At 55.2% G+C, this 47,021-nt stretch carries 40 protein-coding genes and 1 tRNA gene (1 of these 41 cut by a window edge); 17 read left to right on the plus strand and 24 right to left on the minus strand.

Going from position 1 to position 47,021, the window contains the following annotated elements:
- The 10 genes from Q354_RS0103055 to aroQ all read right to left on the minus strand — a co-directional run.
- Positions 1-333: the 5' portion of a LysE family transporter gene (locus Q354_RS0103055; protein WP_027856340.1), read on the minus strand. 285 nt of this gene lie to the left of the window's left edge; only the first 333 of its 618 coding nucleotides appear in the window; the start codon lies at positions 331-333; its stop codon lies beyond the left edge, outside the window.
- A 68-nt stretch (positions 334-401) separates the two neighbouring features.
- Complete coding sequence (gene purD, locus Q354_RS0103060) at positions 402-1,688, minus strand: phosphoribosylamine--glycine ligase (protein ID WP_027856341.1); 1,287 nt, start codon at positions 1,686-1,688, stop codon at positions 402-404.
- A 102-nt stretch (positions 1,689-1,790) separates the two neighbouring features.
- Positions 1,791-3,371 (minus strand): bifunctional phosphoribosylaminoimidazolecarboxamide formyltransferase/IMP cyclohydrolase, encoded by a 1,581-nt coding sequence (gene purH, locus Q354_RS0103065; RefSeq protein ID WP_027856342.1) that lies wholly within the window; start codon positions 3,369-3,371, stop codon positions 1,791-1,793.
- A gap of 33 nt (positions 3,372-3,404) precedes the next feature.
- Positions 3,405-3,677: a DNA-binding transcriptional regulator Fis gene (fis, locus tag Q354_RS0103070; RefSeq protein ID WP_036228402.1), complete on the minus strand. Its 273-nt coding sequence runs from the start codon at positions 3,675-3,677 to the stop codon at positions 3,405-3,407.
- A 37-nt stretch (positions 3,678-3,714) separates the two neighbouring features.
- The gene (dusB, locus tag Q354_RS0103075) at positions 3,715-4,701 is read right to left on the minus strand and encodes a tRNA dihydrouridine synthase DusB (protein WP_245600981.1); all 987 of its coding nucleotides are present in this window, start codon (positions 4,699-4,701) and stop codon (positions 3,715-3,717) included.
- Positions 4,702-4,861: 160 nt separating this feature from the next.
- A complete protein-coding gene (locus tag Q354_RS27785) occupies positions 4,862-5,746 on the minus strand; it encodes a DUF3426 domain-containing protein (protein ID WP_084332449.1) in 885 nt (294 codons plus the stop codon).
- Positions 5,747-5,758: 12 nt separating this feature from the next.
- Positions 5,759-6,652, minus strand: coding sequence for a 50S ribosomal protein L11 methyltransferase (gene prmA, locus Q354_RS0103090; RefSeq protein ID WP_027856347.1), 894 nt, complete (start codon positions 6,650-6,652; stop codon positions 5,759-5,761).
- 126 nt (positions 6,653-6,778) lie between these two features.
- The gene (gene accC, locus Q354_RS0103095) at positions 6,779-8,122 is read right to left on the minus strand and encodes an acetyl-CoA carboxylase biotin carboxylase subunit (protein ID WP_027856348.1); all 1,344 of its coding nucleotides are present in this window, start codon (positions 8,120-8,122) and stop codon (positions 6,779-6,781) included.
- 27 nt (positions 8,123-8,149) lie between these two features.
- Entirely contained in the window at positions 8,150-8,620 is a 471-nt protein-coding gene (gene accB, locus Q354_RS0103100) for an acetyl-CoA carboxylase biotin carboxyl carrier protein (RefSeq protein WP_027856349.1), read from the minus strand.
- 29 nt (positions 8,621-8,649) lie between these two features.
- On the minus strand, positions 8,650-9,087 hold the full coding sequence (gene aroQ / locus Q354_RS0103105) for a type II 3-dehydroquinate dehydratase (RefSeq protein ID WP_027856350.1): 438 nt from the start codon (positions 9,085-9,087) through the stop codon (positions 8,650-8,652).
- Between the two features lie 330 nt (positions 9,088-9,417).
- Between aroQ and Q354_RS0103115 the strand changes: the two genes are divergently transcribed.
- Positions 9,418-10,203: a ParA family protein gene (locus Q354_RS0103115; RefSeq protein WP_027856351.1), complete on the plus strand. Its 786-nt coding sequence runs from the start codon at positions 9,418-9,420 to the stop codon at positions 10,201-10,203.
- Positions 10,204-10,459: 256 nt separating this feature from the next.
- Here Q354_RS0103115 and Q354_RS0103125 read toward each other — a convergent pair whose 3' ends face one another.
- On the minus strand, positions 10,460-11,020 hold the full coding sequence (locus Q354_RS0103125) for a hypoxanthine-guanine phosphoribosyltransferase (RefSeq protein WP_027856352.1): 561 nt from the start codon (positions 11,018-11,020) through the stop codon (positions 10,460-10,462).
- Positions 11,021-11,453: 433 nt separating this feature from the next.
- On the opposite strand from Q354_RS0103125, the gene upp reads away from it, so the two are divergent.
- Both upp and Q354_RS0103135 read left to right on the plus strand, forming a co-directional pair.
- Positions 11,454-12,080 carry a uracil phosphoribosyltransferase gene (upp, locus tag Q354_RS0103130; protein ID WP_027856353.1) on the plus strand — a complete coding sequence of 209 codons (627 nt, stop codon included), beginning with the start codon at positions 11,454-11,456 and terminating at the stop codon, positions 12,078-12,080.
- Between the two features lie 12 nt (positions 12,081-12,092).
- A complete protein-coding gene (locus tag Q354_RS0103135) occupies positions 12,093-13,382 on the plus strand; it encodes a uracil-xanthine permease family protein (protein ID WP_027856354.1) in 1,290 nt (429 codons plus the stop codon).
- A gap of 56 nt (positions 13,383-13,438) precedes the next feature.
- On the opposite strand, the gene Q354_RS0103140 is transcribed toward Q354_RS0103135, so the two are convergent.
- Both Q354_RS0103140 and Q354_RS0103145 read right to left on the minus strand, forming a co-directional pair.
- Complete coding sequence (locus tag Q354_RS0103140; protein ID WP_027856355.1) at positions 13,439-15,205, minus strand: ABC transporter ATP-binding protein; 1,767 nt, start codon at positions 15,203-15,205, stop codon at positions 13,439-13,441.
- A complete protein-coding gene (locus Q354_RS0103145) occupies positions 15,195-16,937 on the minus strand; it encodes an ABC transporter ATP-binding protein (RefSeq protein ID WP_027856356.1) in 1,743 nt (580 codons plus the stop codon). The genes Q354_RS0103140 and Q354_RS0103145 overlap by 11 nt, the downstream gene beginning before the upstream one ends.
- Before the next feature lie 168 nt (positions 16,938-17,105).
- Between Q354_RS0103145 and Q354_RS0103150 the strand changes: the two genes are divergently transcribed.
- Positions 17,106-19,088 carry a RecQ family ATP-dependent DNA helicase gene (locus tag Q354_RS0103150; RefSeq protein WP_027856357.1) on the plus strand — a complete coding sequence of 661 codons (1,983 nt, stop codon included), beginning with the start codon at positions 17,106-17,108 and terminating at the stop codon, positions 19,086-19,088.
- A gap of 160 nt (positions 19,089-19,248) precedes the next feature.
- Here the strand turns inward: Q354_RS0103150 and Q354_RS0103155 are convergent, their stop codons facing one another.
- Together Q354_RS0103155 and Q354_RS0103160 are read right to left on the minus strand one after the other, a co-directional pair.
- Positions 19,249-20,424 (minus strand): vWA domain-containing protein, encoded by a 1,176-nt coding sequence (locus Q354_RS0103155; protein WP_027856358.1) that lies wholly within the window; start codon positions 20,422-20,424, stop codon positions 19,249-19,251.
- Positions 20,425-20,443: 19 nt separating this feature from the next.
- The gene (locus Q354_RS0103160) at positions 20,444-21,289 is read right to left on the minus strand and encodes an AAA family ATPase (RefSeq protein ID WP_027856359.1); all 846 of its coding nucleotides are present in this window, start codon (positions 21,287-21,289) and stop codon (positions 20,444-20,446) included.
- Between the two features lie 137 nt (positions 21,290-21,426).
- Here Q354_RS0103160 and Q354_RS0103165 point away from each other — a divergent pair, with 137 nt between their 5' ends.
- Complete coding sequence (locus Q354_RS0103165; RefSeq protein ID WP_027856360.1) at positions 21,427-21,774, plus strand: hypothetical protein; 348 nt, start codon at positions 21,427-21,429, stop codon at positions 21,772-21,774.
- Between the two features lie 4 nt (positions 21,775-21,778).
- Here Q354_RS0103165 and Q354_RS0103170 read toward each other — a convergent pair whose 3' ends face one another.
- Positions 21,779-22,033, minus strand: coding sequence for a hypothetical protein (locus Q354_RS0103170; RefSeq protein ID WP_027856361.1), 255 nt, complete (start codon positions 22,031-22,033; stop codon positions 21,779-21,781).
- A 332-nt stretch (positions 22,034-22,365) separates the two neighbouring features.
- Here Q354_RS0103170 and Q354_RS24395 point away from each other — a divergent pair, with 332 nt between their 5' ends.
- Both Q354_RS24395 and leuA read left to right on the plus strand, forming a co-directional pair.
- A complete protein-coding gene (locus tag Q354_RS24395; protein ID WP_051559842.1) occupies positions 22,366-24,837 on the plus strand; it encodes an EAL domain-containing protein in 2,472 nt (823 codons plus the stop codon).
- A 518-nt stretch (positions 24,838-25,355) separates the two neighbouring features.
- Positions 25,356-27,023 carry a 2-isopropylmalate synthase gene (gene leuA, locus Q354_RS0103180; RefSeq protein ID WP_027856362.1) on the plus strand — a complete coding sequence of 556 codons (1,668 nt, stop codon included), beginning with the start codon at positions 25,356-25,358 and terminating at the stop codon, positions 27,021-27,023.
- Positions 27,024-27,084: 61 nt separating this feature from the next.
- On the opposite strand, the gene Q354_RS27790 is transcribed toward leuA, so the two are convergent.
- Positions 27,085-29,196, minus strand: coding sequence for an Ig-like domain-containing protein (locus Q354_RS27790; RefSeq protein WP_084332450.1), 2,112 nt, complete (start codon positions 29,194-29,196; stop codon positions 27,085-27,087).
- Between the two features lie 260 nt (positions 29,197-29,456).
- Between Q354_RS27790 and Q354_RS0103190 the strand changes: the two genes are divergently transcribed.
- Entirely contained in the window at positions 29,457-32,303 is a 2,847-nt protein-coding gene (locus Q354_RS0103190; protein WP_027856364.1) for an insulinase family protein, read from the plus strand.
- Between the two features lie 76 nt (positions 32,304-32,379).
- Here the strand turns inward: Q354_RS0103190 and dbpA are convergent, their stop codons facing one another.
- The 3 genes from dbpA to Q354_RS0103205 all read right to left on the minus strand — a co-directional run bounded on the left by dbpA (position 32,380) and on the right by Q354_RS0103205 (position 35,544).
- Complete coding sequence (gene dbpA / locus Q354_RS0103195) at positions 32,380-33,759, minus strand: ATP-dependent RNA helicase DbpA (protein WP_027856365.1); 1,380 nt, start codon at positions 33,757-33,759, stop codon at positions 32,380-32,382.
- Positions 33,760-33,888: 129 nt separating this feature from the next.
- Entirely contained in the window at positions 33,889-34,422 is a 534-nt protein-coding gene (gene ppa, locus Q354_RS0103200) for an inorganic diphosphatase (protein WP_027856366.1), read from the minus strand.
- Positions 34,423-34,542: 120 nt separating this feature from the next.
- Entirely contained in the window at positions 34,543-35,544 is a 1,002-nt protein-coding gene (locus Q354_RS0103205) for a class 1 fructose-bisphosphatase (RefSeq protein ID WP_027856367.1), read from the minus strand.
- A 249-nt stretch (positions 35,545-35,793) separates the two neighbouring features.
- Between Q354_RS0103205 and mpl the strand changes: the two genes are divergently transcribed.
- The 4 genes from mpl (at position 35,794) to Q354_RS0103225 (ending at position 39,715) form a co-directional block, all read left to right on the plus strand.
- Entirely contained in the window at positions 35,794-37,173 is a 1,380-nt protein-coding gene (gene mpl, locus Q354_RS0103210; protein WP_027856368.1) for a UDP-N-acetylmuramate:L-alanyl-gamma-D-glutamyl-meso-diaminopimelate ligase, read from the plus strand.
- 100 nt (positions 37,174-37,273) lie between these two features.
- The gene (tsaB, locus tag Q354_RS0103215) at positions 37,274-37,957 is read left to right on the plus strand and encodes a tRNA (adenosine(37)-N6)-threonylcarbamoyltransferase complex dimerization subunit type 1 TsaB (RefSeq protein WP_027856369.1); all 684 of its coding nucleotides are present in this window, start codon (positions 37,274-37,276) and stop codon (positions 37,955-37,957) included.
- Positions 37,958-37,959: 2 nt separating this feature from the next.
- Positions 37,960-38,760 (plus strand): undecaprenyl-diphosphate phosphatase, encoded by an 801-nt coding sequence (locus tag Q354_RS0103220; protein WP_027856370.1) that lies wholly within the window; start codon positions 37,960-37,962, stop codon positions 38,758-38,760.
- Positions 38,761-38,908: 148 nt separating this feature from the next.
- Entirely contained in the window at positions 38,909-39,715 is an 807-nt protein-coding gene (locus Q354_RS0103225; RefSeq protein ID WP_051559843.1) for a class I SAM-dependent methyltransferase, read from the plus strand.
- A 7-nt stretch (positions 39,716-39,722) separates the two neighbouring features.
- Here the strand turns inward: Q354_RS0103225 and plsB are convergent, their stop codons facing one another.
- Both plsB and Q354_RS0103235 read right to left on the minus strand, forming a co-directional pair.
- Positions 39,723-42,008, minus strand: a complete 2,286-nt coding sequence (gene plsB, locus Q354_RS0103230) for a glycerol-3-phosphate 1-O-acyltransferase PlsB (protein WP_027856372.1) — start codon at positions 42,006-42,008, stop codon at positions 39,723-39,725.
- Positions 42,008-42,217, minus strand: coding sequence for a SlyX family protein (locus Q354_RS0103235; protein WP_027856373.1), 210 nt, complete (start codon positions 42,215-42,217; stop codon positions 42,008-42,010). Before Q354_RS0103235 ends, plsB begins: the two co-directional genes overlap by 1 nt.
- Positions 42,218-42,519: 302 nt before the next feature.
- Between Q354_RS0103235 and Q354_RS28835 the strand changes: the two genes are divergently transcribed.
- Entirely contained in the window at positions 42,520-42,966 is a 447-nt protein-coding gene (locus tag Q354_RS28835; protein WP_027856374.1) for a cold-shock protein, read from the plus strand.
- A 39-nt stretch (positions 42,967-43,005) separates the two neighbouring features.
- On the opposite strand, the gene Q354_RS0103245 is transcribed toward Q354_RS28835, so the two are convergent.
- Both Q354_RS0103245 and Q354_RS0103250 read right to left on the minus strand, forming a co-directional pair.
- A complete protein-coding gene (locus tag Q354_RS0103245) occupies positions 43,006-43,614 on the minus strand; it encodes a DsbA family protein (RefSeq protein WP_027856375.1) in 609 nt (202 codons plus the stop codon).
- Positions 43,614-44,492 carry a DUF72 domain-containing protein gene (locus Q354_RS0103250; protein WP_027856376.1) on the minus strand — a complete coding sequence of 293 codons (879 nt, stop codon included), beginning with the start codon at positions 44,490-44,492 and terminating at the stop codon, positions 43,614-43,616. The genes Q354_RS0103245 and Q354_RS0103250 overlap by 1 nt, the downstream gene beginning before the upstream one ends.
- Before the next feature lie 155 nt (positions 44,493-44,647).
- Here Q354_RS0103250 and Q354_RS0103255 point away from each other — a divergent pair, with 155 nt between their 5' ends.
- The 4 genes from Q354_RS0103255 (at position 44,648) to Q354_RS0103270 (ending at position 46,756) form a co-directional block, all read left to right on the plus strand.
- Positions 44,648-45,415 (plus strand): motility protein A, encoded by a 768-nt coding sequence (locus Q354_RS0103255; RefSeq protein WP_027856377.1) that lies wholly within the window; start codon positions 44,648-44,650, stop codon positions 45,413-45,415.
- Between the two features lie 22 nt (positions 45,416-45,437).
- Positions 45,438-46,229: an OmpA/MotB family protein gene (locus tag Q354_RS0103260; protein WP_027856378.1), complete on the plus strand. Its 792-nt coding sequence runs from the start codon at positions 45,438-45,440 to the stop codon at positions 46,227-46,229.
- Between the two features lie 5 nt (positions 46,230-46,234).
- A complete protein-coding gene (locus Q354_RS0103265; protein WP_027856379.1) occupies positions 46,235-46,627 on the plus strand; it encodes a PilZ domain-containing protein in 393 nt (130 codons plus the stop codon).
- Between the two features lie 52 nt (positions 46,628-46,679).
- Positions 46,680-46,756: transfer RNA gene (locus Q354_RS0103270), tRNA-Met, on the plus strand.
- The last annotated feature ends 265 nt before the right edge of the window (positions 46,757-47,021 follow it).

Below are 47,021 nucleotides of genomic sequence, written 5' to 3' on the forward strand. Positions count from 1 at the left end.
GAAGGCTTTCCTGCCACCGGCACGGGGGCCGCTGTCCAGATCCAGTCCGCCGCGCTGGCGCCACTGCTGGATGCCGAGCCAGATCAGGTAGGCGACACCCACCCATTTGATCAGATTGAACAGGGTCATTGAAGTGGCGACCAGGCTGCCAAGGCCGACCGCGACCACAATAAACTGCACGCCATAGCCACTGATCAGGCCGAGGATAGCTGGCTGGGCACGCAGGGGGCCATGGCTGATGCCGTAACTCATGGCGGTGACAGCACCGGCACCGGGCGAGAGGCTGATCAGTATAGAGGCGGCTAACAGGGTCAGCCAGATTTCAATTGACATGTTATGTTCCCTAAAACAAAACAGCCACCCGAAGGTGGCTGTTGGATAATCAACTCAGCGTCGCTTCGTTACTCGCCTTGTTCGCGGGCAATCGCACGGTAGGCGATATCGTTACGGTAGAAGGCTCCGTCCCAATTGACCTGTTTAACCAGATCATAGGCGCGTTGCTGAGCTTCGGTAACCGTATCGCCCAGTGCAGTAACGCAGAGTACGCGGCCGCCTGCAGTGACAACTTTGCCGTCTTCCAGCTTAGTGCCAGCGTGGAAAATCTTAGTGCCTTCAGGGCATTCCGCAGGGGCTGTGATCTCAGCACCTTTGGCATAGCTACCCGGGTAGCCGCCAGCGGCCATCACGACACCGACAGAACGACGAGAATCCCACTCAATGCTGGTCTGGTCAAGCTTCTGTTCCAGGGCCGCCAGGCACAGCTGGCTCAGGCTGGATTTCAGGCGCAGCATGATCGGCTGGGTTTCAGGGTCGCCGAAACGGCAGTTGTACTCGATAACCTTCGGCGTTCCGTCCGCTGTGATCATCAGGCCGGCGTATAGGAAACCGGTGTATTCATTGCCTTCTTCCGCCATACCGCGGATGGTTGGCATGATCACCTCATCCATTGCCCGCTGATGGATTTCCGGCGTTACTACCGGGGCAGGGGAGTAAGCGCCCATGCCGCCGGTATTCGGGCCGGTATCGCCGTCGCCTACACGCTTATGGTCCTGGCTGGTGGCCATTGGCAGTACATTCTTACCATCGACCATGACGATGAAAGAGGCTTCTTCGCCTTCGAGGAACTCTTCGATCACCACGCGGCTGCCGGCATCGCCAAAGGCATTGCCAGCCAGCATATCCTTGATCGCGTTCTCGGCTTCTTCCAGGGTCATCGCAACGATAACGCCTTTGCCCGCAGCCAGGCCGTCGGCTTTAACCACGATCGGAGCGCCTTTCTCGCGCACGTAGGCGATTGCCGGATCGATCTCGGTGAAGTTCTGGTACTCTGCCGTTGGGATCTTGTGACGGGCCAGGAAGTCTTTGCTGAATGCTTTGGAGCCTTCCAGCTGGGCCGCGCCAGAGGTTGGGCCGAAGATCGCCAGACCGAGGCTCTGGAAATGGTTCACAACACCGGCAACCAGCGGTGCTTCAGGGCCGACGATGGTCAGGTCGATACTGTTTTCCTGCGCGAAAGCCGACAGGCCTTCCAGATCCATCACATCGATAGCAACGTTCTGCAGTTTATCTTCCTGTGCAGTCGCGGCGTTACCCGGAGCTACAAACACCTGCTCAACGGAATCGTCTTTCGCGGCTGCCCAGGCCAGTGCGTGTTCACGACCGCCGGAACCAATTACAAGTACTTTCATCTTTATAGAATCCTTTAAGACTAAAAAAGCCCGGGCTGGTCAAAACCAATCCGGGCTTCAGGCTTTCAGGCTTGCAGCTGCAAGCTTACAGCTGATGCCCCGTTAGTGACGGAAATGGCGCATGCCAGTAAAGACCATCGCAATGCCTGCTTCGTCAGCCGCATCGATGACTTCCTGATCGCGCATAGAACCGCCCGGCTGGATGATCGCTTTAATGCCGGCAGCAGCTGCGGCATCGATACCATCGCGGAACGGGAAGAAGGCATCAGATGCCATCACGGAACCTTCAACCTGCAGGCCTTCGTCGGCGGCTTTGATACCGGCGATCTTGGCGCTGTAGACGCGGCTCATCTGGCCTGCACCTACGCCGATGGTCATGCCATCTTTAGCGTAAACAATGGCGTTGGATTTAACAGACTTCGCCACTTCCCAGCAGAACATCAGGTCACGCAGCTCTTCTTCGGAAGGCTGGCGCTTGGAAACCACTTTCAGTTCAGACTGTTCAACCTTGCCCAGGTCGCGATCCTGAACCAGCAGGCCGCCATTCACTCGCTTGTAGTCCAGGCCGGTTGCGCGTTCGCCAGACCATTCGCCGCATTCCAGTAGGCGCACGTTTGGTTTGCTGGCAGCCACTTCTGCAGCCGCTGCAGAGATGGACGGTGCGATGATCACCTCAACGAACTGGCGCTCGATGATCGCTTTCGCGGTTGCTTCGTCCAGCTCACGGTTGAAGGCGATGATGCCGCCAAAGGCAGAGGTCGGATCTGTCTTGAAGGCGCGCTCGTACGCTTCCAGGATGTCGCCGCCAAGGGCAACGCCACATGGGTTGGCGTGCTTAACGATAACGCAGGCCGGTTCAGCAAAGGCTTTCACTGCTTCCAGTGCTGCATCAGTGTCGGCAACGTTGTTGTAAGACAGCGCTTTACCCTGCAGCTGCTTCGCAGTAGCGATGCTGGCTTCAGCCGGGTTGGCTTCAACGTAGAAGGCTGCACGCTGGTGAGGGTTCTCACCGTAACGCATGTCCTGTGCCTTGATGAACTGGGTGTTGAAGGTGCGAGGGAAGTCTGCCGGAGCTTCTGCTTCGCCTTCAACGATAGCGCCGAGGTAGTTGGCGATCATGCCGTCGTACATGGCGGTGTGCTCGAAAGCTTTTACCGCCAGGTCGAAGCGTGTGCCCATCGCCAGGCCTTCGTTCGCATCCAGTTCGCTGATGATGCTGTCGTAATCGCTGGCATTCACAACGATAGCCACGTCTTTGTGGTTTTTCGCTGCTGAGCGCACCATGGTTGGGCCGCCGATATCGATATTTTCGATCGCCATTGGCAGATCGCAATCGGGACGGGCGATAGTCTGTGCAAACGGATACAGGTTAACCACAACCATATCGATCGGGTTAATACCGTGTTCACTCATTACCGCATCGTCCTTGCCGCGACGACCCAGGATGCCGCCGTGAACTTTTGGATGCAGAGTCTTTACACGGCCATCCATCATCTCAGGGAAACCGGTGTAATCAGAGACTTCAACTGCAGGAATGTTGTTTTCCTTCAGCAGTTTGAAAGTTCCGCCGGTGGAGAGGATTTCAACGCCGCGAGAGCTCAGCGCCTGAGCAAACTCTACGATGCCGGTTTTGTCGGATACGCTGATCAGCGCACGACGAACAGGAGTGGTATTCTCTGCCATGGTCTATATCGTTCCGATAGTATTTGAATGCGGTTACAGCAGGCCGTACTGCTTCAGCTTCTTGCGCAGTGTGCCGCGGTTCAGGCCCAGTACCTGGGAGGCACGGGTCTGATTGTCCTTGGTGTAAGCCATGACGGTTTCAAACAGCGGTGCTTCTATTTCGGCCAGAACCATCTGATAAACGTCGGTTACAGGCTGTCCGTCCAGTTGGCGAAAGTAATTTGTCAAAGACTGATGCACGCAGTCACGCAGCGTCTCCTGGGTAACTTCAGGGTTAGCTTGAGGTGCAATAGTCGGTTTGGTGATGTCTTTGTATTCCACTGTGAATATGTATCCAAGTCTGTCAGGCGGATGCTTTATAATTCATAAGCTGCACGAAGAAGTCCTCGATCGCTGAGGTCTGCTCTTCTGCGCTTTCCAGCTTATTAAATGCTTTCCGGAAGGTGCTGCCTTCCGGTTGGCTATGCAGGTACCAGCCTACATGTTTGCGCGCGATACGCGGTCCCATGAAGTCACCATAAAAGGTGTACAGTTCCTGCAGGTGGCCAAGCAGTATAGCTTTGACTTCTTCCAGCTTTGGTTCCGGCAGTAGGTTACCCGTTCTGAGGTAATGGTCTATCTCACGAAAAAGCCAGGGGCGGCCCTGTGCTGCGCGTCCAATCAATACGCCATCAGCGTGGGTATAGTCTAGTACCTGTTTTGCTTTTTGCGGCGAAATAATATCGCCGTTGGCAAAGACAGGAATATCGAGCGCCTGCTTGATCTGCGAGATGGTGTCGTATTCCACCTCACCCTTATATCCGCAGGCACGTGTGCGGCCATGTACGGCCAGTGCCTGAATGCCTGCATCTTCAGCGATGCGGGCAATTGCCAGTCCATTGCGTTGGCCGGGAGCCCAGCCAGTGCGGATTTTCAGTGTTACGGGAACGTCGACAGCGTCGACAACGGCCCTGAGTATATCCCTGACGAGAGGTTCATCTTTCAGCAAGGCAGAACCGGCTGCCTTGTTGCAGACTTTCTTTGCAGGGCAACCCATGTTGATGTCGATTATCTGAGCACCACGTTCGACATTCATGCGAGCAGCTTCTGCCATCATCTGCGGTTCACCGCCGGCAATCTGCACCGAGCGGGGTTCCACATCACCCGTATGATTAAGGCGATAGCTTGATTTGCGGGTGTTCCATAGCCGCGTGTCGGATGTCACCATCTCAGACACGACGAGACCGGCTCCCAGTTTCCGGCAAAGCTGTCGGAAGGGGCGGTCCGTAACGCCTGCCATCGGTGCCAGAATAACCTGACTGTCAATGGTGTAGGGTCCTATACGGAACATGCTCAACCTTATTTCGGGTAATAATATGCCGTGAAGCCAATATTGGCTCCAAAGCTGGTTTCATCAAGGAAGGCGGCCAATAATACTCTCTCAGCGGCATCCATCCAAGCGGTTTTTGGTGCTTTTTTGACCGTTTTTTCCGGGTGAAGGGCTAGTAATATCAGTAGTTTGGTGCTACCAGCGCGATTTCGTAGTTGATTGCGCGGGCGGAGGGATTGAGGATTTCGAGGCGGATAAGATGGCGTCCGTCGGCGCTCATATAACCCCTGGTTCCGGCCTGGAGTGGCAGGTAGTCCTGTGGCTGAAAGCGTCGCCTGGCGACCTCACGCCCCTTCAGGTCGGAGAAGCTTAAATCGAGTGCAGGATAAGGCTGAGAGAACGTCGCACCGTTATGCAGTGACAGTTCGAGGCTGAGGGTGTTCTTGTACTGCGGGTGAGGTTTTATCTCCAGTGACTCGCTGCGGATGGCGTCCAGTTGCTGCCTGGGTGGCAAATTACACTCCAGCCGGGTGCAGGTCATCTGATAGATGCCGGTAAAGGATGGGTGCCAGGCTAGGCGGTCGCGCTCAAACCAGAGTAGCTGGGCGGCAAGCGTGAGTATTGCCAGCAGGCTGGCGAGACTCCAGAGAAATGTGTGAGTAACTTCGTCTTCACCCGCTGTCAGGCTGAGTCCGCTTTTCGGAGCGGTAACCTCTGTCGGCAGTGGCGACAAGTGGTCGGCTGAGTGCGGCAGAGCTGAGACCCGGAGCGGTTGCTCGCGCTGCGGAATAATCTCTGGTGTCTTTGGCGGTGTCGGGTTTGGGGGCTTTTGTCTGGCGGAGTCCCCGTCATGTAATGACGAGTGGCTATCGAGGCGGTCACGGCCTTTCGGCGTGTTATCGGCGTTGCCGCTTCTTTCCGGCGACTGCCTGCACTCCAGAGCATCAAACACTGCGAGGCAGGTGCCGCAGCGAACCTTGCCGCCGGCGCTTCGCAGCTGCTGGCTGGTCACCCTGAAGCGTGTATCGCATCCGGGGCAGCAGGTGATGATGCTCTGTTGATCCATAGCTGAAGCTACCTACTTACGCGTGCCGCTGATGCGGATCCAGCCTTCACGTTCTGCAACCGGCTCAAGGTCAAACCACTGGCCATAAGCGTTTCGAATCTCTTCGGCCTGATCTTCCAGCAGGCCGGATAGCGCCAGGCGGCCGTTGCTGCGAACCAGGGCTGCCAGAGTGGGGGCCAGGCTGACCAGCGGCCCTGCCAGAATGTTGGCGACCAGCAGATCAGCCTGCATTGCCGGTGCCGCTTCCGGCATATACACATCCAGTCGATCATCGGTCAGCTGGTTGCGTTTAAGGTTCTCCCGGGTGGCCTGCAGGGCCTGGGGATCTATATCCACACCCATGACGTGGCGGGCACCCAGCAGCAGTGAGGCGATACCGAGAATGCCTGAACCGCAACCATAGTCGACTACCTGGCAGTCATCCAGCTCCTGGCCGTCAAGCCACTCAAGGCAGAGTGCAGTGGTCGGGTGAGTGCCGGTACCAAAGGCCAGTCCCGGGTCCAGCATCATATTCACTGCTTCCGGATCCGGGGCTTCGCGCCAGCTTGGGCAGACCCAGAGGCGCTTACCAAACTGCATCGGGTGGTAGTTGTCCATCCACTCCCGCTCCCAGTCTTTGTCCTCAAGGATTTCGACTTTCATCGGAGGCATCGGCTGGCCGGGGAAGAGGTTTTCGTGTCCCTGCTGAACATACTCGGTCGTAGCGTCCAGATCATGGTCGGCAGAGTAGAGGCCGGTCACCACGGTATTGTTCCACAGCGGGGTCGTGCCCAGGTCGGGCTCGAAGATAGGTTGGTCAGCCCCGTCGCGGAAGGTGACGGCGGCGCTGCCGGATTCCAGCAGCAGATCTTCATACTGCTCGGCAACATCGGGACTGGTTTTAATGGTTATCTGGAGCCAGGGCATGGGTTACATCCGTACATTTGAAGGCTTTGAGTATGACTTAAAAATATTGCGCATCGCAACAGGAGGGCGCTGAGGGGATAAAACGAAAAAGCCCGCCGAAGCGGGCTTTTATCCGGGAGCTGTAACTTACAGGCCCAGTTTCTTTTCCAGGTAGTGGATATTGACGCCGCCTTCCTGGAAGGCTTTGTCGCGCACGATTTCCTGCTGCAGCGGGATATTGCTGCGGATGCCATCGATCAGCATCTCGTCCAGCGCATTGCGCATGCGGATCAGTGCAGTTTCACGGTCATCTGCGAATGTGATCAGTTTGGCGATCAGGGAATCGTAGTGAGGTGGTACGCTGTAACCGGCATACAGGTGAGAGTCGACGCGTACGCCGTTACCACCCGGTGCGTGGAAGTACTTAACAGTACCCGGGCAAGGCAGGAAGGTTTTAGGGTCTTCCGCATTGATACGGCACTCGAAAGAGTGGCCCAGTATCTTAACGTCTTCCTGTTTGATCGAGAGAGGCTGGCCTGCGGCGATGCGCAACTGCTCTTTAACGATATCAACGCCGGTGATCATCTCGGTAACAGGGTGTTCTACCTGAACACGGGTGTTCATCTCGATGAAGTAGAAACCGCCGTTCTCATACAGGAATTCGAAAGTACCGGCACCGCGATAACCGATCTTGATGCAGGCATCAATACAGGACTGCAGTACCTGAGCGCGGGCTTCCGGGTCTAGATGAGGAGCAGGGGCTTCTTCCACGACCTTCTGGTGACGACGCTGCAGCGAGCAGTCGCGGTCATAGAGGTGGATGGCATTGCCCTGGCCGTCAGCCAGTACCTGAACTTCCACGTGGCGAGGGTTTTCCAGGAATTTCTCCATGTAAACCGTATCGTCGCCAAATGCTGCGGCTGCTTCAGAGCGGGTTACGTGGATGGAGTTCAGCAGGGATGCTTCGCTGTGAACTACGCGCATGCCGCGGCCACCGCCACCGGCAGCGGCCTTGATGATAACCGGGTAGCCGATGCGCTTGGCAATAGCGTGTACGCGCTCAGGATTATCTTCCGGCAGTGGGCCGTCAGAACCTGGTACCGTTGGAACGCCAGCCTTTTTCATTGCCTCAATCGCGGAAACTTTGTCACCCATCAGGCGGATAGTTTCTGCTTTAGGGCCGATAAAGGCGAATCCGGAGCGCTCTACCTGTTCGGCGAAATCAGCATTCTCAGCCAGAAAGCCGTAACCCGGGTGTATGGCAACAGAGTCGGTGACTTCTGCGGCACTGATGATAGCCGGGATATTCAGGTAGCTTTTTGGGGACGGCGCCGGGCCGATACAAACGGCTTCGTCTGCCAGACGAACGTGCATCAGATCGCGGTCAGCAGTGGAATGCACCGCCACAGTCTTGATATCCAACTCTTTGCAGGCACGTAGAATGCGCAGTGCAATCTCGCCGCGGTTGGCAATGACTATTTTTTCCAGCATCAGATGATCCTTGGTAAGGTCGCAGAATTAAACGATTGTAACCAGTGGCTGGTCAAACTCTACCGGCTGACCGTCTTCTGCCAGAATTGCTTCGATAACACCGGCTTTGTCTGCTTCGATCTGGTTCATCATCTTCATCGCTTCAACAATGCAGATAACGTCGCCTGGCTTGACTGTCTGGCCAACTTCGATGAATGCCGGAGAGCTAGGGGAAGGTGAGCGGTAGAAAGTGCCAACCATCGGTGACTTGATGACGTGGCCGGTTGTTGCCGGTGCAGCTTCTGCTTCAGCAGCTGGAGCCGCAGCTGGTGCAGCTGCAGCTGCAGGCATCGGAGCAGCTGCCGGTGCGGCATATGCTGGGTAAGGTGCAGCGAAAACGTGCTCTGAAGCGGCGCTGCGGCTGATGCGCACAGACTCTTCGCCTTCTTTGATCTCGATTTCGTTGATGTTGGATTCTTCCAGCAGCTCAATCAGCTTCTTGACTTTGCGGATGTCCATTCTGTTCTCTCTGATATTCAGTCGTTGTCTCATGCAATCCGGTCGAAGACCGATTGCAGTGCAAATTCATAACCTCTGGCACCCAGGCCACATATCACCCCGATAGCTTTATCCGAGAAATATGAATGGTGGCGGAATGCTTCGCGCGCATGCACGTTTGAGAGGTGGACCTCTATAAACGGAATGTCGACACCAAGCAGGGCGTCTCTCAGGGCAACACTTGTATGTGTAAACGCAGCTGGATTGATCACGATAAATGCCACGCCTTCATCACGGGCGGCATGTATGCGGTCAATCAGCGCAAATTCGGCATTGCTCTGAAAGCTATCCAGCGAGTGACCCGCAGCCTTCGCCTGTTTGCTCAGGGCATGGTTGATATCGGCCAGTGTCGTGGAACCATAAACCTCGGGTTCCCGGGTGCCGAGAAGATTGAGGTTGGGACCATGCAGAACCAGTATTTTTGCCATGCTCAAGCCTTAGCCGTAAAGGCGGGTCAAATTGGATCAGGGGTAATTAAGCGCCATAGTTTGCACAACTACTGTCATGATGTCTATAAGTGCGCAAGTTTTCGTGGTTTTCTACCACTTTGGCCGAACTTTGCCGTTATTTCGCTGCGGGCAATGGTTAAACAGTGAGCGTTTTTTGCAGGATTTTTTTGCTGTCAGCGTAAAATGTGCAGTTTATATCTATTTGTTGCAATTTGGCGTCAGTATAATTGACGATCGCTGCAAAATTATCCATATTGCAGTGCGGTAATAGGGCTTTAGACGTTTCAGGCTTCAGGGAGTAGGGTAATGATGCGAAGGGTGGTGTTTAACCAGAAAGGCGGAGTAGGCAAGTCCAGTATTGCAGTGAATCTGGCGGCGATCAGTGCCAGCCGGGGGCTGCGGACACTGGTGGTGGATCTGGACCCGCAGTGTAACTCCAGTCACTACCTGTTAGGTGAGGACTATGCGGACTATTCACCCGATATTCGGGGATTCTTTGAACAGACATTGAGCTTTCAGCTTAAGCCGGCCGGGCCTGAACAGTTTATCCACCCGACCCGGTTCGATAACCTGGCGGTGATGCCGGCCAATACCGAGCTCGGCGACCTGCAGTCCAAGCTGGAAACCAAGCATAAGATCTACAAGCTGAGGGATGCACTGGATCAGCTTGATGCCGAATACGATGCGATCTATATCGACACGCCGCCCGCTTTTAACTTCTTTACGCTATCTGCGCTGGTGGCGGCAAAGCGCTGCCTGATCCCGTTTGATTGCGACGAATTTGCCCGTCAGGCGCTCTATAACCTGCTGGCAAACGTGCATGAAACCCGGGCGGATCATAATGCAGGCCTGGAGGTTGAGGGGATTGTGGTGAATCAGTACCAGTCCCGTGCGACGGCTCCGCGCCAGATCGTTGAGGATCTGGAAGCTGATAACCTGCCGGTGCTGAAAAGCCGGATATCCTCGTCGGTAAAGATGAAAGAGTCTCATAATGAGGCTTCACCTTTAGTCCATATGGCACCCGGACATAAGCTGACCCAGGAATTTATGGCGCTGTACGACGAGTTGCATGAAGAGGTGGCGCTGGCTGTTTAGCCGGAGTTATTGTGGCCGCTATCCCGGCTGAAGGCCGAGCTGACTATGGGCTGGGGCTGGCGTAAGGCGGCCGATTTGTTTCTCAGGCCCATCAGCCAGAAAAACAGGATGATTGTCGAAGCAATCAGAATGAAGACTTCCGTCGTCATGAGGGTTCCGGATTGGTTATTTTCTTCGATTCTATCCTGAGGCGGGAATCAGGCAATAGAGAATAATTCATGAAAAAGCGGAGCCAGGCTCCGCTTTTTAGTGTCTCTTACAGGCCCTTGACGGCATAGATGCCCGGGGCGTTACGCCAGTAGCCTTTGTAGTCCATGCCGTAGCCGAAGATATAACGGTCTTCGATATAGATGCCGACGTAATCCGCTTTAAGATCAGGGCGGGCTTTGCGGTCGTGAACCTTATCGACCAGTACCGCGATACGAACCTCTTTGGCGCCTTCGCGCTTACAGAAATCGATGATCTCTGCCAGAGTGTGGCCCTCGTCAAGGATGTCATCAACGATCAGGACGACGCGGTCTTTGAAATCGATATGTGGACGTACTTTCCATTCCAGCTCATGGCCGGAAGTACTGTTGCGGTAGCGGGTCGCGTGCATGTAACCGGCTTCCAGTGGGAAGTCCATCTCGGTCAGCAGCTTGCCGCCGATCACCAGGCCGCCATTCATAATCGAGAATACTACCGGATCCTGATCCGCCAGGTCAGCGGTGATGGCTTCGCCCATCTTTGTGATGGCTGCTTCAACTTCGGCTTCGCTGTGCAACAGGTCTGCTTCCGCATATACCTGTTTGATATGTTCCAGATCGGTGTTTGACATGCTTCGTTGCTTACTTTGTTAATGCTTTCTTTAGCCCCGGGTGATAAGACACTGACCGGAGCGGGCTGCCTGACGGGATATGCCAGAACTGAAATAGTAGTGTAATTTCAGGGGCAGCGGCTTAAAGGGCGCAAACGATAAAGGGGATCGTGTTTAAGAGCAAGTGTTTGCTCACCTTTTTGATGACAAAGATCATCATGTCCGTTAACCTTGGCGGTTTTTATCTACCGTATAGGTAGCAAAGCTACGCCCATTCGCTGGCTCTCTTCGCCGACAACGATTCCGGATGCTTTCTGCGGCCAAAACTGGGGTACTGATGTGCTTCAGGTGTTGTGCTGTCTGATCTCCCGGGTCTGGAGGTTAGGGGCCGTGGTGGCTGCGTCTGCTTTGTTCTGAAGTAAATTTATCCGCAGTGCCTGGTTTGAGGTTTGAAATGAGCGTCCACGAGATTAAACATCCCCTCGTACAACACAAAATCGGTCTGATGCGTGCAGCTAAAATGAGCACGCGCAGTTTTCGCCAGCTGGCAGCAGAAGTTGGCTGCCTGCTGACCTACGAAGCCACCAAGGATCTGGAGGTCGAGGATTACGAGTTAAAAGGATGGAATGGTCCTGTTACCGCACAGCGTATCAAGGGTAAGAAGATCACTGTCGTACCGATCCTGCGGGCTGGCCTGGGTATGCTGGATGGCGTACTGGAGCTGGTGCCGACGGCGCGTATCAGCGTGGTAGGTCTGTACCGTGATGAAGAGACTCTGGAGCCGGTTGCCTACTTTGAGAAGCTGGCAAACGATATCGACGACCGTATGTCGCTGATTATCGATCCGATGCTGGCGACCGGCGGATCTATGATCGCCACGATTGATATGCTGAAGAAAGCCGGCTGCACCAGCATCCGCGCACTGGTGCTGGTGGCGGCTCCTGAGGGGATTGCGAAGGTACAGGAAGCTCATCCGGATGTGGATCTGTACACCGCTGCGGTGGATAGCCACCTGAACGAGAAAGGCTACATCATCCCGGGACTGGGAGATGCTGGCGATAAGATCTTCGGCACTAAATAAGAGTAGCTATCCATGAGTGATTCCTCACAGAACAGCTGGCGCACCGTGCTGGCCGGCTCACAGATGCTGTTTGTGGCATTTGGTGCGCTGGTGCTGATGCCGCTGCTGACCGGACTTGATCCCAGCGTAGCGCTGTTCACCGCCGGTATCGGCACCTTGTTGTTCCAGTTTGTAACCCAGCGCACTGTACCGGTGTTTCTGGCATCCTCCTTCGTCTTCATCGCACCGATCAGCTACAGCACCCAGACCTGGGGCGTACCTGCGACGATGGGCGCTCTGTTTGTCGCCGGTGTGGTGTATATGGTGCTGGCCGCCATCGTGAAAGTACGTGGCTCAGGCTTCCTGCATCGTATTATGCCGCCGGTCGTAACGGGTCCTGTAATCATGGTGATTGGCCTGGGTCTGGCGCCGATTGCGGTGAACATGGCGATGGGTAAGACCGGTGATGGCGCTATTGAGCTGTTCCCATATAAAGACGCGATGATCGTCTCCATGATCGCGCTGCTGACCACGCTGCTGGTTGCGACGCTGGCGAAGGGGATCTTCCGCCTGGTGCCGATTCTGGCCGGTGTACTGGTCGGTTACGCTGCGGCCTATACCATGGGTATGGTTGATCTGGCTAAAGCTGCTGAGGCGCCACTGATTGCGGTACCGAACTTCGTCTTCCCTGAGTTTAACCTGGCGGCAATCCTGTTCATGATACCGGTGGCAATTGCGCCGGCGATCGAACACGTGGGTGATATTCTGGCGATCAGCAATGTCACCGGTAAGGACTATCTGAAGAAGCCGGGACTGCATCGCACCCTGTTTGGTGACGGTATTGCGACCTCCGCCGCATCACTGTTCGGCGGGCCGCCAAACACCACTTACTCGGAAGTAACCGGTGCTGTGATGCTGACCCGTTCCTTCAACCCGATGATTATGGTTTGGGCAGCCGTCTTCGCTATCCTGCTGGCGTTTGTCGCAAAGTTCGGCATCCTGCTGCAGACCATTCCGGCGCCGGTAATGGGCGGTATCCTGATCCTGCTGTTTGGTTCTATCGCTGCAGTTGGCATGAATACCCTGGTGAAAGCGCGTGTCGATATGGCACAGCAGCGTAACCTGGTCATCGTTTCCACCACTCTGGTATTCGGTATCGGTGGTATGGCAATCGGTGCCGGCGACCTCAACCTGCAGGGCGTCAGCCTGTGCGGTATCGTGGCTATCGTGCTGAACCTGGTGCTGCCACAGGCAGATGCCAGTGAAGACCTGGCCAGCGAGAAAGCGGTGGTCGAAGATCTGGTCGATCATGGCCGCAGCTGATACAGCACTGTAAAAGCATCAAACAACGCCCGGCCTTACAGCCGGGCGTTTTTGTTTCAGGACTCAGAGCTGATCGCGTCGATCCGGCGTGCCTGCTGCTGTAACAGATACATGGAGCGGTAGATACCGTTGTCCATTGCCATCAGTTGCTGATGGTTGCCACGCTCGGCGATCTCGCCATGACTGAGCAGCAGGATCTGATCGGCCTCTTTAATGGTGGAAAGGCGGTGGGCGACGATGATCAGCGTGACCTTGCCGCGCAGCTCATGCAGCGCCCGCTGTACCACCTGTTCTGTTTCACTGTCCACATTGGCGGTCGCCTCATCCAGTAACAGTATGCGTGGGGAGGCAGCCAGTGCCCGGGCGATCACCAGCTGCTGGCGCTGGCCGGTGGAGAGACGGGTGCCGCGTTCACCCAGTTCAGTGTCATAACCCAGCGGCAGCTGGCTGATCATCTGGTGCAGGTGGGCCTGCTGTGCCGCGGTTTCGATCGCCTGCCGGGAGAGGCCGCGCCCCATATCGATGTTTTCGGCAATACTGCCGGCAATAATAAAGGGCTCCTGCGGGATCAGGCCTATACCGTGACGCAGGTTGTCGTGGCTGAACTGCGGCAGAGGTTGCCGGTCGATCATAATCTGCCCCTGAGCGGCCTGATAGAAGTTGAGTAACAGGCTCAGCAGGGTGCTCTTACCGCTGCCGGTATGGCCTGCGATGGCGTAGAACTCTCCGGGCCTGATCGCAAAACTGATTCCCTTCAGCACCGGCTTATCTGCCTGGTAGGCAAAGTGCAGGTCGCTGACATCGATTGCTCCCTGACGGACGCGGGCATCGCTGGATTGCCAGCCTTGCGGCGCTTCGTCCAGCAGGTCATTAACCCGTTCCCCGGCCACCATCGCCTGCTGATAGAGGTTAAAACGCTGGGTGACCTCGGCCAGAGGCTCGGTAAAGCGGCCGAGAAAGTTCAGGAACGCATAGAGTACCCCGACCTCAGCCACGCCTTCGACCATCTGCAGGCCGAATACCCAGACGATGGCCAGCAGCACCAGAATGCTGAGCAGGTCTATCGCCGGACGCAGCAGCGCGGCGCTGACCCGGATTGTCTGCATCCGGGCACCGTAGTAGCGGTCATTGACCTGGTCGAACTGGCGGCTGAAACGCGCTTGCTGGTTACTGGCCTGCAGTACAGACATGCCGGCGATCGACTCACTGAGGTTGGCGTTAATTTCAGAGCGCAGCTGGCGCGCCTGCTGTACCGCTTTACCGCTGAATTTTTCGTAGAAGAAGATCACACCAAACACCGTAGGGATCAGCAGCAGGGCAGCCAGCATCAGCTGCAGATCCAGCAGCGCCATGGCGACCAGAATCCCGACCAGCAGGAAAAGGTTGCCCATCACTACCGACAGGAACTGGACATAGAGATCCTTGATCGCTTCGGTATCGTTGGTAATCCGGCTGACCAGCTTTCCGGTCAGGGCGCGGTCGAAGTAGGCCATCGGGAGTTTCAGCACATGGGCGAATACCCGCTGGCGGATATCCTGCACTGCATCCAGCGCCATCTCAGTGAACTTCAGCGTTTGCTGGTAACGCAGCCATGCCGCAGCAATCTGGGTAAAGAGGTAGGCAGCCAGTAATATTGCCAGTGCGGTCAGGTCGAATTTCTTGGGCAGCAGGTAGTCGTCGATAAACACCTTAGCCAGTATCGGCCCTGCCACATCGGCCAGCGTCGCCAGCAGTAACAGGGCGGATGCTTTAATCAGCAGCGGCTTGTCGCGGTAGATATATCGGCTGAGCAGGCGGAAAGCGCCGCGTTGTTCAGATCTCATTGAGGCTGGCCTCCATCTGCTGGTAGGTCCACATGCGGCTATACCAGCCATCCTGTTGCAGCAGTTCAGCGTGCTGGCCGCGTTCGCTGACATGGCCGTGATTCAGCACCAGTATCTCGTCGGCATGCTCCACCGATGAGAGGCGGTGACTGATAATAATGGCGGACTGCTCCTGCAGTTCGGTCTGCAGGTAGCCCAGTATCCGCTGTTCGGTATGCACATCGACCGCCGAGAGGGCATCGTCCAGCACCAGGATTGGTGCTTCGCAGAGCAGGGCGCGGGCGATCGTCAGGCGCTGGCGCTGGCCGCCGGAGAGGGTCAGGCCGCGTTCGCCTACCAGAGTGTCGTAACCGTCAGGGAAACGGCGGATATCCTCATCCAGCGCGGCGATACGTGCGGCCTGGCGGACCTGTTCCCTGCTGGCATCGGGACGTCCAAGGGCGATATTGTCGGCGATACTGATGCTGAACAGGAAACCGTCCTGAGGTACGCTGGCAAAGCTTGATCTGAGCTGATCCAGCGCCAGCTCCTGCAGCGGCAGCTCGCCAAGCTGAATCAGGCCCGGAGCGGCCTCCCATTGCCGCATCAGCAGCGCGGCCAGGGTGGTCTTCCCCGCGCCGGTTGGCCCGACGATCCCCAGTACCTTGCCCCGAGGCAGGTTGAAACTGACCTGCTGCAGCACCGGCTGCTCAGGGTTATTGGGGTAGGCAAAGCTCAGGTTCCTCACCTGCAGCCCGGCATTCAGTGGCGGGCGCTGTCCGCTGTCGGGAATCGAGTCGGGCTCATTCAGCAGGGCATCGACCCGGTTAAAGGCGGCGCTGCCGCGTTCGACAATATTCATCAGCCAGCCGAATGCCCACATCGGCCAGATCAGCTGGCCCATATAGATGGTAAAGCTGGTGAGCTGGCCCACGCTCAGCTCAGCTATCCAGATCAGGTAGCCGCCATAGCCCAGCGTCAGTAGCAGGGCACCGGTGAGGGCGAGGTAGATGACCGGTTCAAACATCGCCTCACTGCGCGAGACCTGATAGTTGCTGTGTGCGGCCTTGGCTGCGATGGTATTGAACAGTGCGCTTTCTGCTTCTTCGCGCCCCATTGCCTTGATCAGACGGATGCCGGAGAGGGCTTCCTGGGTTTTATCGTTCAGCTCTGAAAAGCGCTCCAGTGACTGATGGAAGTGCTGGTGCACGGCGATGGATATCCGGTAGAAACCATAACCCATCAGCGGAAAAGGGATCAGCGCCACCAGAGTCAGGCGCCAGTCGATCAGGCTGAACATCATGATCAGCACCAGAATAAAGGTCAGCAGGCCGTCAAAGCCCGACAACACGCCTTCCCCTGCCGCCAGCTCGACCGCATCGATATCATTGGTGGCGCGGGCCATCAGGTCGCCGGTGCCGTGCTGGCTGAAAAATGCCGGGCCAAGCCGGGTCAGGCGCTGGTAGAAGCGCTGACGCAGCAGGCCGCCAAGGCGATAGGAGGTGCCAAACAGGATCAGGCGCCAGCCGAAGCGCAGCAGGTAGATCAGCAGCCCCATTCCCAGCAGGGCCAGCAGCTGCAACTTGACTTCGGTAGTAAAATCGCTGGCTGCGATCATCTTGTCGATACTGTTACCGACCAGCCAGGGCACGGCAGTATTGAGCAGGGCCACCCCTGCCAGCATCGTCATCGCCAGCAGGTAGGTGCGCCAGTGGGCTTTAAAAAACCAGCTAAGGTGCCGAAACAGAGCCATAAGATATTTGATCCTTCAATACCGATTCCCCTTTGTAGAGAATATCGGCCAACAACACAATTACTGTCGCTCTTGTGACCTGTAGCGGTCAGCGTTAGGGTAGGCGCCTCTGAGTCCATTTTGCCGCCACACGGAAAGTGGCGTTGCCATTTAGAGAGGGAAACGGCGATGAATACCGAACTGAATCAATCACTGCAACAAACCTTTGGCTTTGAGCAATTCCGGCCGGGACAGGCGGAGGCCGTCGGGCAGCTGCTGGCAGGCGACTCGACGCTGGCGATATTTCCCACCGGTTCGGGGAAGTCACTCTGCTACCAGTTTACGGCCCTGCAGTTGCCTCATCTGACGCTGGTGGTATCGCCTCTGCTGGCGCTGATGAAGGATCAGCTGGAGTTTCTGGCAGCCAAGGGGATTGCGGCTGCCAGTATCGATTCCACCCTGAGTGCGGATCAGAGCCGCCAGGTGATGGATGATGTGCGCAGTGGTCGTATCAAGATTCTGATGGTATCGGTGGAGCGCTTCAAGAATGAGCGCTTCCGGCATTTTATCCAGTCCGTGCCGTTATCTATGCTGGTGGTTGATGAGGCGCACTGTATCTCGGAGTGGGGCCATAACTTCCGGCCCGATTACCTCAAGTTGCCGGACTACCGGCGTCAGTTAAATATACCGCTGGTACTGTTGCTGACCGCCACGGCGACAAGGAAGGTGAAGCGGGATATGGCGGCGAAGTTTGCGATTGAGCCGCAGCATATAGTGCAGACCGGATTCTACCGGGCCAATCTGGACCTGGCGGTGGTGCCGGTGTCGCTGGAAAACCGAGACCGGCGTCTGCTGGAGGAGGTGCGTCAGCGCCGGGGCGCCGGTATTGTCTATGTCACCCTGCAGAACAGTGCCGAGCGGGTGGCGGATTACCTATGTCAGCAGGGGGTTAATGCCCGCGCCTACCATGCCGGTTTCGATGATCCGACCCGGCAGCAGATTCAGTCTGACTTTATGGCGGGCAGGGTGGATGTGATTGTGGCCACCATCGCTTTCGGTATGGGGATCGACAAGTCGGATATCCGCTTTGTCATCCACTATGACCTGCCCAAGTCGATCGAGAACTACAGTCAGGAGATTGGCCGTGCCGGACGGGATGGTCGGCTCTCCCACTGCATGACACTGGCCAGCCTGGATGGGCTGAATACGGTGGAAAACTTTGTCTATGGTGATACGCCGGAGCTGGACAGCATCGCCCGACTGCTACAAACCATCTCTTCGGAACAGCGTCCGGGTAACGAGCAGGGAGTGCCGGCCGGGCAGGGAGCTGCGGAGTGGGAGATGCAGCTGCTACCCCTGTCCAATGACTGTAATATCCGCCAGTTGCCGCTCAAGACGCTGATGGTACAGCTGGAGATGCGCGGCCTGATCCAGCCGCTTTACAGCTATTTTGCAGAATACCGCTACAAGTTTACCTCCTCGCGTGAAGCAGTGCTGGCGCGCTTCAGCGGTGAGCGCCAGGCATTCCTGGCGGCGCTGTTTGATGCCACCCGCTTTAAACGGGTCTGGGGGGAGCCGGACTTCGAGGTGCTGCAGCAGCACTATCAGAGCGATCGTGGCCGGGTGATTACGGCGCTGGAGTTTCTGCAGCAAAGCGGCATGATCGAGCTGGAAAGCAAAAAGATGACCGAGGTCTACCGTGTTGATCCGGTGCGGCTGGCCGATCCGGCGCTGGCCGGAGAGCTGCATCATTACTTTAAGGCGCGGGAACAGTCCGAAGTCAAACGGATCGCGGCGCTGGTGCGTTTTTTCGAGCTGGATCGCTGCCTGAGCCAGAATCTGGCGCGTTATTTTGATGACTCAGCGGTACCCGAACAGTGCGGTCACTGTTCTGTCTGCCGCGGAGAGGTCGCGCAGTTGCAGTACTCTTATCAGCCGCAATGGCCGGATGATGCCGAGATCCGTGCAGCGATAGAGCGCCTTTGTCAGCACCTGCAGGTTAAGACAGGCCAATCCGTGAGCACTGAGAGTCAGTGCCGCTTTCTGGCGGGGATCAGCATCCCGCTGTTTAGCCGCAATAAGGTGCGTCAGCTGGCGGGGTTTGCGCTCTGCGAACAGCACCGCTATGAGGAGATCCGGCAGAAAGTCACAGAGTTAGGAAACCCGTCCTGAGCCTGGGTGTTTTGCTGAGAAAGTGATCTGGCTGGTATTCGCCGGGCTGGCGGGAATTAAAAGAAGGAGATCGCCAGGCGGCGTCCGCGACGATAAGCGAGTGCGGCGCTCCGGCGGACGCCCAGCCCGTGAGTGCAGGCTGTCCGTATAGCGGAGCAACTTACTTCGACAGGTACTTTATCCCCGACTCCATCCCTTCGAGTGTCAGCGGATACATATGATTGCCGACCTGCTGCCGGATCATCTGCAGGCTCTGGGTATAGTGCCAGAAGCGTTCGTTGGACGGATTCAGCCAGATGACCTTCTCCCAGCTGTCGAGAATGCGTTGTAACCACACCTGGCCCGGTTCATCATTCAGGTGCTCGACGCTGCCATGACGGTGGGTCAGTTCATAGGGCGACATGGAGGCATCGCCGACGATCACCACGCGATAATCGGAACCGTAGGTACGGATCACCTCTTCGGTACTGATGGTGTCATTGAAGCGGCGGCTGTTGTCCTGCCACAGTCGCTCGTAGATGCAGTTATGGAAGTAGAAATATTCCAGATGCTTGAACTCGCTGCGGGCGGCTGAGAACAGCTCTTCGCAGGTCCGGATATAGGGATCCATCGAGCCGCCAACATCAAAGAATATCAGCACCTTGGCGGCATTATGGCGTTCCGGCACCATCCTGATATCAAGCAGACCGGCATTGTTGGCGGTGGAGCGGATGGTATCGTCCAGGTCGAGCTGATCGGCGGCACCGCTGCGGGCAAACTTACGCAGTTTGCGCAGGGCAACCTTGATATTGCGGGTGCCCAGCTCGACGTTGTCGTCCAGGTTACGAAACTGGCGCTTTTCCCATACTTTCACGGCGCGCTTATGCTTGCTCTGGCCGCCAATCCGGATACCCTCCGGGTTATAGCCGCTGTGACCGAATGGTGAGGTGCCGCCGGTACCGACCCACTTATTGCCCCCGGCGTGACGGCCCTCCTGCTCGTCCAGGCGCTGGCGTAGTGTTTCCAGCAACTTATCCAGCCCGCCCATCGCCTCGATCTCGGCCTTTTCCTCAGCGCTGAGGTTTTTCAGGAAATCAGCTTCCAGCCAGTGTTCCGGGATCAGGGCATCCCGAAAGTCTTCGATCGCTTCCAGCCCCTTAAAGTAGACGCCGAAAGCCTGATCGAAGCGGTCATAGTGCTTCTCATCCTTGATCAGGCAGATCCGTGCCAGCTGGTAGAAAGTTTCCGTATCGCAGAAGGCCAGGTTCTGCTTTAGTGCCTCCAGCAGGGTGAGCAGTTCCTTAATAGTGACCGGTACCCGCGATTTGCGCAGGTGATAGAAAAAGTCGATTAGCATCAGGCTTCTCCGCTCAGACTTAGCGTTGTTCGCGGCGTGCCATAAACGCCAGTCGTTGCAGCATGTGCAGATCCTGCTCGTTCTTCAGCAGGGCACCGTATAGTGGCGGCATCGCCTGGGTCGGGTCCCGGTTGAGCAGTGTTTCGCGGCTGACTTCGTCGCTGAGCAGCAGTTTCAGCCAGTCGATAAGCTCTGAGGTCGATGGCTTTTTCTTCAGACCGTTGATATCGCGTACCTGGAAAAACACCTCCATCGCCTCGCGCACCAGCAGCTGCTGGATATCCGGATAGTGGACATCGACGATTTTCTTCATGGTGTCCTGATCCGGGAAGTTGATGTAGTGGAAGAAGCAGCGACGCAGGAAAGCATCCGGCAGTTCTTTTTCGTTGTTGCTGGTAATAATGATTATCGGACGGTGTTTAGCCTTAATCCGCTCGCCGGTTTCGTAGACGAAGAATTCCATCTGATCCAGCTCGACCAGAAGGTCGTTCGGAAACTCGATATCGGCCTTATCGATTTCGTCGATCAGCAGCACCACCTGTTCATCGGCGGCAAATGCCTGCCACAGCATACCCTGCTTGATGTAGTTGCTGATATCGTGCACCCGCTCGTCGCCCAGCTGGGAGTCACGCAGGCGGGAAACCGCGTCATATTCATACAGGCCCTGCTGAGCCTTGGTGGTCGACTTGATATGCCAGCGCAGCAGCTTCTTACCCAGCCCGGCAGCCACCTGTTCTGCCAGCATGGTTTTACCGGTGCCGGGTTCACCCTTGATCAGCAGGGGGCGCTGCAGGGTAATCGCTGCATTGACTGCCAGTTGCAGTTCGCTGGTTGCAACGTAATGATCGGTGCCTTCAAATTTCATCAAATCGCTCCACAAATGCTTTTATTCTGGCTCGAGTGTATCAGAGCATTAAGGGTTTATCCTTATCCATTGGTGCTGGCTAAGACCAGGGCTTCGGCTATACTGGGCCGCCTCATAGATGCGGCAGGACGGTCAGAGTGAAAAAATCCGATAAGAAAACCGAAGCACAGATCTGTCAGGCGCTGACCGATGTCTGTGATATCGCTCTGGATCAGGTAGCGGGGTTTGAATGGATTACCCATCAGGTGAACTACAATCGCTTTCCACACAGCCTGCAGATTGTCTGTGTCTTTCGTGATGAAGCAGCGCGAACGGCACTGCTGCTGAAGCATGAAGATCTTTTTTTACGTCAGTTGATTGTCGACAAGCTGGCCGGTATCGGGGTGAAATTGCCCAGGGCGGAGCGTCAGATCAGCTTCGACAGCGAAGAGGCTTGTCAGCGCGACCATGCCGGCCGTTGGAACCATCGATTGTCGTCGTCCTGATGGTTTAGCGGGGCTGCCAGATGCCGTTCGCAACATTATAGAGGCGGGCGTCGGCAGGGCGCAGCTCTGGATAACCGCACTCAAACACGGTGACCCGACGTGGGTTTATCCGGCACCGGCAAAGGTAGTGAATCATTTCACCGATACTGTCAGAGTAGAGCTCCCGCGCCGATTCGAGTCCCGGTTCTTCAATTCTTGCCAGGTAGTTAAACAACTGTGAACCGGATGCTCCGTTCAGCGGTCGGGTCTCAATGCACATAGATATCTCCTCGGGCGGTTGCCGTTCTGACCTTAGCTACACCTACACTTACACCTACATACCTTTGCAATGTATCGGCCGTATTTGGTTTTTAGTTAACCATATTCCCATTGGTCGCCGGATACGGCGGACACCGAGGCTTCGCTGGCATAAATTCAGAGGCTGGAAGCCTGGTGTTGCTCTCATCTGGCGGCACCTTTAAGGCCTGTTCTGTTGTTGACCGATCCCTACATTTCTCCCTGTCGGCTGGAGAAACCCCGCCTATACTGCAGGGACGGTGACTGCGCTTTCTGCTTTCGTTGCGCACGAGTCAATGTCATAGGGACAGGAGAATGGATGTGACAGAGTGGAAGCAACTGGCAGTTCCGGTCCGGAGAATATCTTCAAGCAACCTTCTGATCAGTATTGGCTTTACTCTGGTGATAGCGCTGATGGTGACTATCGCGGTGATCGGACTCTCCAGCATGACTGAGATGCGCAATCGACTGGATGAGATTGTCCAGGTTCACTCTGAAAAGCTTAAGCAAATCTCAATCATGCGTCGTACCAACCGTCACCGGGTGATTACCCTGCAGCGTATGCTCTACCTCGATGACCCGTTTGATATCGATGAAGAGGCGATGAGCAACCGGGGTATGGCCAATGAATTTATCAAAGCACGTAACCGCCTCAATGCGCTGACTTTCTCGCCGGAAGAACAGGCAGTGCTGGATGAGTTGCGACAGGCGACGCTGGTCGGTGCGCCGCTGAATGACCAGGTACGGGCTCTGGTTATTGATGGCGAGCTGGAGCAGGCGAGGGCGCTGATGATCGAGCAGATGCGACCCGCACAGGACCATATTTACAGCCTCTTCACCACGCTGGTGGCGATCTACGATGTGGCGGTGAATGAGGCGGAGATCAGGGCGGAGCAGGAATATGCAAAGGCCTATGACCGCATGCTGAGTATGCTGGCCGGTGTTGTGGTGCTCAGCCTGATGATCAGCTTGCATGTTATACGCAAAACCCGCCTGGCTGAGGAGGCGCTGAAACGCAACCGTGATGAACTGGAATCCCAGGTGGCTGCGCGTACCCTTGAACTCAGCAGAGAGGTCAATACCCGTAAAAGCGCCGAGCAGGTACTGCAACATCAGAAAGCCCATCTGGATGTGACACTGGCATCAATCGGCGATGGGGTTATCACCACTGATGAGCAGAATCGGGTGCAGTACCTGAATACAGTTGCCGAAGAGATTACAGGCTGGAGCCGGGAGGAGGCGAAGAACCGGCTTCTGGATGAAGTTCTGCCGGTGGAGGACGGTGAGACACTATTGGTCGATCAGGATATCCCTGATGGTGAAGGGGTGCTGGTTCGCCGGGACAGTACCACCCTGGACGTTCAGCAATCGGTTGCCACCATTAAAGGCAGCGATGATGAGGCGGCTGGTATGGTGATCGTTATCCGTGATGTCACCGAGAATCGGTTGCTGGCGCGTCGGCTGGCCTATCAGGCGACCCATGACTCACTGACCGGGCTGATCAACCGGCTGGAATTTGAGAACCGGCTATCCCAGCTGATCTGTCAGTTGAAGGAAGAGCGCGCAGAGCACGGCTTCCTCTATCTGGATCTGGACCAGTTTAAGGTGGTGAACGACACCTGCGGGCATGCGGCGGGAGACAAGCTGCTGCGGGAGCTCTGTGGGCTGATCGCCCGGGAGCTGCATAAGGATGATCTCTTTGCCCGCCTGGGTGGCGATGAGTTTGGGATTCTGATCCGCAACAGTGCTCTGGAGGTATGCCGTAAACGCGCGGAAGCGGTCCGCAAGCGGGTGCAGGATTATCGCTTCAGCTTTAAGGATCAGGTGTTTCATGTCGGCGTCAGTATCGGTCTGGTTGCCCTTGATAATTCTCAGGTCCGGGTGCAGGACCTTTTCAGCTCGGCCGATTCGGCCTGCTATATCGCTAAGGAGCGGGGCCGCAATCAGGTGCATCTTTACCGTGCCAGCGACCAGGACACCCAGCAGAGGGAAGGTGAGATGCGCTGGGTTGCCCGGTTGCAGCAGGCGCTGGATGATGATCGGTTTGAATTGCAGTTTCAGCCTATAGTGCCGCTGGCCGGATGCAGTCAGCCGAGTCACTACGAAGCACTGTTGCGGATGCATGATTACGACGGCTCGCTTATCTATCCGGAAGCTTTTCTCCCGGCAGCGGAGCGCTACGGCCTGATGCCGGATATCGATCGCTGGGTCTTCCGGCATGCTTTGGGCTGGCTGGGACGGCACCGCGATCAGTTTTCCGGCCAGCGTATCTCGATCAACCTGTCGGGAGTCAGTATCTGTGACAGTGCTTTTCTCGAGTATGTGAAGTATCAGTTTAAAGTCAGCGGAGCTTCTCCTGACGCGGTGATTATCGAACTGACGGAAAGCAGCGCGCTGAATAACTTTGCCGAGGCGATGAATTTTATTACCACCCTGAAAGCACTGGGGTGTCAGTTTGCGCTTGATGACTTCGGTAAAGGCTTCTCATCTCTTAGTAATCTGAAACAGCTGCCGGTGGATTATCTGAAGATTGACGGTGGCTTTATCCTCGATATCCTCAACGATCCTGTCGATGATCACTTTGTACGGGCAATCTGCGAGATCGGCCACTCTATCGATAAGCTGATAGTGGCGGAGTTTGTAGAGAACGATGCGATCCGTACCCGCCTGACTGAACTGGGCGTCGATATGGCACAGGGCTTCGGTATCGCCCGCCCGGCAGCGATTGAGACCTTCGATCATCGGTTTGCTGATCAGGATGCCCCGATGGCAATGGAGCAAAACTGAGCGGTGCTCTTTGGGCGCAGTTATCTTTGGCGCAGCCATCCTGACCGCCGTTTCCGGAAATCACTGCATTGAAGTTGTAGATCGTGCTATCGATGCAATCAAACACCCATGTCCGATGCTTTTCGCTATAGAATTATGATTTTGTGGCTTAATCAGGCTCATTAGTGTCTGTTTGGGTTTGAATTCGACTGAAATCTCTAGCAAACTTGCCTTAAACTTTCCCTATCAAATCAACAGCACGTCACTAACCGCTCACAAGGCGGGGACGAGACGCCCTGAGCCCCTCCAGAAGAGCGGTTTATATCGGTGAAACCCCTAAGCCGACCGGAAAATACAGTAAATCAAATGGACACTGAGATCAGATGAGCACCTTATTTTCACTATTCAGACTGCCAGCGCTACGACTGCGCAGCAGTTACCGGGCCTTGAGTTTTAGTGGTGCCCTGTAGCTTCTGACAGCCACGCTTTTTCCGTTCACATACAGAACAACTGAATACTGATAAAAAGAGACTCTCACTATGTCCCGCTTCGACCACAGCAAATACCAGCCTTTCGCTCCGGTAAAAAAGAACAACCGCCGCTGGCCTGACAATGTTATCGAAACTGCGCCTCGCTGGTGCAGCGTAGATCTGCGTGATGGTAACCAGGCACTGATCGAGCCGATGAATGTCAGCCAGAAGATCCGCCTGTTTAAACAGTTGGTAAAAGTTGGCTTTAAAGAAATTGAGATTGGCTTTCCAGCCGCCTCCCAGCCTGACTACGACTTCGTGCGGGAGCTGATCGACAATGACATGATCCCAGAGGACGTCACCATTCAGGTTTTGGTGCAGGCGCGCCAGCATCTGGTCGAACGTACTTTTGAGGCGCTGAAGGGAGCACAATGCGCGGTTGTGCACCTGTATAACTCAACCTCAACTGTCCAGCGTGAACAGGTGTTTGCAATGGGCCGCCAGCAGATTATTCAGATCGCCGTCGACGGTGCCCATATGCTGATGGCGGAAGCTGAGAAACATCCCGACACCGAATGGGTATTCCAGTACTCGCCGGAAAGCTTTACCGGCACCGAACTGGACTATGCGGTGGAAGTGGTGGATGCCGTCACCGAAGTATGGCAGCCCAGTCCTGAGAGAAAGGTCATTGTTAACCTGCCTGCCACCGTAGAGATGTCCACGCCGAATGTCTTTGCCGATCAGGTCGAATGGTTTATCGACCATGTTGCCCGTCGCGACTCCCTGATTATCAGCCTGCACACCCATAATGACCGCGGCTGTGCGGTTGCCGCGTCTGAATTGGGTTTGCTGGCCGGTGCCGATCGGGTCGAAGGTACTCTGTTGGGTAACGGCGAACGTACCGGCAACCTGGATGTGGTCACCATGGGGATGAATATGTACAGCCAGGGTATCGATCCTGAATTGGACTTCAGCTGCATGGATGAAATTATCGAATGCTACAAAGCCTGTACTCAGCTGCCGGTACATCCACGTCACCCTTATGCCGGTGAGTTGGTGTTTACCGCTTTCTCCGGCAGCCATCAGGATGCGATCAACAAGTGCCTCTCCCGCCGCGCGGAAGAGGATAGCTGGAATGTCGCTTACCTGCCGATCGACCCGGCTGACCTGGGGCGTGACTATCAGGAAGTGATCCGCATCAACAGCCAGTCCGGCAAAGGCGGAATGGCCTATGTGTTGGCCCGTGAATACGGTATCCAGCTGCCGCGCTGGTTGCAGATCGAATTCAGCGCTGTAGTACAGAAAGCCACAGAACAGATGGAAGGCGAGATCAGCACCGCCCAGATCTATGAACTGTTTAAGGCGAACTATCTGCAGCCGATGGAGCAGTATCAGATGAACGGCTATCAGGCCAGCCGCGATAATGGTCTGGATACATTGAGCGCCGAAATGCAGTGGTTCGGTGAAAGCGTCACTATTCAGGGGCAGGGGAATGGCATTGTCGCTGCCTTCGTCGACGCCATGAATAAGCAACTGGGCCAGCCGATGGTGCTGGTGGAGTACAGCGAACATGCTCTCAGCCAAGACGCCGGCGCCGAAGCGATCACCTATGTGCAGATGAATATCGATGGCCAGCGCAGCACCGGCGTGGCAATCAGCGAAGATATCGTTACCGCCTCGCTGAATGCGATCCTGTCAGCAGTTGCAGGGCAGGTGGCTGGGGCTGTAGCGGCTTAAGCAAAAAGCTTGTAGAACGCCGAAATGAAAAAGCCCGCATCGGAAGATGCGGGCTTTTTATTTAAGGGTTGATCGTAACAGAGACTGATTTAGAAGTAATAGTGCCATTGGGGCTGGTCACTTCCACGGAGAATATAGCGCTTGTGACTTTATCGACGTCTGCAGCTCTTATGTTGATAGTCTGTTGGCTAGGTAAAAGTGTGTTGCCAACAGTGAAGGAAGAAGTACCGACAAAGGATCCATCTGAAAAACTACAAGCTACCGCTGTTCCTTTGGGTAAGGCATTTCCATTGGTGTCGGAGTACGTGATAGTCAAGCTGCGAGACTGCTCGCTTTCCATAGTAAAGCCAGTAGTAACGGAGCCGCCGTCCTCAATAGTGATTGTTGCAGCAGAGGTTGAAAGTACGATTACTGTTCCTTTGAAAATGAACGTGAGGTTCGCGCAATGGCCCGCCGCTTTAGCAGAATCGGAGCAATTGGGGCCATTATAGAAGGCATCGGCGTCATCATATTGGGCATTGCCATTAAAGTCGGCAGCGGGCTCGCTAAAACCTAGCTCGTCGACATCCCTTAGCCCGCTCTCGTTGTCATCTCTAAACGGTTCGGGAAGGTTAGTAATTATCGTCTCTCCAAGGTCATACAGGCCGTTGTTGTTAGAGTCATCGAAGGATTCCATACCTACTGTGTAAGCATATATGGTGGCTCGGCCGCTTGCGGGGCGTGGGGTTTTAGATATCCATTTTACAGTACAGCTTCCTTCATCATTATCGATAACACATGGTGATTCGATATCGCCGGCTTCTGTTGAGAGAGTAAAGCTGGTGCCTTTAGGGGCGAAGTTACTGTTGTCGTCCCCTGCTCTAATTGTAATGGGAACCTCTACGCCAGTGATATTCCAGCTTTCTGAGTTCAGTGTTTCTGGATTAATCGCGAGTCTATTTTGAGCAGGGAGGCCCGTTGCGATAGATAGTTTATTTGAAACAGTTGATAAGACGCTTGTGCCGCTGTTAAAGGAAGCTTTTACGCTTACAGAAGTAGGAGTATTTCCTGAATTTACAACAGTTTGTACTAATCCATTCGAATCTGATGTGGCAATAATATTTTGAAGCTCCACTGAGCCATCGGTGGTAACTAGTTCAAAGTTCACATCTTGCCCAGCAACTGGGTTTCCACTTATATCGAAAACTTTGAATATAACAACTGCAAATTCTGGTCGTTCGGTAGTGCCATTACCTTTTGTAGAAAGAATCGATTTGCTGATGGATTCGAATGCAACTGAACCTGCGGCGGCGCTAGCTACTTGAATAGTGGTAGAGGCTATGTGGCCTCCTGGAATTGAAGCGGTAATAGTATCGGTACCTTCACATCCATTAGCTCGATAAGTCGCAACTGCAGTCCCATTTGTAGTCGTAATTGCAGTGTCGATTGAAGCTGTTGGAGGAGTGGCTGATGTACAGGCGGAGGTAAATGTTACTTCTACTGGATTAGCATATAAAGCGCTACTACTCTCTAGGTCTACCACATTAGCAGTGACAGTCATAGTGCCGCCTGCAGAAAGCTGGTTCGGAGATACTACGCTAGGTGTCAAGGCTCCATTGTTGAAGCTTCCTCCAGACCCGGAACCCAAAGCGAGGTTGGCTAAAGAGGTTTCAAAGTTGGCCTCGGCATTTACGGTAATACTGTCTGATGTCGACGTTGCTTTTACCGTAGTGGCACCTTCAGCGGTACCTGCTTTAAGTGTGATGCTGGCAACGCCGTTACTGTCGGTGAGAGCCGTGCCTGAGATAGGATCAAGCGTGGCGATAGTAGAGTCAGTTACTGAAAACTCCACAATTTCGCCTTTGACCGGATTGCTGCTGGCATCAAGGAAGGTTGCGCTGACCGTGGCGGGAGTTGATTCGTTGATCGCAGTAATTACGTTACTGCTACTGTCGGTCAGTTTTAGTGCGAGTGAGGCTTGATTTACCGGTGTGGTTGTACCACTGCTACCGGAACCAGAACTACCGGAAGAATCCGAAGAACTGCCGGAACTGCCAGAACCGGAAGAGCTTGATGATGAACTCCCCCCTCCAACCCCCGTAAATCCACCCGATCCTGAGCCTCCGCCACCGCAGGCGGTGAGGAGCTGAAGTACGAATACTGATACAACCAGTTTAGACAGCAGCGGTTTCATCCAGCTAATTCCTTTTGCGCTATTGAACAGACAGTTACACGGGGAGAGGGCTGGTCACTCTTCTGTTCTTTGGCACGACTCCCTGTGCACGAAACCGAAGCATGGTAGCACAGGCCGTTTTCTACAATAAATGAAAAGTGGATATCTGATTATTTAATGATCGATCATTCATATAATTAGACAGTATCTTCTCTGACTCCTAGACTTATCTATTACCTGCCCATTACCACGGAGGGTTGCTGTCCCGTGAGGTAATCGCTATGGCTGTGAAAACCGTGTTCCGCACCCTCTGGCACGCGTTCGGCGTTGTCCTGCTGGCTTTTATTGGTAAGGCGGCCCATGCCGGTATCCATAAAAGCCCCAATGATCACCGTGAGTACCTCACATTCAAGCTGCCGAATAATATGTCGGTGCTGGTGATCTCAGACCCGGACTCCGATAAGGCCGCCGCGGCGATGAATGTGGCGGTGGGCTCCAGCGCCGATCCACAGAGTCGACCGGGACTGGCGCATTTTCTGGAGCATATGCTGTTTCTCGGCACCCGGAAGTATCCCCAGGCCGATGGCTATCACAAGTTCATCAAGTCTCATGGCGGACGCCACAACGCTTATACCTCACCGGACAATACCAACTATTACTTCGATATCTCGGCGGACAGCCTTGAGCCGGCGCTGGATCGGTTTGCCCAGTTCTTTGTCGCGCCGTTACTGGATGAGAAGTATGTAGAGCGGGAACGCCATGCAGTGCATTCGGAGTATCGTGCCCGGATGCGGGATGATCGTCAGCGTCTGTATTCGGCGACCAAGCAGGTGATGAATGCCGACCATGGCTACAGTCATTTCAGTGTCGGTTCAATGAAGACGCTGGCAGGGGATGTAAGGCCTGATCTGGTGGCATTCTATGATCATTATTATTCCGCCAATATGATGAGCCTGGTGGTGGAGGGCAAGGAATCCGTAGAAGAGCTGAAGGCGATGGTGGAAGCGAAGTTTGCCGAGGTGCCGGATAAGGATGTAAAACCCGCCAGCTTCAATGATTCTGTCTTTGCCGACAACACTTTACCCGCCAGGCTTTCTGTCAAGTGCCTGAAAAACGAGGAAGCGCTGAGCCTGACCTTTCCGCTGGATAGCGTCAGGCAGTACTGGCAGGAGAAGCCGTTGCGTTATATCTCCAGTCTGATCGGCTATGAGGGACATGGCAGCTTGCTGGCGTACCTGAAGCAGCAGGGCTGGGCGAATAACCTGATGGCCAGCCAGGGGCTGGATCTGAAAAATGAAGCCACCTTTAAGGTCGATATTGACCTCACCGATGAAGGCTACGCAAATAAAGAGAAGGTGATCGAATCCTTCTTCAGTTTCATCGCTAAGCTGAAGGATGAAGGGGTGCGGGCTGATATCTACCAGGAGGAGCAGGAGCTGGCCCAGACCCATTTCCGCTTCCGTGAGGCGATGCCGGCGATGAAGGAGGTGAGCCATCTGGCGAAATCGATGCAGTATTACCCGGCAGAGCATGTGATCGACGGCCCGTACCTGATGTCACAGTTTAATGCGGACCATATCCATGCCTTCCTGAAAGATATCCGCCCGGACAATATGTTGCTGACGGTGCAGGCTCAGGACGTAGTGACCGATCAGAAAGACCCCTGGTTTAATACCGAATACAAGGTGGAACCACTGACTGATCGCGAGCTGGCGCACTGGAGTACACCGGAGTCGCTGGCTGAGTTGAGTGTCCGGGGGCAGAACCGCTATATCGCCGATCACTTTGATCTGAAAACGCCGGAAAATGATGATCAGCAAACCCCCGAAGTTATCTTTGACCGTGATGGACTGACTCTGTGGCACCTGCAGGATCAGGAGTTTAACAGTCCGCAGGCCGATGCCTATTTTTCAGTAACATCACCACAGGCCAATGACTCGGCCCGCAATGCAGTGATGACCGCGCTCTATACCCGGATGGTGCAGGATCGCCTCGGCGAGTCTCTTTATGATGCCCGGCTGGCGGGATTTAATACCCGTATCTATCCCCATGTGCGTGGCTTTACCGTACGCCTATCTGGTTACAGCGATAAAATGCCATTGTTGTTGCAGCAGGTGACTGATGGCCTGACGGATACCCAGCTGGATAAGTCCCGCTTTGCCCGGATGAAGCAGCAGCTGGCAGCCGACCTGGGGAATGCGCGCAAAGATAAGCCCTACAACCAGACAATCGGTGAGATCTTCCGCCTGTTGTTGCCGCAGTGGAGTAATGAAGAGAAGGCGCTGGCGCTGGCGTCGGTAGAGTTCAGCGACCTGGAGCGTTTTATTCCGGTGTTGTTGTCCGATAATAAGGTGCGGATGATGACGCATGGTAACCTGCTTGAAGATGAGGCGCTGGCGTTGTCTTCTATTGTCGAACAGGCGATCGTAACCCGACAGAAAACGACTCCGGATGTGAAGGCGCAGGTAGTGAAGCTGGAGGAAAATACCGAGCTGACCCAGACGCTGGACATTTCCCATAATGATTCGGCGATCAGTGTCTACTTTCAGGGTGAGGATACCGAAGTGAAGTCGCGGGCGGAGTTTGCTCTGCTAAGTGAGATCGTCACCTCTCCCTTCTATACCCAGTTGAGGACAGAGAAGCAGCTGGGCTATATCGTTTTTCAGACTCCGCTTACACTGGGAAACGCGCCGGGGCTGGCATTTGTGGTGCAGAGTCCTAAGGCTGAGCCGGGAGCCTTGGAAGGGCATATTAATGGTTTTCTGGATCAGATGACCGAGCAGCTGGCGACACTGGACGAAGCACAGCTGGAGCAGTTCAAACGCAGCGTGGTATCCAAGCTGATGCGGCGGGATAAGAACCTGCACGCGCGCTCTAACCGTCTGTGGAAACAGATCGATGAGACGGATTCAGACTTTGATACCCAGCAGCAACTGGCTGCGGCTGTGCAGGCATTGTCTCTGGCCGATCTGCAGAAGTGTTACCGGGGGATGGCCGCCCGCAAGCTGGTGGTGCGCAGTTTCGGTGATAAGCACCGTAGTAACGGCCTCTATCAGCGTGAGGCCAACCGTCGCTGCGATAAAGCCATTCGCAAGATGAAGCAGCAGGGCGAGTATTTTGAAGTCTAGATCCGTCCTCTAATGCCGCTTATAAAAAAGCCCGGAGTCTGTTATAGCGTCCGGGCTTCTTTTTTTTGGGCTCAGATCAGAGCCTGCGGACCTTAAACTTGCGTCCTTTGATCTTACCATCGCGCAGGCGATCCAGCGCCTCGCGGGCTACCTTGCGTTCTACAGCGACGTAGGCGAAATAGTCAACCACATCGATTTTACCCACCGCTGTGCCGGGGATTCCCGCTTCGCCAGTCAGGGCGCCGAGGATATCGCCGGGGCGCACTTTGTCTTTGCGGCCGCCGGCGATACAGAGGGTTGCCATCCGCGGTGGCTGTGGCGCTTCGGGTCGGCTGCTGATCTGGTCCATCGAGACGCGGGGCAGCTCAGCCTGCTGGTACTCGGAGATGATCTCCATCTTGTACTCTTCACGCTCGGTATGCAGGCTGATCGCCATACCTTCTTTGCCAGCGCGTCCGGTGCGACCGATACGGTGGATATAGATCTCCGGGTCTTTCGGCAGGTCGTAGTTAACCACCGCAGAGAGGTCATCGATATCCAGTCCGCGGGCGGCGACATCGGTCGCGACCAGTACGCTGCAGCTGCCGTTGGCAAACTGGGTCAGTACCATATCCCGGTCTTTCTGGTCCAGATCGCCATGCAGCGGGCGGGCGACGTGGCCGGCCTCTTTCAGGGCCTGGCTGATATCGTTGCACTGCTGGCGGGTATTACAGAATACGACGGAAGAAACCGGGCGGTGATGGCCCAGCAGGCGGATCAGGGCATCGGTCTTCTGGTCCTTTTCCACCCGATAGAAGCGCTGGCTGATCTGGCTGTCGGAGTGGAAGGATTCCACGCTGACTTCAACCGGGTCCCGCTGATACTGGTCACTGATCTGACGGATCTCCTTGGGATAAGTCGCAGAGAACAACAGGGTCTGGCGATTACTTGGAGTTTGCTCAAGGATATCCTGAATATCGTCGCTGAAGCCCATATCCAGCATCCGGTCGGCTTCATCCAGCACCAGGGTATTGATGCGGTTTATGCGCAGGGTGCCTTTGCGCAGATGATCCTTGATGCGTCCGGGAGTACCGACAACCACATGGGCACCGTGTTCCAGCGAGCCGATCTGGGGGCCGATTGGCTGACCGCCGCAGATCGTGACGATCTTGGTGTTCTGGCGGTAACGTGCCAGCTTACGCAGCTCTTTCGCTACCTGGGTTGCCAGTTCGCGGGTCGGGCAGAGTACTAGTGCCTGGACGAAAAAGCCGCTGGGTGCCAGCTTGTCCAGCAGGCCGATGCCGAAGGCTGCCGTCTTACCGCTGCCTGTTTTGGCCTTGGCAATCAGATCCTTGCCCGCCAGTACCTGGGGCAGGCTCTGGGCCTGGATCGGTGTCATTTCGCTGTAGCCGATCGCGTTAAGGTTTTCGAGCTGGGCCGGGGGCAGGGAGAGGGCGGAGAAAAGGGTATCGGTCACGGTGGTCTCTGGAGCTGACTTGGAAAGGGCGCCATTCTACCATCGTATGGCTAATTAATCCGGTTGCTTTCAGGCGGGCACAAAAAAACCACCCGAGGGTGGTTTTTTCAGAACTGAAGGACGAGGTGCTTATTTAGCAGCTTCGTACGCAGCAGCTGCGGTTACGATTGCAGCGCGGGCAGCGTCAGCGTTATCCCAGCCTTCAACCTTAACCCACTTGCCTTCTTCCAGCCCCTTGTAGTTCTCGAAGAAGTGTTTGATGCGGTCGAGCTGCAGCTGAGGCAGGTCTTCGATGTCCTGTACGTCTTTGTACGCTTTAGTCAGCTTGTCGTGAGGCACGGCAACCAGCTTAGCGTCTTCGCCAGCTTCGTCGGTCATATTCAGGATGCCAACCGGACGGCAGCGGATCACAGAACCCGGGATCACAGGGTAAGGAGTCACAACCAGTACATCCAGAGCGTCGCCATCGTCAGCCAGCGTGTTGTTGATGTAGCCGTAGTTCGCCGGGTAGAACATTGGTGCAGCCATGAAACGATCGACGAAGATAGCATCTTCTTCTTTCTCGATCTCATACTTGACTGGAGAGCTCTCTGCCGGGATTTCAATAACTACGTAGATATCGTTTGGCAGATCTTTACCTGCAGGTATTTTCGCAAAGCTCATGCTTCTTCTTCCTGTAAACAGTTGTCAGTCTGAAAGGGGTTGGCCGGATTATAACGTTTCATACAGGTGGCGTTGAATAAGACTTAACGCCAACTGGAGTTATACCTCCGGCCGGAATTCTTAGCGGTTAAGCCGTGCGGCTTTGGAATCAGCGCTGTCGCGGTGGAATTCCATTGCGGTCTCAACTTCGTTCTTAGAACCCAGGGCCACGGCTACGCGCTGGTGGATCTTCTGAGGCTCGATGTCCATGATGTTGCCGTAGCAGGTCGTAGACAGTCCGCCGGCCTGTTCGATCAGGAAGCTCATCGGGTTGCCTTCATACATCAGGCGCAGTTTGCCCGGCTTGCTCTCGTCACGCTTGTCCCATGGGTAGGCGAAGATACCGCCACGGGTCAGTACGCGGTGAACTTCGGCCACCATGGAGGCGATCCAGCGCATATTGAAGTTTTTACCGCGGTTGCCTTCAACACCCAGCAGTAGCTCGTCGATGTAGCTCTGCATCTCCGGTTCCCAGTGACGCTGGTTTGACATATTGATGGCAAACTCATTGGTATCAGCAGGGATCTCGATGTTATCACGGGTCAGCAGGAAGTCGCCGGTGTGAGCCAGGGTAAAGAAGTTAACGCCCTTACCGGTGGTCAGGGACAGGACAGCGGACTGGCCGTAAAGCACGTAACCGGCCGCGATCTGCTTGCGACCCGCCTGCAGATAAGCTGCTTCGTCTGCACCGGACATGCCTTCAGGCAGTTCCAGAATAGAGAAGATAGTGCCGACAGAGACATTGATATCGATGTTAGAGGAGCCGTCCAGCGGATCAAAGGTGACCAGGTAGCGGCCATCCGGGTTACCCGCTACTGGCAGATCTTCCTCTTCTGAAGCCAGGCCGGCCACCAGAGGATTGTCCAGCAGGAACTTTTTCAGCAGGTCGTTGGCGATAACGTCCATTTTCTTCTGGGTTTCGCCCTGCACGTTCGTGTCTTCAGTGGATCCTAAAACGCCTGCCAGGGCGCCTTCGCGCAGCTGAATTGCAACTTCTTTACAGGCAAGCATCAGGGTACCGATCAGATCGATAAGATTGTCGTCGGTTTCCTGTTGTTTAAGGAACTGGCTCAGCAGTAACATTCGTGGTTTGTCTCTCAGGCTCAGTGAAGGTATATAGGCTACCGATCAGAAAAATTTAAGCCCCGGATACAGGCGTCTGATACAGTAAAGCCCTTTATGTTGTTGGCGCTGGATTGTACGTCAAAGCGCCGTTGATTTCATGTCCGGCCTCTGTTTTTTCATGCCTTTTTCATCAGCTTTTCGTGCCAGATATCCTAGTGAATTGTTTTAAAACTGGAATACCCGGCGGCATTGTAAGGAGATTAGTGGGTGCATATTCATATTCTTGGTATCTGTGGCACCTTTATGGGGTCGCTGGCAGTGCTGGCGAAACAACTCGGGTATAGGGTGACCGGCTCTGATGCCAATGTATATCCACCCATGAGTACCCAGTTGCAGGCGCAGGGTATTGAGCTGATGGAGGGCTATGATCCGGCCCATCTCGAGCCCGCTCCGGACCTGATTGTAGTGGGTAACGCTATGTCCCGTGGTAACCCGGCTGTGGAGCATATGCTGAACAGCGGTATCGCCTATATCTCCGGCCCCCAGTGGCTGAGTGAACACCTGTTGCAGGATCGCTGGGTGCTGGCCGTGGCCGGAACTCATGGTAAAACCACCACCGCTACCATGCTGGCCTGGATTCTGGATTACAACCAGATGGAACCGGGGTTTCTGATCGGCGGGGTGCCAAAGAACTTTGATGTATCGGCCCGGGTGGGCAACTCGCCGTTCTTTGTCATCGAGGCGGATGAGTACGACACGGCGTTCTTCGACAAGCGTTCCAAGTTTGTCCACTACCATCCCCGCACCCTGGTCCTGAATAACCTGGAATTTGATCACGCCGATATCTTTGACGACCTCAAGGCGATCCAGCGCCAGTTCCACCATGTGGTGCGGATTGTCCCGGCTATCGGCCAGATCATAGTCCCTGCCGGGCAACCGGCACTGGATGAAGTGATTCAGCAGGGCTGCTGGAGTGAGCTGTCGCGTAGCGCTGTGCTGGCAGAGGACGATCAGGTATTTGAGGGGATCGAATGGCAGGCAAGGAAGCTGACCGCCGATGGTAGCCGTTTTGAGGTGCTGCACAACGGCCAGAGTAAAGGGACTGTCGACTGGTCTATGACCGGTGATCACAGCGTCAATAATGGTCTGGTTGCGATTGCGGCGGCGCGGAATGTTGGTGTGTTACCCGAGCATGCCGTCGAGGCCCTGAACCGCTTTGGTGGTGTGAAGCGGCGGATGGAGCTGGTGGGTGACGTCAATGGCGTGAAGGTCTATGACGACTTTGCCCACCATCCGACGGCCATCGAAACCACGTTGGAGGGTATCCGCGCCCAGGTGGGCGAAGAGAAGATTATTGCGGTGATCGAACCGCGCTCCAATACCATGCGACTGGGCAGTCATAAGGCTCAGCTGGCGGCCAGTGTGGCGAAAGCGGACAAGGTATTCTGGTATCAGCCGCAGGGGCTGGAATGGTCGCTGGAAGAGGTGATCAAAAGCAGTCCGGTCGAGGCTGCCTTGTGCCGTTCGACCCAGCAGATCATCGATCAACTGGCTGTCGAAGCCTTATCCGGAAGCCATATCGTGGTGATGAGTAATGGTGGCTTTGAAGGGATTCACGGCCGTATCGTCTCGGCTCTGGAGTCATAAGGCGTGAATAAGCCTGCCACAGCCTGGCTTAAGTTGATGAAATAGTCATTAGAGGCGGGTAGAATTCCCGCCTCTTTTACACCGTTGGACACCGATTGCCATGCCGAAAATACTCGCCCTGGATACCTCCACCGACGCCTGCTCTGTCGCTTTGCATATTGACGGTCAGCAGCAGGAGGATTTCCGTATTATTCCGCGCCAGCACACCAAAGAACTGCTGCCAATGGTGCAGCAGATGATGCAGTCTGCCGGACTGAAGATGGTAGAGCTGGATGCGATCTGTGTTGGACGCGGGCCGGGCTCCTTTGCCGGAATCCGAATCGCTACGGGGGCCGCCCAGGGGCTGGCATTTGCGGCACAGCTGCCGATGCTGCCGGTTTCCACGCTGGAGTCGATGGCGCTGGCGGTGTTCAGTAAGACCGGTGCCAGCCGTATTGTCACCGCGCTGGACGCCCGTATGAACGAGATCTATGTCGCTTGCTACGAGATGGTCGACGGGCTGCCGCAGCTGGTGGGCCGTGAGATGGTGGTCGCACCGGATCAGTTCGTATTACCGGAGGGGGACTGGACCGCGGCCGGCAGTGGCTGGCGTTATCTGGACGATATGAGTGCAGCGGTTCAACAGCGCCTGACGTTGCTTGATGACGATATATATCCCTCCGCCCAGGACATGCTGTCCCTGGGGCTGAGGGACTGGAATGCAGGTAAGCAGGTCGCCGCAGAGGATGCGCTGCCGGTTTATCTGCGAGATGAAGTAGCCTGGAAGAAGAAGGATCAACAGTAATCATGGATTGGTTTCAAGTTACATTTCTTGCCCTGATACAGGGGCTGACCGAATTTTTGCCGATCTCCAGCTCGGCTCACCTGATCCTGCCATCACAGCTGTTTGGCTGGGAGGATCAGGGACTGGCATTTGATGTCGGTGTCCATGTCGGCACCTTGTCGGCGGTGATGCTGTACTTCCGTCAGGATATCGCTCAGATGATCGTTGCCTGGCTGAAAAGCCTGACCGGCAAGCAGAGTCCCGAAGGCTGGCTGGCCTGGTATGTGGCGCTGGCGACAATCCCGGCGGTGGTCTTTGGTCTGGCAATCAACGACATAATTGATGTATATGGCCGCTCTATTCTGGTGATTGCCGGTACCACGCTGATCTTCGGTGCATTGCTGTACTGGGCGGACCGTAACCGCACCGAGGTGCGCTCTCTGAAAGAGATGGGGCTTAAGGATGCGATGATTATCGGCTTTGCTCAGGCAATCGCGCTGATCCCGGGAACCTCCCGCAGCGGTATCACGATTACGGCCGCGCTGATGGCGGGCTATGATCGCCAGTCGGCGGCGCGTTTCTCCTTTCTGCTGTCGATTCCGGTGATTCTCGGGGCCGGTTTGCTGAAAGCCAAAGACCTGGCGGAAACCGGCACTGATGCCCAGTGGACGATGGTCGGCGGGGGCGCGGTGATTGCGGCGCTCAGCGCCTATGCCTGTATTCACCTGTTCCTGCAGTGGCTTAACCGGATCGGGATGACGCCTTTCGTGATCTATCGCATGCTGCTGGGCTTTGCGCTGCTGGGTGTCTACTTCGCCGTCTGATTCAGGCTGTTACAGGAGTGGCTGCGGTGGCAGTGGCTCCTGTCACCATCGGGCCTTTATACTCCTCCCCTGTGTATCCCAGTCCTGCCTGACTGCAAGCGCTTTTTGCGGCCGGGCAATCCTTTCTGATACTGATTAGTTGAGCGTTATGAGCGAACTTTTTCTGGCGGTGATCGCCCTGGAGCCCCTCCTTGAAAACGAAGCCCGGCAGCTGGCGGATTCACTCGCCCTGCCTCTGATCAGCCCGGCGCAGCTCGGCACTGAGCCGGATCAGTATGAATTGCTGTTGCAGCTCACGGCAGAAGGGCTGAAGTTGCAGCCAACCGGGCGCAAAGCGCCGGGTGCGATCTGCGCGGATTTTGTCACCGGCGCGGTTGCACACCGCCGCAAATTTGGTGGCGGTAAAGGGCAGATGATTGCCAAGGCGGTGGGTATTAAGGGCAGCGTGCGGCCTCAGGTGCTGGATGCCACCGCGGGCCTGGGGCGGGATGGCTTTGTGCTTGCCACACTGGGTTGCGAGGTGACGCTGCTGGAGCGGGCGCCGGTGATTCATGCCTTACTGGCCGATGGCCTGGCGCGGGCAGAGCGTTCTGATGAGGTGTTCGATATTGTCGACCGGATGACGCTACATCACGCCAATAGCCAGCAGTGGATGCAACAGCAGGCCGATGCCGGCGAGCGTTTTCAGGTGGTCTATCTTGATCCGATGTTTCCGCATAACGATAAGTCGGCACTGGTGAAGAAGGAGATGCGGGTATTTCGTCCTGTGGTGGGCGATGACCTGGATGCCGATGGCTTGCTGGATGCTGCGCTGGCGATCGCTGAAAACCGGGTTGTGGTGAAGCGACCGCGAAAAGCGCCATTTCTGGCCGGGCGTACCCCCAGCTATCAGCTGGAAGGTAAGTCCAGTCGCTATGATATCTATACCCTGAAAAAGCTGACCGCCGAAGAGTAAAGGTGGTTTAAAGCGTTCTGATCAGTCGGTCAGCACTTTCCGTCAGGTGTCCGCCCAGAGTGCGGCGGGCATGGCGTAGCAGCGCCCGGGTATCACTGAGGCAGCAGATCCTTCCTTGTTGTAGCTGCAAAATTTCCCTTTCGATCAGCTGGTCAATAAAGATACCCAGTACCCGCTTGTCGGAATATTCCGGCGAGCTGAAGCCATAGGTCTTGTGTAGCTCGGTTGCCAGGGTGGCCGTAATGCGGATCAGGTCATCACGGCTGATCTGCGGATGTTGCTTTAGCACCAGCAGGGTCAGGTAGTAACGCAGCAGCAGAGGCTCGACGGTTTGTATCAGGGTCTGAGCCAGTGGCAGCGGATTGGTTTGCCACTGACGTCGCTGTTGCCTGAGCAGGCCTTTCTCGGCCAGGCGATCTCTGATACGACGTATTTCAGTGGTTAAGCTCGCATCGTCCCAGGGCAGCTGCAGTTCGGCGTCCAGATAGGGAATAAGCAGCTTGAGTATGCGATTGACCGACTGCGAAGGCAGTGGCCCGAGCCGATGGCAGAGCAGCAGGTAGAGTCCCGGAATCACCAGCAGGTGAAGCAGGTTATTGCGATAGAACGTCATCTCCCGCGCCTGTGCCGGGTTCAGCTGAACCCGGTTTTCCGAGCGAGTCAGTTGCTGTAGTTTCTGGCACTGCCCGATCCAGTGATCAGTTTTGCTGCCATTGACTTGTCTGCCGCTGTCAGTGAGTTCGCTCAGCAGTTGTTGCAGGCCTTGGCAGCGTGCGCCCAGGTCTGCACAATCCAGCGTTTGTCGTGGTGCCGCCAGCAGAGTGGTGGCGACAATCGCATTTGGCGTGATACAGGCGGCCTGATTGATCCGCCTGAGAACCTCCTTCCCCAGCTCGGCCGGACGATATTCCCGGTTGCCGGGTGCTGCCGCGAGTGTCAGCGGCTCGCCAAAGCTGAGATAGCAATTGCCGAAACGCTGGCGCAGGATCTTCAGCATCGACAAGACGCCCTGCAGCGACTCGCCCTGTTTCCGCTGCCCCTCCAGTTCCTGCTGATAGCTATGGCTCTCGACCAGCCGGTCGTAACCGATCCAGACCGGTACCAGAGTCACCGGGTAGGCGGCGCTGCCCCGGCTGGTCTCCAGGGTCATGGCGAGCAGGCCGGTTTTCGCCGGTAACAGACGGCCGCTGCGGCTGCGTCCGCCTTCGATAAAGTACTCGATGGAGTGTCCGCGATGACTGATCTGTTCGAGGTAGGCGGCGTAGAGGGCGCTGTAGACCGGGTCGTCCCTGAAGCTGCGGCGCATAAAGATAGCGCCGCCACGTTTGAGGATCGGACCGATAAGCGGGATATTCAGGTTCTCGCCTGCTGCGACGTGGGGCAGCATAAGACCCTGTCGATAGAGCGCCCAGGAGAGCAGCAGATAGTCCATATGACTGCGGTGGCAGGGCAGGTAGACCAGCTGATGGGTGCCGGCAATAGCCCGAATGCGGTCTATATTCTGCACCTCCACGCCGTAATACAGTTTGCGCCATAGCAGATCAAACAACGGATTAAGCAGACGTACCGTCAGCGGACTGAAGTTCGCGGCGATCTTATCCAGCTGTGCCAGGGCTTGCTGTTCCAGGCTGATCCGGCTACTGCCTGTGGCCGCACTCTGCTGATCCAGTGCCTGTTGCACTTTGGGGTGGCGCAATACTTCCTGCAGCAGGGTGCGGCGATGGGACAGGTCCGGGCCGATAATGGCCTGGCGCCGGATCTTGAAGTGGCTGCGCAGTACCCGGCTGGCCTTGCGGGCAATCGTTGCATGGGCGTCGGGTGTCTCTGCAATCAGCGATTTGAGCGCAATCGATTCACTGGCCTGCACCAGGGTCGCCCGGCCATTAACCAGTAACTGCAGGGCACGCCCCAGCGCCCCGGCCCGGTGCCAGGTTTCGGCATACAGCAGGTTCAGCCAAGACTGCTGCCGCTCCGGCATACGGCCATGATAGATAGTAACGGGTACCAGCTGTATATCGAGCTCACTGTTGGAGTGCTGCATCCGCGACAGCTCATCAATCGCTTCCCGGAGCGGATAGCGTCCGTCGGAATGGGCGTAAAGAAAGCGGTGATCGGCAATCAGCCTATCGCTGAGCCCGCGCAGAATGGTCCGGTGGCTGCTGCGCGGTGTTTCCAGCACATAGTAAACGTCGCCGCCATGGTTCAGGTTAGCCCGCCCCAACAGAGTCGGACGTACGATCAGTCTTAGCAGGCGGGCTGCCAGCCGTTGTATCAGGGGGGCATTTTTATTCATTAATAGTGGGGTGGCGGAGCTTCGTCCTGAGGGTTACGGGTGGGATTTTCCGCCATTGTCTTTACCTGCTGATGAAGGTACTGAACCATTTTTTCCAGCCGCATGATCTCCTGCTCCTGACGGGCAATAACATCGCTGAGTTTATCAATGGCATCTTCCTGAAAAGCGATACGGCTTTCCAGTTCGATAATCTGTTCGTCTACCGACATCCGATATTCCTGTGTGTTTGCTGCAAAGACCCATTATCTCAGACCGGCGCAATGCTGGATATGCTGGAAAACCTGCTTTAAACAACGACGGCTTATTGTCGGGGCCGCAAAAAAACCGAAATCACCCTATTTATAACCGAAATTTTGCTTTGTCGCGGCTTCTTAGCACCCAATTTACCTTAAGCTATTGAATAAATAGTTGAAATTGGATATATCTTCTGGGCTGCTAGGGATTTTTCCTTAGCGGCAGATACAACAGTCAAAAAATATTGTGAATAAGAGTTTAAACAAGAGATAGTTAAATGAGTGGTAGTCAACTGATTCGGAGTGTTGTTATCAGCGCTCTGGCGGCTGTTCTGCTTCCTGTTTCACTGGGAGCTGTCGCTGGAGTAGAGATTGCATTGGAAGCACCAGTATTGCTGGTTTCTTTTGGTGTTGTACTTGTCGCATCTATTGCTGCATCGTGGGGAAATGCTGCAACTGCGTCAGTGTCCTACGAAGGGCAGGACACCGTATATGAAGAGCCGGCTGAAGATGACAATCGTGAAGTTGGCACAGTGAAGTGGTTTAACGTATCCAAGGGATTTGGTTTTATTACCCGTGATAACGGGGATGATGTATTTGTTCACTTCCGTAATATCCGTGGTCGTGGGCATCGTTCTCTGGCGGAGGGCCAGACAGTACGCTTCAATGTGCGGGAAAGTGATAAAGGTTTGCAGGCCGAAGATGTTTCGGTGACGCGGGCTTAATATCGAAAACGGGAGCCTCTGGCTCCCGTTTTTTGTTGACTAAATTCCCATCTGCCTTAGTCGTGCTTCAAGTGTTTCCCAGTCACAATATCCTGCCGTGACAATCTTTAAAGTATCCTCTTCAGCCAGCAACAGCGTCGGAAATCCGTTGATCTGCCAGCGCTCCTTCAGGGCCAGCTGGGCCTGAAGCTGTTGCTCAGTCACCTCGCTTGTCAAAGCCTCAGAAAATAATACTTCATCCAGGCCAATCTCTCCGGCCAGTTCACAGAGCGTTTCACTGTCAGATGGGTTCCTAGCCTGCAGGTAATAGGCGCGCTGTATGGCCTCGATCATGGCTTCACTGCTATCGGGCTCTATTTGCCCGGCGGCCAGTACCGCCCGACAAGCCGGATAAGTGCTGCGTCTGGGCTGGCACTGGCTCCAGAAGCCATGATTAAAACTGGTCGCGGTATGCTGTTCGATATGCTTCCAGGTTTGTTGCAGGCCGAGCTGCATCTCCCGCGGCATGGGCTGATCGCTGTCAGGTGCCAGTCCTCCCATCAGCAGGCTGATCGGAATGCCCGGATACTGCGCCTTCAGCGACTTGATAACCGGGGCAAATGCCCAGCACCAGCTGCACATCGGGTCCATTACATAGATAAACTGCATCAGAACAGAGACTCCTGATTAAGGTTCGGCTGGGGCCATTCGGGCAGCGACAGGCTGCCCGGACGGATCTTATTCAGCTCCCGGGCGAAATACTCCGCCAGCTGGGGAGATTGGTTGTTGTCCGGTGTATGGAAAAACAGAAAGGGTGAACGGCCCTCATCCAGCCAGACGGCGGTCTTCTTTATCCAGGGTTGCAGCCAGGGCAGGCCTGCTTCCCACTCCAGTGGTGTTATAAAGCGCAGCATCGGGCGTTGGCCGGTGGCAATCACGTGGACGGGCAGCTGTGGTTTCTTGGCCTGGGCGTCCAGCGAAACAGGGTCTTGTTGAGGCAGGGCGAACAGGGCCCGGGTGTCAAAACTGATACGGTTAATCTGATGGTCGATCAGCAGCCGGTTAAACGAGCGTTCGGCATCATCCTTATGGAAGAAGTCAGGGTTTCTGACCTCAATGCCATAATGGAAGTCAGCCGGCAGCTTTTTCAGGAAGGCCGCCAGAATATCCAGTTGGCGAATACTGAAACTGGCCGGTAGCTGTAAACAGAGCAGGCCGATCTTTCCCTGTAATAAAGTCATCGCTTCGATAAAGCTGGCAAGCTCCTTATCGCAATGGCGCAGCTCTGCCTGATGGCTGATCGTCTGGGGAAACTTAAAGCAAAAGCGGAAGCTTTCGGTAACCATCTGATCCCAGTGCTTTAATGACTTGTGCCCGGGCAGGCCATAGAAGGTCGTGTTACCTTCAACGCTGTTGAAATAGCTGGCGTACCTGGCGAGAGGGTGGGCGTGATTGCTGATACAGTGCAGACTGTCTTCCCAGGCAGGGTGCTGCCATTGTGGAAGACCTGCAAAGCAGCGAGCCTCTGTCTGATCTGAAGTTGTCACTGTATACTGGGCAAACCTTGGCTTGGGGTTAGGTAATTCTTCGTAGTTTCAGGGCGTCTGATAACCTTGGTCAGGCAATTCGCAGTTGGACTTTATCGGCTATCCTGTCGCTACCTCCTGCGTAAGGCAATTTACCAAAGCATAGAGAGATTTACATGGATTTTGCTTCATTGTTAGGGATCATCTCAGGGGTGGCCCTGATTGTCTCTGCAATCTTTATCGGCGGTAGCGCTGATGTCTTTGTTAACGTCCCGGGGATGATGATTGTATTTGGCGGCACGGTGGCTGCGACACTTCTGACGTTCCAGTTCCGGGATGTACTGAACGCTTTTCACGGGGCTTTTATCGTTTTTACCCGTGATAAGACTAATCCGCAGGAGATGATCGATACCATGCTGGAGCTGAGCCGGGTCAGTCACCGTCATGGATTGCTGAAACTGGCGGATGTGAACAGCCCCTCCCATGTCTTAAAGCGTGTCTGTAACCTGCTGGCGGAGGCGGCTTCCGAGCAGGTAATACGTAACACCCTGCAAAACGAGATCGACTCGCTGGTGGCGCGCCATCATGCGACCCAGGATGTATTCAGGAAAATGGGAACCTTCGCACCTGCATTTGGCATGCTGGGGACGCTGATCGGTTTGATTCAGATGCTGAGTGAGTTGCGCAATCCCGATACCATCGGACCGGCAATGGCGGTCGCGCTGCTGACAACGTTTTATGGCTCTCTGCTGTCTACAGTGGTCTTTCTGCCGATAGCCGGCAAGCTAAAAGCGCGCACCGTGCAGGAAGTAACCAACCTGGAAATCATCCGGGAAGGCTGTATCGGTATTCTGACGAACGATCACTATATGCACGTCTATGAGCAGCTCTCCTCCTATATTCCGGAAGCGAAGCGCAAACCTCTGAAAGTCAGCAGCAAATAGACGACCAGCGAGCATACTGATTATGGGTACTAAAGCGTTATTGGACAGCGAACCTGAGAGCAACGAGTGGATACTGACTTATGCTGACCTGATGACCCTGTTGCTGGTGTTTTTTATTCTGCTGTTTTCTATGTCTACACTGGAGAATGAGAAGTTTACCGACGCGGTGCGCTCGTTGAATATGGCGCTTGAAGGTGCAAAGGGTGCTAATAGCGTGATTAACATGGAGCACGAAGCGCCGGTAAAGCCAGAGATACCGCAAGAATCTGAAGAGGTTCTGCCGGCGGATAATCTGGCAAGCAGTGAATCAGAGCTGCCGAATGAAGCTGCGATGGATTCACAGAATGTTGCTATCGACGCTGAGTGGCAGCGTTTAACCGATGAACTGGAAAGCAAGTTTCAGATCGCTAATGCCACCAATGCCGTGGAGATGGGCCAGCCGAAGGATGGAAAGCTGGTAATCCGTGTCAAAGGCTCGGCGCTGTTCCCTTCGGGCGAAGCAGAGTTTCATCCTCAGATGATGCCGATGCTGGATGGGATCGTTCAGGTGATGCGGAAAAATCCGCAATATAAGGTCAATATTCAGGGCCACACCGATAACTTGCCGATCCGCACGCTGCAGTTTCCTTCGAACTGGGAACTTTCAGCCGTCAGGGCAACAACCGTCTTACGTTATTTTGTCAGGGGTGGGGTTCAGCCTACCCGGGTAACGGCGACCGGTTATGGAGATGCGATTCCTCTGGTTGTGAACAACAACCTTGAGAATCGAGCTAAAAACAGACGTATTGAATTTGTATTGGAAAAGTCGGAGTAAGCCCATTGTTCACTCTGCCAGAAGAAAATAATGCTAATGCCAACCGGCGCAGTGCTTTCAGGGTTGATATTGATGACAGCCTGCCGGTTCGGCTGAAGGTTGCCGGTATCAAGGTAGATATCACCAACCTATCGGCAACCGGTATCGCTTTTAAGCCCCCCTCGACGCTGGAAGAGGGCACCTACGATGCCAGAATCTCCTTTAAGATCGACCGGGTCTATGTATTTGAATTGCAGTTGCAGGTGATAACCACCATCAATGCAGTCGCCCGGGCGGAGTTTCGTGGCTTGGCAGAAAGAGAGCAGTTGCTGATGTCGCGGCTGGTACTCCATCTGCAAAAAATGGTGATCAGGAAAGAAGTAGAAGCCCGGCGAAGTGAGCCTGTACTACGAAAGTGAAATAAAAGCTTGCCAGAGATGGCAGTTGTACGTAGTATATGCGCCACATTGATGCGGGGTGGAGCAGCATGGTAGCTCGTCGGGCTCATAACCCGAAGGTCGTTGGTTCAAATCCAGCCCCCGCTACCAAACATAGAAAGGCAGCCTTATGGCTGCCTTTCGTCGTTTAGGGCGATTTAATACGTCCTTCGGGGTTATAAGCCCGGAAAGAGCGCGTCGGGCTCGGCTCTTTATAACGGCCGGGAAGGTCGTTGGTTCAAATCCAGCCCCCGCTACCAAACATAGAAAGGCAGCCTTATGGCCAATGCCGTTCACTTAAGCGGGGCAGCACTGCGATCAACCGGATAGCGGGTCTTGCTCATTTTCACCGTCCTGGGTCTTGAAGGCCTGGGAC

Origin of the sequence: Marinobacterium jannaschii DSM 6295 (genome assembly GCF_000620085.1) — a bacterium.
GTDB classification, from domain to species: Bacteria; Pseudomonadota; Gammaproteobacteria; order Pseudomonadales; family Balneatricaceae; genus Pontibacterium; species Pontibacterium jannaschii.

Excerpts from the sequence above, each read along its gene's own strand:
- Q354_RS27785 (WP_084332449.1), bottom strand. The coding sequence starts at position 5,746 with ATGGATCAACAGAGCATCATCACCTGCTGCCCCGGATGCGATACACGC.
- prmA (WP_027856347.1), bottom strand. The coding sequence starts at position 6,652 with ATGCCCTGGCTCCAGATAACCATTAAAACCAGTCCCGATGTTGCCGAG.
- accC (WP_027856348.1), bottom strand. The coding sequence starts at position 8,122 with ATGCTGGAAAAAATAGTCATTGCCAACCGCGGCGAGATTGCACTGCGC.
- purD (WP_027856341.1), bottom strand. The coding sequence starts at position 1,688 with ATGAAAGTACTTGTAATTGGTTCCGGCGGTCGTGAACACGCACTGGCC.
- Q354_RS0103145 (WP_027856356.1), bottom strand. The coding sequence starts at position 16,937 with ATGGCTCTGTTTCGGCACCTTAGCTGGTTTTTTAAAGCCCACTGGCGC.
- Q354_RS28835 (WP_027856374.1), top strand. The coding sequence starts at position 42,520 with ATGAGTGGTAGTCAACTGATTCGGAGTGTTGTTATCAGCGCTCTGGCG.
- upp (WP_027856353.1), top strand. The coding sequence starts at position 11,454 with ATGAGCGTCCACGAGATTAAACATCCCCTCGTACAACACAAAATCGGT.
- Q354_RS0103135 (WP_027856354.1), top strand. The coding sequence starts at position 12,093 with ATGAGTGATTCCTCACAGAACAGCTGGCGCACCGTGCTGGCCGGCTCA.
- plsB (WP_027856372.1), bottom strand. The coding sequence starts at position 42,008 with ATGAATAAAAATGCCCCCCTGATACAACGGCTGGCAGCCCGCCTGCTA.
- Q354_RS0103140 (WP_027856355.1), bottom strand. The coding sequence starts at position 15,205 with ATGAGATCTGAACAACGCGGCGCTTTCCGCCTGCTCAGCCGATATATC.
- Q354_RS0103115 (WP_027856351.1), top strand. The coding sequence starts at position 9,418 with ATGCGAAGGGTGGTGTTTAACCAGAAAGGCGGAGTAGGCAAGTCCAGT.
- Q354_RS24395 (WP_051559842.1), top strand. The coding sequence starts at position 22,366 with ATGGATGTGACAGAGTGGAAGCAACTGGCAGTTCCGGTCCGGAGAATA.
- Q354_RS0103150 (WP_027856357.1), top strand. The coding sequence starts at position 17,106 with ATGAATACCGAACTGAATCAATCACTGCAACAAACCTTTGGCTTTGAG.
- Q354_RS0103155 (WP_027856358.1), bottom strand. The coding sequence starts at position 20,424 with ATGCTAATCGACTTTTTCTATCACCTGCGCAAATCGCGGGTACCGGTC.
- leuA (WP_027856362.1), top strand. The coding sequence starts at position 25,356 with ATGTCCCGCTTCGACCACAGCAAATACCAGCCTTTCGCTCCGGTAAAA.
- Q354_RS0103190 (WP_027856364.1), top strand. The coding sequence starts at position 29,457 with ATGGCTGTGAAAACCGTGTTCCGCACCCTCTGGCACGCGTTCGGCGTT.
- Q354_RS0103170 (WP_027856361.1), bottom strand. The coding sequence starts at position 22,033 with ATGTGCATTGAGACCCGACCGCTGAACGGAGCATCCGGTTCACAGTTG.
- Q354_RS0103255 (WP_027856377.1), top strand. The coding sequence starts at position 44,648 with ATGGATTTTGCTTCATTGTTAGGGATCATCTCAGGGGTGGCCCTGATT.
- tsaB (WP_027856369.1), top strand. The coding sequence starts at position 37,274 with ATGCCGAAAATACTCGCCCTGGATACCTCCACCGACGCCTGCTCTGTC.
- Q354_RS0103235 (WP_027856373.1), bottom strand. The coding sequence starts at position 42,217 with ATGTCGGTAGACGAACAGATTATCGAACTGGAAAGCCGTATCGCTTTT.
- purH (WP_027856342.1), bottom strand. The coding sequence starts at position 3,371 with ATGGCAGAGAATACCACTCCTGTTCGTCGTGCGCTGATCAGCGTATCC.
- Q354_RS0103205 (WP_027856367.1), bottom strand. The coding sequence starts at position 35,544 with ATGTTACTGCTGAGCCAGTTCCTTAAACAACAGGAAACCGACGACAAT.
- Q354_RS0103160 (WP_027856359.1), bottom strand. The coding sequence starts at position 21,289 with ATGAAATTTGAAGGCACCGATCATTACGTTGCAACCAGCGAACTGCAA.
- Q354_RS0103225 (WP_051559843.1), top strand. The coding sequence starts at position 38,909 with ATGAGCGAACTTTTTCTGGCGGTGATCGCCCTGGAGCCCCTCCTTGAA.
- Q354_RS0103245 (WP_027856375.1), bottom strand. The coding sequence starts at position 43,614 with ATGCAGTTTATCTATGTAATGGACCCGATGTGCAGCTGGTGCTGGGCA.
- aroQ (WP_027856350.1), bottom strand. The coding sequence starts at position 9,087 with ATGGCAAAAATACTGGTTCTGCATGGTCCCAACCTCAATCTTCTCGGC.
- accB (WP_027856349.1), bottom strand. The coding sequence starts at position 8,620 with ATGGACATCCGCAAAGTCAAGAAGCTGATTGAGCTGCTGGAAGAATCC.
- Q354_RS27790 (WP_084332450.1), bottom strand. The coding sequence starts at position 29,196 with ATGAAACCGCTGCTGTCTAAACTGGTTGTATCAGTATTCGTACTTCAG.
- Q354_RS0103260 (WP_027856378.1), top strand. The coding sequence starts at position 45,438 with ATGGGTACTAAAGCGTTATTGGACAGCGAACCTGAGAGCAACGAGTGG.
- Q354_RS0103125 (WP_027856352.1), bottom strand. The coding sequence starts at position 11,020 with ATGTCAAACACCGATCTGGAACATATCAAACAGGTATATGCGGAAGCA.
- ppa (WP_027856366.1), bottom strand. The coding sequence starts at position 34,422 with ATGAGCTTTGCGAAAATACCTGCAGGTAAAGATCTGCCAAACGATATC.
- Q354_RS0103220 (WP_027856370.1), top strand. The coding sequence starts at position 37,960 with ATGGATTGGTTTCAAGTTACATTTCTTGCCCTGATACAGGGGCTGACC.
- dusB (WP_245600981.1), bottom strand. The coding sequence starts at position 4,701 with ATGTTCCGTATAGGACCCTACACCATTGACAGTCAGGTTATTCTGGCA.